Raw genomic sequence first — 48,377 nt, 5'->3', positions numbered from 1 at the left:
ACAGAAAACGGCATCAAAACCCAAATTTGGTGTACCCTGATTGCACAGCTACTGTTGCAGGTTCTACGTGTAAAATCAAAGAGCAAAAAGGCATTTTCTACCATTGCGGCACTCATCAGGATTCATTTAATCAGCCATCTGGAAATATTTTGGATGGTACAGAACAGCAGGAGAACTTACACGAAACAGAAAAAACGAAGAAAACCACCTTGGATACAGACAGAATTGTTCTGAAAAACAGAGAGGTGGGTTTTTGTATTCTTATAAAAACATATTGAAAAACAATGTTTTATGAAGGAATATTACTCATTTGTGTGTTTATCCGTTTGATAGTGTAATTTTTTATTATTATCAGGAGAAAAGACTATCACCACCGATATAATAGCCCAATACACCGGATATTGGGGAAGGAAGGCATAAAACAGGTAACATATTGCCGCGCCGATAACACATTTTACGAGATAGATCCACTCAGATGTTGATACACGCCATCTTAGAAATTTAGAAAAACTGTTTAAAAAAATCTGCCATCCTGCTGCTATAAAATAAACATCAAAAATAGGAAACATTAGCGAAATATACATTTATCCTAAGATTATTTATATCATAAAAATTCCTTTTTTCTTTACATAATTAGTAAATTGCAGAATCAAAAAAAATTCTGAAAAATGGAATATTCACAACTGGAACCAAAGCAGATTTGGAAAAATTTTGCAGCTCTTAATTCGGTTCCAAGACCATCAAAAAAAGAGGAAAAAGTTATAAAATTCATAAAAGAATTTGGAGAAAAACTGGGATTGCCAACATCCGTTGACAGCACCGGCAATGTTATTATCCAAAAACCAGCCACAGCCGGTATGGAGAACAGACAACCCATTGTCCTACAGTCTCACCTCGATATGGTATGTCAAAAAAACAATGATGTTGATTTTGATTTTGAAACACAAGGTATCCAAATGTATGTAGATGGCGACTGGGTAAGAGCCAAAGGCACAACTCTGGGCGCAGACAATGGTATTGGCGTGGCGACCATTATGTCTATATTAGAAAGCTCGGAGATAGAACATCCGGATCTGGAAGCACTTTTCACCATTGATGAAGAGACCGGGATGACCGGCGCACTAGCTCTTAAACCGGGTCAGCTAAAAGGTCAGATCTTACTTAATCTGGATACAGAAGAAGATGACGAGATAGACATTGGCTGTGCCGGAGGTGTTGATGTTACCGCAACCACTAAATTTGATCTTGAAAACACAAATGGGGAAATCATCAAAATTGATATTAAAGGATTGCGCGGTGGCCACTCCGGGATGGATATCCACAAAGGTTACGGAAATTCGAATAAATTAATGGGAAGGTTTCTGTTTTTGGGATTGGATAACCAGATCCAGCTAATTTCTATTGACGGCGGAAGCCTTAGGAATGCAATCCCGAGAGAAGCACACAGCACATTTTCTGTAGAAAATACAGCCGGCTTTTTAGAAAAAGCGGAGCAGCTGAAAGCTGATATTCTGGAAGAATTTGCGTCCTTAGAAAAAGATTTAATCATCAATATTGAAAAAACAGATTCCACGGAAAAAGCGGTATCTGCAAAAGATTCAGAAAAAATAATTTTCGCAATCAATGCAGCTCATAATGGTGTTTTCCGCATGAGCCCGGATGTAGAAGGCTTGGTAGAAGCGTCCAATAATGTGGCAAGAGTCGAATTAAAAGAGGGAACAATCAAAATCCTGAATCTTACCCGTTCATCGGTAGAATCTACAAAATGGGAAGTTGCCAACCAACTGAAGTCATCATTTGATGCTAATGGTATTACCACAGAATTTTCCGGTTCTTATCCTGGATGGAAACCAAAGCCTGACGCTGAAATCAATCAGGTAATGACTAAACTTTACGAGAAAAACTTCGGAGAGAAACCAATGGTAGTAGCATGCCACGCCGGTTTGGAATGTGGCATTATTGGTGCCAATTATCCGGAGATGGAAATGGTGAGTTTTGGACCGACTATCAAAGGTGCACATTCGCCTGTCGAAAGAGCAAGCATATCATCAGTACAAAAATTCTGGACATTTACTCAGGATATTTTGAAAAATATCCCTTTGAAATAAAAACAAAAATGCTCGCCGATGGCGAGCATTTTTTATCTGTTGATGATCATCTTAGTGCCCGGAATGGCCATCAGCACCATGAGCATGGCCATGAGCCAATTCTTCTTCTGTTGCAGGGCGCGTGTTAAGAATCTCTACATCAAAGTGCAGATTTTTCCCTGCCATTGGATGATTAAGATCTACAATCACTGCTTCTGGTGTAACCTCCAAAACGATAGCCTGGAAATTATTCCCCTGATTATCTGACAATGGCAATACAGCACCAACTGGTGGCAACTCCTGCCCCTGGAACATATCCACAGGCAATTGTGTAACAGCATCTGGATTTTTCTCACCATAACCTTCACCTGGTTCTATAGTAAACGATGCCTTATCACCTACGCTCAGGTTTTGGATGCTTTCCTCAAATTTAGGAATCATCATTCCAACACCGTATAGGAAAGTCATTGGGTTCTCTTCTGACGTTTCTTCTACAAAAACTTTCTCGCCAGATTCGTCGTTAGTATGCAGTACATATTTTAGTGTTACCACATCATTTTTTTCTAATGCCATTTTATTATTATTAATTGATTCTAAAAATTGTGACCTCGCAAAAGTAAGCTTTTGAAATTAAATCATGAAAATCAAACCGCCAAAACACCCAAAATTGACTTTAAATTTTTTAATTATCAAATTTTTCTAGAACTTAGCAGAATGGCAAAACTGAAGACTATATATTTCTGTCAAAACTGTGGTGCACAGTATTCTCAATGGCACGGGCAGTGTAAAAACTGTGGCGAATGGAACACCCTGGTGGAAGAAGTGGTTGAAAAAACAACAGCTTCGGCCGTGGCAAAATCAAAATCACACATCATCAATATCATAGAGGTTGAAACCAATGAAGAACCAAGAATCAAAACTCCTTCTGAAGAGCTGAACCGTGTTTTGGGTGGTGGTATCGTGCTGGGTTCTGTCACACTAATTGGTGGCGAGCCAGGCATTGGCAAATCTACATTGCTCCTGCAGCTGGCGCTGAAAATGAAGAAAAAAATCCTCTATGTCTCCGGAGAAGAGAGTGCCTCACAAATCAAAATGAGAGCAGACCGTTTATCTGAACTTCAGAATCCTGAATGTTTCCTTTTCACGGAAACCTCTGTTGAAAAAATCCTTCACGAAGCCAAAAAACTAATGCCTGATTTTATCATCATCGATTCTATCCAGACATTGCAATCACAACTCATCGAGAGTTCTCCGGGTACAGTTTCCCAGATCCGCGAATGCTCTAATGAGATCATCAAATTTGCTAAAGAGAATAATATTCCCGTTTTTTTGGTTGGCCATATTACCAAAGACGGTCAAATTGCAGGGCCAAAGGTACTAGAACACATGGTAGACGTGGTTCTTAATTTTGATGGCGACAGAAATCATCTGTTCCGACTGTTGAGAGCCAACAAAAACCGTTTTGGCTCTACTGCCGAAATCGGAATTTATGAAATGATCTCGCAAGGTCTTAAAGAAATAAAAAACCCATCAGAGGTATTGATAACCAAAAAATCAGAAGAACTCTCCGGCAATGCCATTGCGGTAACGCTGGAAGGCAACCGGCCGATGCTGCTGGAGATCCAGGCATTGGTCTCTACCGCCGTGTATGGTACACCGCAGAGAAGCTCTACCGGATTTGATTCCAAAAGACTGAATATGCTCCTAGCCGTTTTGGAAAAACGCGCCGGCTTTCAGTTAGGTTCAAAAGATGTTTTCCTGAATATTACCGGTGGGATCAAAACCGATGATCCGGCACTGGATTTGGCTGTTGTGGCTTCTATCCTATCAAGTAACGAAGATATTGCCATCCCGGATCACTATTGTTTTGCAGGTGAGATTGGATTAAGCGGCGAGATACGGCCTGTTGCGCAGGCTGAACAAAGAATTACCGAGGCCGAAAAATTAGGCTACGAGAAAATTTTTATCTCCAACCTTAATAAACTTCCTAAAAGAAAATTCGGGATCAAAATTGAAGAAATCAGCAAAATTGAGGACTTTGTTGAGAAACTATTTTAAATCAATGATAAAAGATGGCTGTCAATTTTTTTTATAATAAATAGAATAACCAGACTGACTAATCCGGAATTTTAACAACAGTCATTAAGTAAATTGACCAAACATACTCTATAGTGAATTATCTTGCCCACTCTATCCTATCTTTTTCCGACGGTCAACTTGTTGGGAACATGATTGCGGATTTTATCCGGAATAATGAGCGAGAGAATTTTCCGTCCGGTATTCAGGAGGGCATCAGACTTCACAGAGCTATAGACACTTTCACCGACAGTCACCCGGCTGTCTCAGAAGCTAAAAAAATTTTTAGCCCGTTGGTAAGGCTTTATTCTGGGGCATTTGTGGATGTGGCTTTTGATTATTTTGTAGCCCATTTTTACACAGGTCAGGAACTTAAAAACCATTCCAAAAAAACATACCAGACGCTTTGGGAAAACGAAAAATGGCTGCCAAAAAACTACAGGCAGATGCTCATTAAAATGGAAAAAGATGACTGGCTTAGCAATTACAGAGAGGATTGGGGTATCAAGTTCAGCATGCAGAATGTTTTGAATAAAGCGAAATATCTTGATGAGAACCTGCCTGTTTTTGACATCTTCCTGCAAAACAAGCCGCAACTGCAAGCGTATTTTGATCTTTTTTTTCCTGACATTCTTGATTACTGCAAAATTAATTTTGATTAAATAAACCAATTTACGACACGCACTTTACAATTTATATAACAGAAAACTATAGATTATATTAATTTTCGCCTAAATTTTTATACATTTGATTGATGTTTAATGTGAGCTGGTTGGGTAGATTAATATTGAGTTCCCTATTGCTTTCGTCCCTTACGAAGGCAAGTGCTCAGCAATATACTTCACAAAAAATCGACAGCGTCATCAGCAAAAGTTATTATATTGTTGACCGTAACATATCCCTCAAAACAAGCTCCAATGCCTTGAAAGCTTCACAGAAAATAGGCTACTATGCCGGAGAAGCTAAAGCGCTGAAAGCGATTATCAACTGCTATCTTGGGTTAGGAAATCAGGAAAAAGCATTATCCAATGCTGAACAGCTCCTGACGATTGCAAAAAAACAAAATGATTATGTCCACATCACACAGGTATTAATCGCCAAAACACTCATCTACTCGTATCTTGGTTTTTTTGAAAAGGCATACGAAATCAGTATAGAAGCAGAAAACATCTGCAAACACATTAGCAATCAGGACGAGTATTATATCTGTATGGGACAGATCTATTCCGGCAGGTCAGAAATCCAGAATCAACAATTTGCAAATACCAAAAACACACTAAAGCTCGATCAACAAAGTGTCAATTTTTACAAAAAAATTAAGGACCCAAAGAAAAGAGATGCATGGCTCTCTATACAATATGCCAGCTTGGGTTATACATATATTGATTTGAGTGATTACAATTCTGCCCTGTACTATAATCACAAATCCTATCAATTAGCAAAAGCAGACCAAGACTCTATTAATCAAGGATTTGCGCTTTTTGGTCTCGCCAACACCTATTTGGAAATGAACAGGACCGACAGCTCTGTCCATTAGTATAAAAAAGCACTCTCTATCTTCGAAAAAGCCAAAGATATCTACCGGATGCAGTACATTTATCAGGACCTGGCCAACATCTATGAGAAACTGGGCGAAGACAAAATATACAGCTACTATTCAAAAAAAGCAGTTGAACTATCAGACCTGATAAGAATAAATGAAAAAACTGAGATGGATAAAATCTCGAACAATATCATCCAGCAGGAAAAAGACAGCTGGTACGAAAATTTGTATATCACAATCGCCTGTTTGACAGTTGCTGCCATCTTAATCACTTGGGCAGGATTAAAATACTTTAATAAACATCATCCAAAAAAAACGGAAACTGATAATAAAACTGAAGACAATGTTACGATTGACAAACAGGAACAGTATCAGCTGGAACTAAAATTGAATGACGGGTTCGCAGAACTCATAGAACTGGCCAGAGACAATAACCCGGCGTTTCTGAGTCGGTTCCGAGAAGTTTACCCATTATTTTTCACCCGGCTTTGCAACACTTACCCTGATCTTACAACAGGTCAACTTACCTTTTGTGCATTGCTGAAACTTAATTTTTCAACCAAAGAAATAGCCAGCTGCACAAACATATCCGTCCGAAGTGTTGAAACAAAAAAGAACCGAATGAGAAAGCAGTTATCCATTCCATCTGATGTTGACCTTAACAAATGGATGATGGCATTCTAGTCAAAAACATTGATAAACAGGCTTTTTTTTATGATGTAGTAGATATGATGTAGCATTTTTTTTTGCTGGGATTGTTTATCTGCGGAACTTTGCAGGAGATAAGAACACAGACTATTAGATTCTAATAGCACAAATCGGAAAAACTCTTAACATTATTTTATTTACTGTAAGAAAACGTTAATTGAAATTAAAAGTTATCGCAGGTAACCGGAAAAAAATTTAGCTCAGATCATCTGAGCTTTTTTTATTTAGAGGGAAGGGATTTTAGATTACTTCAATACATTCCATCTTGGGATAAGGGCAAATAAGCCTAGCCCTATATACATAAAAAGCACCGTAATATCAGAATATAAATACGTGCTCAAAAAATAATTATGCAGACCAAAATGGATGAAGACAAGAAGTGGGAAAAGTATGACACCGGCTTTTTTATAAAAAATAAGCAGGACCCAACTGATTAGTACCAAAACGTCTACTCCCAGCGTATAGTAAAAAAAATTGGCGGGGATCCTAATATCACGGTGTTGGGAAAATTCGGCTAAATCCGTATTGATGCTTAGGCAAAACAGTAGCAGGATGAGCGCGAAAATGATGTAAAAATCTTTGTTGTTCTTAAAACTTTTATCCACAGAATTCATTTGATAAAAATAAAAAAAAGAGCTTAATAATAAGCTCTTTTCTATAGAAATTTCTATTAACTAAACTATATACTCACCGCATTGATCAGACGGTTTTTGTCGCTAATGTATTCCTCCATAGAGATCATACTCTCTGTTCTCATAACATCCTGAATATCATCTATCTGATAAATAATTCTTTTAGCATCTTCTGTATTCATAGCTCTCATTTTGCAGAAGATATTGTATTTACCGGAAGTCACGCTGGCTTCCACTACATTTGGTATCATTGCAAGCTTCTTAAGAACCTCGTGTGTATGGTTTGATTTTGTAAGTAAAATACCGATAAATGCAGTAAAATTGTAATCAAGTTTACCGTAATCGATATTAAGAGAAGATCCAAGAATTATACCTGCATCCTCCATTTTTTTTACTCTTACATGGATAGTTCCGGCGGATACATCCATTTGCTTAGCAATTTCTGTAAATGGCATTCTGGTGTTTTCTACTAAGAAATCCAGGATCTTTTTGTCGATATCATCCAATTGATAATTCATATTTAGGCTTTGTTATTTATTTAAAATATAGTTAACTTTTTTGCAAATTTAAAAAAAATAACTTAAATAAAATAACTTATTAAAAGATTAACATGTTTTAACAAAATCACCTATTTCACATGATTATTATCATTTATTAGATTCTTTTTTTAACGAATCTATTTTATTATCAGAAACCGTAGTACTGTCAGATTTCGATTTATCTCGCTTTTTAAACAATCTTCTGAACGAATTAAAACTTCTACTGTACACAACGCCAACACCATAACTTTGGTTAGCACCCGCCGTACCTATACCAATATTAGAAGGTTTGGAATAGGCACGAAGAAGTCGGCTGCCGTTATTGTTTCTGCTCCAGTCATATTCTATAATGCCTTCCCCGGATAAATAGTTGGCATTGGTGTTTTCTGTCCTAGAGATCGGCACACCCAGACCCGTTTTAATATTAACTCTTGGCGACAATGCAAAACTCACGCTTGTATTGGCCCTGTCAGATGTATTAGAGTTAGGATCGCCGCTGATGTAATCCAGATTAACCTGAAAGGCGCTGCTTATGGTATTAAGAACGCTTCCCAATTGCTTAAAGACCATATTATAGCCAGCACTCTGAGCTGTTTTTGAAAGATTAAAGTCTAATCCACCGGAATTAACGACATTAAAGTTATTGAGGACCAGAACAGACCCAAACTGTATCACACGCTCATCCTGGTTATTCATCTTATCAGCCAGTGTTTCCCTAACCTGCGACGATACATCTGGAGCAGATACCCCGAATGCAATATCAGGCTTGGTTAAGGTTCCGGTGATCTTTGTAGTCAAAACTACATTAATAGGTTGCGTAAGCGACATGCCAAGGTATTCTCCGGCATTGGTTACTGTTCTGGTATAATTGGCAGTAATATTGAGGTCCGGCAACATCGGGCTGCCTGTCCACTGGATGCTGCTGCCACGTGCAATCTGGAAAGTCCTGTCCAGAATGGCTTTGGATACAAATGTCCCGTTATCCACTATATAGCTTCCGTTCATGCTGATATTGCCACTTCTTTCCATTCTAAACTTCATATGGTTAGCATCTCCTCTTACAGAGATATTGCCGACATCATCACCCACCAAGATATTAACCAGAGAACCTTTATCTATAGTCACATCAAAATCGATCAGCATATTGGCGCCCGATCTTTTCTTTTTTTCAACAGACACAATACCTTCATCATCCCGCTTTAGAAACCTGAGAATTTTAAACTCTTCTACATTAGCCGTCGACGCACTGTTAAAGGTAAAACTACTGTTGTTAAGCACCCTGAGACCGTCATTTGGGGTTGATATTTCCAAACCGGAAACAGGACCACTGACATACAGGTCGCCCTGTCCCATAACCCGTCCCCAGAAAAGATCATTGTCATCCTGAGTAGAATTAAGCACCAAAAGATTATCGGCATGCATAATAAGGTTAACAGCCAGTGATGACAGGGTCTCGAACTGGATAGAACCGGAAATATTCCCTTTTGAGTTTTCTCGGCCGTCCCTGATCCCGATATTGTTAAGCAGCGCCAATCCCTTGGAAAGATTAATAACGGTATCCTCAAAAGAATAATCTACGCCAGTGAAGAGAAGCTTAAGGCCAAAACCTTTCATGGCTATGTCACCACTGTAATCGATGTCGTTGAGCGGACCGGATATGTTGAGATCACCTGTCGCTTTGCCACGGAAATTACCAAACACCGTTTCTACGAATTGCTGTGCAAATGCGATATCGAATTCACTCATCTTGGCATCAAGATTAAGAACCGGCGATGCAGGATTGTTATCGATTGTACCCTTTACATCCAGAGTGTTTTGACCAAAAAGGTCCGAAGAAAGTGCTTCTACATTAACATCAAAGACATTAGGCTTTTCGCTTTTGGTAATTTTGGCCTCTATATTACCCATCGCTTTGCCATTCATCATAATATCATTAACGGTAAGATCTACCAAAGGCTCCAGATTGTTGCCTGATTTTCTCACTTGTATGCTTCCGTTCGCAATACCTTTGATATTCATAGCATCATCATCCTGGCTGCTAAAAGCAAATAGTTTTGAGACATCCAGGTTTTTCACCTCAGCATCTGCGGTAAAGTCTTTACCAGAACGGAAATCAGCAGATTTCAGTAGCAGCTCACTGTCATCAGAATAAATCCTTAAATTTTGTATGACAAAATCTTTTTCCTTTTTCCTGTAAGTGATAGAATGGTTAAGTTCCGGGCTGGTATCAATGCTCCAGGCAACATTATTAAATTTGATTGTGGTTGGCTCAAACCGGAAAACATAATCACCAATGTTATTTGTCGTCTGATTGATATTTACCGCATAGTCCTTCATCTGCTTCGCGGTTTCATCATCCGGCGTTCCCAGCTTAAAAACAGTGGAAATATGAAGAACCTGCTCATTTTCGTTGTAAGCAGACAATTTGAGATCCTGCAAAACATGATCACCATACTGTGCCCTTTTCACAGTTGTCAAAAACTGCTGAGACAGATTTGCCGTATTCACCCGCAGGCTGATACTGTCAACCATAGCACTGTCTTTTACTTTGTTGAGGTCAGGCTGATAGGTCGCGTCGGTTTCGGCAAGGAATTTTTCAGCTTCGGAAAGCTCCTTTTTGCTGGTGAGGACATATTTGATCCGTGAGGCATCAGCATTCAAAGTCAGGTCATTGGTATTTCCGGAATAGCTTCCAGCCACTTTTGCACCATTCTCCAGCTCAAGATCGGGAACAAAAAAGGAAACCAAACCCTGTTTTACATCAAAATCAAAGTCGAAGTTTTGGCCGTTATAGGTTTTTTTCGGCGGATTGCCTACCAGGATCTTATCAATACTGTTGGTAACCATTTTTGCAATATCCTCAAGGTTAAAGCGCCCGGAGATCTTACCCACCACAGCACCTGGTGCGTCTACCGAAACAATCCTGTTACCATCCTCAAAATAAGCTTTGATTTTAGAATCCGGGATCTGCAGTTTCTGCGCAGGCGAATTAAGGACCAGATTTTTGATCCCCGCATCCAGATTGAGATCGTTAAGGCTTGTCATAGCCAATTTGCCACTCACAAATCCGCTAACGGCATTAGTTTCTCCTGCCGAAATGCCAAAATATTTCAGATTAAGATATCTGATATCCGCTTCAAAATCTGCCAGAAGCCTCTTGGTACTGAAGTCCACAAAACCCTTGAAACTACCTTTGGCATTGGCATCATTAGCAATAACATTACCTGTAAACCGCCTTTTATTAAGAATTCCGGCAATAGATATATTATTAAGGCTCTTGCCCATCAGATCAATATGATTAACATCGGAAGTCGTTTTAACATACATCGTGTTGACATCAAAACCCTCGCCCTGTACATCAAATTTCCCAGAGATGAGCCCGACTTGCTTATTCTTGGTCAAAGCTGTTACATTAAGATCTTTCACCTCAAAATAACCTTTGTATTTTGGCCTTTTGGTGCTGTAATCCACCAGATTCAGATTTTTCATCCTGGCCTGGCCAATCCCGGTAATAAGATTTCCGGTAGCGAGAACCTGTTTGGGATTTACTTTGACAGAGCCGTTATACTTCAATCTTCCAAATTCATCTGCAAAATTTCCCATTTTCGAAGAAATGAAGGTAGGCAAAGATGCCTTGAGGCCTTTGTACGTAAAATCTGCAGCCAAATCCTTACTCTCGACAAAGAATTTTTTATCCAGAACGCTGGAGATCGTCATTTTCTTGGTATTGAGATTAATTTCCTGAGATCTAATCAAGAAATTATCCAATGTAAAAGCATTGAGAGGACCCGTCATCTGCCCGGAGATGTTCATGGGCGTATAATTATCCCAATCCGGCACAAAGTAACTGATATCATAACCACTCACCTGGCTTCCGGACACAATGTTAAGATCCCAGTTCACCTTGTTTCCAAAGTCAGCAAATTTGGTTTTAGGATCAAGATTAAGAATAGCCTCACCCTGCAGCAGAGAATAATTGGTATTGAAGGTCAGATTACCGAATTTGAGATGTTTTTTGGTTAATTCAAAATTGGTAGAGAAGGTGTCTACAATATGCTCTTTGCCGTATCGTTTGGTGATGAAATTAAAATTTCTGATATCTGCAGAAACATCAGAACCTTCTACCTTGAGAGAGGTGACATTCAGGTTAACTTTTCTGGCATCCATCCACCGGCCCTCTTCCCCCGGAAGATTTTCATTAACAATACTTGCGATCCCATTGATAATATCAAACTTCATCCCCATTTTAAAGGGTTTTTTCTTAGGATCACGTGGTTTACCATCGTCAAAATTATCTACATAGCGGATAAAATTACTGATACTGTCACCTTTATACGTAATAACCCTTACAACAGGATTGATAATGGTTGCCTGATTAAATTTAATATCTCTTGTATTGAAGGCCAGTGCAAACCAGTCTGAACCGACTCTTAGTTCTTTTGCTTTTACAAATTCATAATTCTTATAATCCTTTAACCGAAGCCCTTTTATGGTAACATCTCCAAAAAAATTAACGTCTATGTCATCTATAGACATTCCCATTTTGAGATCCTTATTCAGGAAATCGATGGCCTGACCGGCAATATAACGCTTGGTAACCGGCAGATTAATAATGATGAAAATCAGCAGCAGCAACCCGGCAATCCCAAAAAACAGATAACTCAAAAGCCTAAGGATTAGCGGGCTTTTCTTTTTCACAGCCGGTTGGTCGACTTTGGATTCTTGGTTATTTGTATTTTTATTTTCTAACTTTGCCATCTATTATGAGCAGTTCAATTATTTTAGGTATAGAATCGTCTTGCGATGACACGTCCGCAGCAATAATCAAGGATAATAAAATCCTTTCCAACATCGCTGCCAACCAGCAAATCCATAATGAATATGGTGGCGTGGTTCCGGAACTGGCTTCCAGAGCGCATCAGCAAAACATCATCCCTGTTGTGGAGAAAGCATTCTCAAAAGCAAATATACAACAAAATGAGATTTGTGCGATTGGTTTCACACGGGGTCCCGGACTTTTGGGTTCACTCTTGGTCGGAACCTCTTTTGCAAAATCACTGGCGATGAGTTTGGATGTTCCGTTGATAGAAGTCAACCATTTGCAGGCGCATATTCTCGCCCATTTTATTGAAGATGCTAATCCTACACCGCCCACATTTCCGTTTCTATGTTTAACGGTTTCCGGTGGTCATACAATGATTGTTTTGGTTAAGGATTACTTCGATATGGAAATTATCGGAAAAACCATTGATGATGCCGCTGGCGAAGCGTTTGACAAAATCGGAAAAATCTTCGATCTCGATTATCCTGCCGGACCAATTGTGGATAGATTAGCTAAAGATGGAAATCCCGACGCTTTCAAGTTTAACAAACCGAAAATGGAAGCTTATGATTATTCTTTCAGCGGAATAAAAACGTCTGTTTTATATTTTATCCAGAAGGAAGTAAGGAAAGATCCTGATTTCATAAAAGAGAATCTGAATGACCTTTGTGCCTCTGTTCAGAAATCAATTATTGAAATCTTGATGGATAAACTGGAAAAAGCCTCGGTAGAACTTAATGTCAAAGATGTTGCGATTGCCGGCGGTGTTTCTGCCAATTCCGGTCTCAGAAAAGCAATGGAATACAATCGCAAAAAACTCGGCTGGAATATCTTCATCCCAAAATTCGAATACACCACAGATAATGCTGCAATGATTGCAATGGTAGCGAAACTGAAATACGAACGTGGCGAGTTTACAGATATTAGGACTACGGCTACGGCGAAATATGACTTGTAGATATAAGTCTTATAAATTATATGTTATGAAAAAAAAAGTATTGTTTTTACTTTTAAGTCTTAATTTCTCTTTAGTATTTTGCCAAAATTGGTTTTTATTAACATCTAGTAATGACCATAAATATTATGTTAAAGACCTTTTGCCCTCTTCTGATGATGATAAAATATGGGTAAAACAAGTCTCCAATAAAGTAGAATACTTTCCTAACGAAAAAGTAAAAAAAGCAATAATAGAAAGAGAATTGGTTACGTGGAAAATTAATTGTTCAGCAAAAAAATTAGGTTTAGAGAGAGTTATAATATATGACAAAAAAGGAAATGTACTTCGAGATTTAAAAGAAGATTTTGTTATTTTAGAAGATGTAATACCCGATTCTGTTGGCGAATCTTTATTAAATAATCTTTGTCAATGGACTAAAAATAATATTTTCAGGTCTAAATTTATAATTTATTCTAATAAAGGAGGAGTTGCTTCGTTTGAAGAATTTAATAGTGTAGCGTCCACAGTATCATCTGAAGATTTAGATGAATTGATAAATTCAACACAACCTTAAATTTAAATAGCTATCGAAAACAACACTTATGAAAATACTCCTCGAAGAAAAAATCCTTGAAAAACAATCCAGAAATAAGTCTAAATTTTACTGGATCCTGGAAACCATTACCGGCAAAACAGAAACTTCTGATGCAGCTGAGGATTTTGACTTAATCGGTTCCGAGACAGGCTATCTGCAAACAATCAAGGAAGAAATTATTGAGATGATTAATTCCGAGAATATTTTCAGCTTTGATTATGAACCCAAAGAAGGCGACTATCTTTCCATCAAAAATAATTTAAGAAAAAACGAATATCTCAATTTAATCTTCCTCAGCAACACTTGGGTAGAAGAAATCTATATGTGTTCTTTGCGAGAATGTGACACAGATATCTACACTACGATTAAAACTGGCGTTGCTTTTATCAGTGAGAATGAAGTATTTTTCTAAAATATAAAACAACTACCTAATCTGAAAACTATGAACAAAGCAAAAAATTACCTGGAGATCAACCGAAATTCCTGGAATAAAAAAACAGAAGTGCACATCAATTCTGAGTTTTATAATCAGGACAGTTTTTTGAAAGGACAATCATTTTTAAACAACATCGAATTGGAATTATTAGGCGATGTTTCCGGCAAGAAAATTCTGCATCTCCAATGTCATTTCGGGCAGGATTCCATTTCTTTGAGTCGCTTAGGCGCAGATGTTACAGGTGTAGATTTATCTGACAAATCAATAGAAACTGCAAGACAGATTGCAGAACAAACACAACAAACCACTCAATTCATTTGTTCCGATGTTTATGATTTATCCAATCATCTGGATGAAAAATTTGACATCGTTTTCACAAGCTATGGCACAATAAGCTGGCTTCCGGATCTCGATAGATGGGCAAAGATTATTTCAGATTTTTTGAAACCGGGCGGAAAATTGGTTTTTGTAGAATTTCATCCTGTGGTGTGGATGTTTGATGACAATTTTGAAAAAATCGGATACAATTACTTTAATACTGAGCCGATTATCGAATCCGAAAACGGAACGTATGCAGACAAATCTGCTGACATATCGCAGGAAAACATCACCTGGAATCACAGTCTGAGCGAAGTTTTCACCAGTCTGCTCAATAATGGTCTGGAGATTTTATCTTTCAACGAAATCGACTATTCGCCATATAATTGTTTCAGCAATACAGTAGAATTTGAGCCGGGAAAATTCAGGATAAAACATTTTGAAAACAAAATTCCAATGGTTTATTCTCTGGTTGCTAAAAAGAAAATTTAAGATAAAAACATCATTTATAAGACTTGAAAATTTCTATTTTTGCTGTATAAAAATAAAAAGTTATGGCTTCAGGATTCTTTGCAATCTTAGACGATATCGCCGCGCTGATGGACGATATTGCTGTTACCAGCAAGTTGGCAACAAAAAAAACAGCAGGGATACTGGGTGACGACCTTGCCGTGAATGCAGAAAAGGCTACCGGTTTCCTTTCTTCCCGCGAGATTCCTGTTCTTTGGGCTATTACCAAAGGCTCTTTTATCAATAAACTGATTATCCTGCCAATTGTTTTTTTGCTTAATTATTTTTTTCCGGAGGCGATTAAAGTGATTTTAATTTTAGGCGGTCTTTACTTAGCTTATGAAGGTGTAGAAAAAATCATTGAATTTCTTTTTCACCGTAAAAAAGAAGGTCACGAAGTTGTAGAAGAAAGCGTCTTGCCCGAAGATGATGAGAAGTCTGAGAAAACAAAGATAAGCTCTGCCGTCAAGACCGATTTTATATTATCGTTAGAAATTGTCATCATTGCATTGGGAACCGTTATCGAGAAAGAGCATCCGCTTATCACGCAGATCATTGTTGTTACATTAGTAGCATTTATAGCAACAGTGGGGGTTTACGGCATTGTGGCACTCATTGTAAGGATGGATGATGCAGGCTTTTTCCTTATGAAAAAATCCGGTAACAAAGGTTTCTTCTCTGGCTTGGGCCAGTTTCTGATCAAAGCATTGCCAATCGTTATCAAAATTTTGGGCGTGGTAGGAACCATTGCTTTATTACTGGTTTCCGGCGGAATTTTTATGCACAATATTGATTACATCCACCATCTGATTCCGCAATCTGTGCCTGCTACCATTGCGGAGTTCGGATTAGGGATTATTTTTGGCTTGGCAGCGGTTTTGGTAATGACGATTGGGAAAAAGATATTTTCTTTGATTAAGAAGTAATATGTCAAGTTAGTTACTAATGCCCAGAATAAACGCCACAATCAAAAATAAAAGGCAGAGTAAGGCGTATAAAACATAGCCAATAGCACCAATTAAAAGAATATATCCCAGTATTTTTCCCATAATTAAATTTATATAAAAAATTGAAATGAAACTTTTCTTTGGACAGATTTTTCCGGAAATAAAGATCGATTCCGACGAGCAGCAGCACATCACAAAAGTGCTACGAATGCGCGAAGGTGAAGAAATTTTTGTAACAGACGGGAAAGGCAACCTTGCCAAAGGCAGCCTGATTTTGGAAGGCAAAAAAGTATCGTTAAACGTTTTGGAAGTCCAGAAAGACCTTCCTGATTTTTCCCCGAAACTACACATTGCCATAGCACCAACCAAAAATATCGACCGTATTGAGTTTTTTGTAGAAAAGGCGGTAGAAATGGGAATTGCAGAGATCAGCTTTATCCAGACAGACAACTCAGAACGTAAGATAATCAATATCGATAAAATCAGGAAACAGGCTATTGGCGCATCAAAACAAAGCCTGAGATGCCATTTCCCAGTCGTTAATGATCTTAGAAAATTTTCTGATTTTATGAAAACACTGGATCCTGAAACCACCTTTGTAGCGCATTGCAACGAAAATCTGGAACGGATTAATTTGAACGCGCTTCGATCCTTCGACTCCGCTCAGGATGACAAGCGTGACAACAAAACAAGCGACGATATGCCTGTTGATGTCAGTCTGAGGTTCTCGAAGACTTTTTCGCAATACACTTTTCTGATTGGGCCCGAAGGTGATTTTTCTGATAAAGAAATCCAATTGTTGGCAGACAAAGGTATCAAAGCGGTTTCTCTCGGTAACCAGAGATTGAGAACCGAAACGGCCGGGATTTTTGTTGCCGCTTGGAACTATGATCAGATGTTCTAAAAAACTGTCTGTCAGATCCTTGCCAGACCTTGCTCTCTCAAATACTTTTCCAGAATCATATCGCCACTTGGGATTGAGTTTTTTGCCCAACGGATTTTCATCTGCAGTAGTTTTTCTTCGGACAATTTGTAATCGATATCAGATTTCAGCAATTTCTGTTTGAGTTCGTACATGCAAATAGCTGCCGCAACCGATACATTAAAACTTCTGGTGAAACCATACATCGGAATGGCTAAAGTTTCATCAGCAAAATCCAGCAGTTCATCGGTAGTACCCTCCCACTCTGTCCCGAAAACCAAGGCCAAAGGTTCCGTAATCTCATAATCCGGGAGCATTTTCGCATTGTTCTCTGCAGAAACGGCGACGATCTTATATCCTCGGTTTTTGATATTTTGTAAAGAATCAATGGTTCTTGGCATTTTCTCTACCTCGACCCAAGTATCTGCACCTTTAGTGACTTTCAGATTTGGTTCAAAGAAATTTTCTTTCTCCATCGCCACCACTTTATGAAATCCGCAGGCTTCTACCGAACGAACGATTGCCGCCGCATTCCGGAACTGATAAATATCCTCCATCACAGGCAAAACAAAATCTGAACTTTCTTTGGAATAATGTTCGATTTTTTGGAAACGTTCGGGTGTTAGGAATTGCTGGAGATATTCGTAAGTGGATTCTAAATTCAAGGTTTTGGGTTTAAATTAAGTTGCAAATTTCGGGATTTTTCTTTTTATAAAATGTAGATTTTAACGCAAAGTCTGCAAAGTTTTTTTTGACATTATTGAAAACATTTTAAGGTTTACAAAGAGGTAAAACCCATCAAAGTTAACTTACTCAAATGAAAACCCTTTCAGAGTTTGAAACTCTGAAAGGGTTATTAAAATAAAAAAGCGGTAAAAAATTACCGCTTAATATTTATTTTCTTTTGTTTCTAGCTTGCTCCTGAGCCCTCTGTTGCTCTTGTGCTTTCTCCATCATCTCACGCATCCTTTTCTGGAAAGTCCCTTCTTTTTTCGGTTCTTTCTTTTTATTCTCCTGAATCATGGCGTGGATCTTTTTCTCATCCAGGATAAAATATTTGATAACTAAGATAATTACAATGTTAATCGCATTGGAAACAAAATAGTACCAAGACAATCCCGACGCTGAACTGTTTAAAAAGAACAGGAACGTGATTGGGAAGATGTACATCAAGACCTTCATATTTGGCATCCCTTCCTGCTGTGGCTGCTGGATATTGCCAGAAGTCATGATAGTGTAAATCAAGATTACAACCGTACAGGCCAATGCAAATACACTCAGGTGATTGCCCAATAACGGAATATTGGTTCCCCAATGGATAATATCGTCATAGGCCGTCAGATCCGGAACAAACCAAAAGCTTTTGCCTCGTAAATCTATCATATTCGGGAAGAAACGGAAGAGTGCATAAAACAACGGAATCTGCACAAGCGCCGGTAAGCAGCCCGCCATCTGATTAACACCAGCCTTCCTGTAAACAGCCATGGTCTCCTGTTGCTTTTTCATGGGGTCGGCATCCTTAAATTTGGCGTTGACCTCATCAATCTCCGGACGAATCACCTTCATCATTGCGCTCAATTTGTGCTGTTTGAACATTACCGGAGACAAAATCAATTTCACGATAATCGTCATCCAGAAGATTGCCCAACCTGCGGCAATGCCCCATGATGAAATCAGGTTGTACATCGGGATAAACACGTGACGGTTGAGCGAGCCGATGAATGACCAACCAAGCGGAAGAATCTCATCGAAGTTTTTGTCATAAGACTTCAGCAGATCCAGATCCAATGGCATAAAATACCAGGTAAAGTCCTGATTGAGCTCGTTACCGGCCAAAGTAACCTGCCCGTCGTAATTCATTTTTTTAAGATATTCGCCTTCCGGGATAGCTTCCTGATTACCTTTTGATTTGGTAAACCCGTTTTTAGCCTCGATCACTGCGGCAAAGAACTGCTGCTTAACACCAATCCAGTTGATCGTTTCGTCTGCCTCATCCATATCGGAACGGGCATCGTAATCGTAATCTTTATAATTGTTGAAAGCATACACAAACTCGGTGTGCGACTCTTCCTGCGAGCGGCCTTTTTCTGCACCTCTCACATTGTAGTTCCAGACAAAATTGGCTTTACCATCGTTGACAACAGTTGCTAAACCTTGTGTTTTTACCTGAAAATCCAAAGTATATTTTGGCTTAAGCGTATAAACAAACTGAATAACCGCATTGCCCACTTTTGAACTCAGCGTTACAGCATTCCCGGAAACTTGTGGTACAAAAACCAAATCTTTGGTATTGAAAACTTTACCGGATTTATCTTTGAACTCAAATCCGTAATTGGAATTATTATTACTGAAAAGGTAAAGCGGCTTACCACCAAAAGCCTGGAATTTATTCAACTTTACAGAACTTAATTGCCCGCCAACACTGGAAAATTCTAAAGATAACTCATCATTCTGAAGGTTAACTTTTTGTACAGAATTAGGTGTGACTGCCGCAGCATTCAGGTTGGTTGCCACTGGTTTTGCTTTGGTAGTCTGCTCTGTTTTTTTGGCTTCGGCAGCCAGTTTTTCCTGCTCGGACTGGGCATTTCGGTTTTGGAAATAAAACATAAAACCGATAAGAATCATAGAAAAAACCGCAAAGCTTATCAGCTGGTTTTTGTCTAATCCGTTATTCTGTTGCATTATAGAATTAAGTTTAAAGTTTAAGGTTTTTTAGTTGAAAGTCTTCGATAGCCTCAGACTGACAGTTAAGAAACCTGTTTCATTTTGGTCTGCAAAAATAGGATTTATTTTCCATATTCTGTTATAAAGACGAATGGCTCAGGGAAATACTTTTTCTGTTCTATCAAGTAAAAAGTATAATGTACAACGTATTTTCCATATTCTGAATCATACTTTGTACACTATACTTACTACCTTTTACTTATTTTTTACCGCAGCGGAAACAAATGCTTTGAACAAAGGATGTGGTGTAGCCACAGTACTCTTGTATTCCGGGTGATATTGTACACCTACGTAGAAAGGATGATCTTTGAGTTCCAGTGTTTCTACCAAACCGGTCTCCGGGTTGAAACCTGTTGGGACTAAGCCGTTATCTTCAAATTCTTTTTTATAATCACTGTTGAACTCGTATCTGTGGCGATGACGTTCGGAGATGGTTTTCGCGCCATAGATTTCTGCAAGCTTAGAACCGGGTTTCAGCGTGCACTTCCACGCTCCTAGACGCATGGTCCCTCCTTTTTCTACGACATTTTTCTGTTCTTCCATCAAAGAGATCACCGGATCCGGCGTAGATGTATCAAACTCTACACTGTTGGCTTTTGGCAATCCCAAAACATCTCTTGCAAATTCTATCGTCATAATCTGCATCCCCAGGCAGATTCCCAACAACGGGATTTTATTTTCCCGGGCATACTTAGCCGCCTGAATTTTTCCTTCTATTCCACGATCACCAAAACCTGGTGCAATAAGGACTCCATCAACATCTTTCAGTAATTGATCTGCTCCTTTCTCTTCGATATCACCACTGTAAACCCATCTCAGCTTAACTTCGGTTTCCTGATCGGCACCGGCGTGGATAAAGGCTTCTGCAATAGATTTGTAAGAATCCTGAAGTGATACATACTTCCCTACCAAAGCAATTTCTACACTTTTCTTCGGATTTTTATATTTTTTGAGGAATGATTTCCAGTCTTTAAGATTAGATTCTTTCCCGACAGGAAGGTCGAGTTCTTTGAGGACGACCTCATCAAACTTCTGTCTCTGCAGATCCAATGGCACTTCGTAGATCGTTGGCATATCGATACATTCGATCACATTGTCCAGACCTACATTACAGAACTGCGCCAGTTTTGACTTGAGTGCTTTTGGGATATGATGCTCGGTTCTGCAAACCAAAACATCAGCCTGGATTCCGCTTTCCATCAATTGACGGACAGAATGCTGGGAAGGTTTTGTTTTGAGTTCACCACTGGATGACAAATAAGGCAATAATGTCAAATGGATGACCATTGAATTATTTTTACCCAATTCCCACTGCAACTGGCGGACACTTTCTATATAAGGCAGAGATTCTATATCACCAACTGTTCCTCCAATCTCAGTAATAATGATGTCATAATCCTTTTTGGAAAGCATCTTTATCCTTCGTTTGATCTCGTTGGTAATGTGTGGGATTACCTGAACGGTTTTCCCAAGGAAATCGCCTTTACGTTCTTTTTCTATAACGGTTTGGTAGATTTTACCCGTCGTTACATTATTGTTTTGTGAAGTAGGAGAATCTAAAAACCTTTCGTAATGCCCAAGGTCCAAATCTGTTTCTGCGCCGTCTTCGGTCACATAACATTCACCATGTTCGTAGGGATTAAGTGTTCCGGGGTCGATGTTGATATAGGGGTCAAGTTTCTGGATAGTCACTTTGAAACCGCGGGATTTCAGAAGCAGTCCCAAAGAGGCAGAGACAATCCCTTTACCCAGTGAAGAAGTAACACCTCCTGTGACGAAGATGTACTTTGTTTCTTTTTTACTCATTAGATTAGGTTTATGCAAAGTTAAAGTATCTCGGCGTAACCTGCAATTTTGATCCAAATAATAAATAAAAATATGATTATAAATGTATAAAAATTTTTACCTTCATTTTTAGAAAAATAAGATCAAAAAATTTATAAAATTTACCTTTTAGATATTTATGAAAAATATATTTGACAAGGCTGACACTGTGCACTTCATCAAAAGAATCAATAGCCTTACAGAGGACTCTTTCCCAAAATGGGGAACCATGTCTGTGGACAAAATGCTGGCCCACTGCAACGTAACTTATGAACTGATTTATGAGCAGGAGAAACACCGGAAACCAACAGTTATTACCAGATGGCTGCTCAAAAGATTTGTAAAACCAAAGGTTACCAATGAGATCCCTTACAAACAAAACCTGCCCACAGCCGCCATGTTTGTCATTACCAATGAGAAATATTTTGATGAAGAAAGAAAACGCCTCATCGGCTTTATTCAGAAAACGCAGCAATTGGGAGCAGAAGCTTTTGAGGGCAAAGAAAACTTCAGTTTTGGCAAGCTGACGTCTAAAGAATGGAATAATATGATGGCAAAACATCTGGAACATCATTTGACACAATTTGGCGTTTAATTTTAAGGCAACTTAATCCGTCTTTCAACTCCCACTTTTAAAATTAATGCAATGAAAAAACTTTTCTCATCCATAACATTTAGAAATATAGAACTCAAAAACCGTATTGTGATGTCGCCCATGTGCATGTACTCTGCAGAAGACGGCATCGCAAATGATTTCCATTTCGTGCATTACGCAAGCCGTGCGCAAGGCGGAACAGGTTTAATCATCACAGAGGCTACGGCTGTAGAACCAAGAGGAAGAATTAGCGACAAATGCCTCGGAATCTGGAATGATGAACAAGCCAACGCGTTGAAAAAAATCGTCCAATTTGTACATCAAAACTCAGAAAGTAAAATCGGGATACAATTGGCCCATGCAGGCAGAAAAGGTTCTATCTCAGCTGAAACTAACACACAAATGAGTGTGGAAAAGGGCTGGGAAACAATTGCACCAAGCGCAATCCCCTTTCAAAGCAGCGATAGAATCCCACACGAATTATCCTTAGAAGAAATCAAAAATCTTGTGGAAGATTTTCGTAAAGCGACCAAAAGAGCGGTGGAAGCAGGTTTTGATGTGATAGAACTGCATGCGGCGCATGGCTACCTGATTCATCAGTTTTTGTCTCCACTTTCCAATACAAGAACCGATGAATATGGCGGAAATCCGGAAAACAGAGCAAGATTCTTAATGGAAATTGTAGAGGGCGTTAATTCTCAACTAACAGGAAAACAAGCCCTTTTTGTAAGAATCTCCGGAACTGAGTACGCTGAAAATGGTTGGGAAATCTCCGACAGCGTAGCGCTGGCAAAAATCTTAAAAACCAAAAATGTAGATCTGATAGACGTTTCCAGTGGCGGCAATATCAGTGGTGCAAAAATCGAGTTAAAACCTGGCTATCAGGTTCCCCTGGCAGAAGCGGTTAAAACAAATGCCGCAATCAAAACAGGCGCAGTTGGTCTGATAACTACCGCAGAACAGGCGGAAGCAATCCTACAAAAAGGACAGGCAGATTTGATTTTTCTGGCAAGAGAAATTCTCAGAAATCCTTATTTTGCGGTTCAGTCTTCTTGGAAAGATGGCGATGATTGTTTTTATCCGCATCAATATCTGAGAGCGAAACCAACAAAATAATTATGATTTTTGCACAAATTTTACATTCATTTTTCTTCGGCATGTTAAGTTATTGTCTCTACTCGAGATATAATAATGGAATTGTAAAACCCATTTATGTAAGTCTACTGATTATAATGTTTTTTTGTCTGCTTCTGTACAATTATTTCGTGGATGGTTTATCAAATCGTCTATTTTTATTTACTCTAATGTTTTCAATTTCAGTTATAATATTACAGTTTATGAAAAAATTTATAACTGTATTTGAAAGCAATCAAGAATTAAAAAAACATAAACAATTAAAGGAAAACATTTTAGCGACACAGAATTTTATAATTAATAAAGCATTTATTGTCGGTTTATTTCTATATCAATTGTTGCTTATTTGGTTTCCTGAAATTTTGAAAGACTATTGGATAATCAATAAAAAAACCGTCCTCAAAGAAAGAACGGTTTTTTATAGGATTAACTTGTCAAGACCTGAAATTACTCAATTATCATTTACAAAACGTTATTCCATTAATGATTTTCTAGTATTGAAAATTCCTTACGGCTTCCAGTGTTTTATCGATCTCTTTATCACCTATGGCTGCGGACACAAACCAGGTCTCATAGCCACTTGGTGGCAGATAAATCCCCTGATCCAACAACTGATGGAAAAAGTTATTGAACAAGCTGATGTTAGAATTTTTAACTTCAGTAAAATTGCTGACAGAAGTCGCATTGAAGAACAAAGACATCATGCTGCCTTTTCTGTTGATCCTGTGTTGTATTCCTTTTTCGTTAAGGATTTTACTCATCTCAAAATCAAGGGTCTCGGCAGTCTTATTAATTTTAGTATAAAAATCTGGATCCTGTTGTATCAATTGCAAAGTCTTCAGCCCGGCTCTCATGGCCAGAGGATTGCCACTGAGTGTTCCGGCCTGGTAAACATCGCCACGAGGCGAGAGATAATTCATAATCTCATTGCGGCCGGCAAATGCACCAACAGGCAACCCGCCACCTATGACTTTACCAAAAGTCACCAGGTCTGCTTTGATCCCCAATGCTTCCTGAGCACCGCCAAAAGCCAGACGGAATCCCGTCATCACCTCATCGAGAATCAAAATAGCACCGTTCTCATCACAGATTTTTCTCAAATTTTGAAGAAAATAATTTTCCGGCAAAATGCAGCCCATATTTCCGGCAATCGGTTCTACAATGATGGCCGCAATCTGCCCAGGATTTAATCTGAAAAGCTCTTCTACCTGTTCAAAATTATTATATTCTGCAAGCAATGTATCTTTGGCAGTACCTTGGGTAACACCCGGAGAATTTGGGTTCCCAAAAGTAGCCGCGCCGCTGCCGGCCTGTATTAGAAAAGAATCTGAATGGCCGTGATAACAACCTTCGAACTTAATTATCTTGTCGCGGCCTGTGTAACCTCTCGCCAGGCGAATGGCACTCATACAGGCCTCCGTTCCTGATGATACCATTCGGATCTGGTCTATATTAGGGACATTTTCTACAATTAATTTCGCAATCTCCGTCTCCAGCTCGGTAGGTGTCCCGAAGGAAAAACCTTTTTCTGCCTGTAGTTTCAGGGCTTCCAGAACTTCGGGGTGGGTATGTCCCAGGATAGCCGGTCCCCAGGAGTTGATATAATCGATGTAGGTCCTGTTATCCTCATCGGTAAGGTAAGCGCCCTTTGCCGATTTCATAAATACAGGAACACCTCCCACAGATTTGAAGGCTCGCACCGGGGAATTGACACCACCGGGAATATATTGGTACGCTTCTTCAAAAAGCGCTGAACTTCTTTGGTAAATCATTTTTTTTGAGTCCGAAGTCCGATGATGGAAGTCGGAAGTTTTTTAATATTATGTTTTAATTTTTTATTGTCTTTAAATCTAAAATCATCCATCATCCGACTTCCATCTTCCTACTCTTTCCGAATTGCAAATCTTCCATCATCTGACTTCCGACAAAATTTAGCTTCTTGGTTTTTTGCTTTGCAGATAGATGAGCTGGCCGGCTTGTGGCTGATCATTTCTATCCATATCCATGCGGTTTTTAGCATAGAGTTTTTTAAGCTTAATCCCAAATTTTTGTGCAATATCATGCATGGTATCGCCTATGCCGGCTTTGTAAGTCGCTTTGTTTCCCGAAGAGTTTTTACTTTCCAGAAAGATGATATCGTTTTTCTCCAGTTTGGGATTATCCAGTTCGTTATACTTCATCAGGCGTTTTTCACTGATCCCGAATTTTTTGGAAATATCTGTTATATTACCATCCACAGGCATCACAAAGAATTTGAGATCACCGTTGGGATGATTTTTCACCAGGATATTTTTAAGCAAAACAGCTTTGGTCTTGGCATCCAGGATTTCTTCTATTTTATCCTGTTGTTTAGCATAAGATCCTTGTGTATAAGGAACATTGACCGTTGTAGGTAAAACTTTGTCATTCTGCTTTTCCTGACCGAGTTGCGCCATAAAAACAGCATCATTGTTCAGTGCCGGATACATTTTCAGAATGGCATAGAAAACCTGATCTTTTGTGGTGTTATCAAACTCGTAAAGTCGGTATTTCTCTATTTTATCAATCAGGATATAGGCGTAGCGGGGATTAGTAGCGTAGCCGGCTTTTTTCAGGCCATGCGCCCAGGCTTTGTAATCTTTAGGATCCAGCTGAAAAAGGCCTGTATAATACTTTCTGGTCGCCAAAAAAACAGAATGGTCTTCGTAGGATTGTTTGGGGTCTTCATAAACACGGAAGCACTCATTAGGTGCATCGTCGGTATGTTTCATGGTTTTTCCGGTCCATTCTTCCTTACACTTGATCCCGAAATGGTTTTTGCCTTCCAGTGCGAGGCGGCTCTGTCCACCAGCAGTCTCCAGTAGTCCCTGCGCCAGCGTTATGCTTGCCGGAATCTTATATTTTTCCATCTCTTCTACGGCATACGGCGCAAATTTTTGGATGTATTGGTCTTCTGTCTTCCAGCTTTGTGATTTTGCCAGTCCTATGGCACAAACAAAACCAATTACCAATAATTTTTTCATTGTCAATATTTTAAAATATTTATTCTTTATTTTAGTTCTCGCAGATTCTTTTTGATTTTGCAGATTCTAAATTATGAATACGCTTAATCTGAGAGAAGAATTATCTTCTGAATATGCAATTAAGTTCAGACCTCTTTTCATTCTTTATTTTTAGGAGCTTATTCTTCGCTCCGCCGCCTCACAAAAAAGGATGCCGTTTCAAAACGAGGGACGAGTTTCGACGAGTCAAACAGCAAATCAACAACATGAGTCAATCGGAGCTAGGCTTTCTACACCTAACAGGCTTACTCAGCCATCTATTCTTCAAAATCTATCAAAATACGGTTTTTAGATTTCAAAAACTGATTGGCACCTTTGATACCCTGCAATCCACCGGTATGAAAAGCCAGGATTTTTGAGCCTTTAGCAAAATAACCTTTCTCTGCCAAATCAAAAATGGTCTGCATCATCTTTCCTGTATAAATCGGATCCAAAGGGATCTGATATTCTTTATAAAACCAGTTTATAAAACGCACATTCTCATCCGTTATTTTCCCATATCGGGTTTCATTGGCATCTACTAATTCAAAATTAGGTCTTCCGCTCCACTCCAAAATTGTTTTTGGTAAAGAATCATCTTTTACCACCCTGATTCCCACAACCTTTTGGCCACCCTCAGCAAACTTTGACAGCCCTGCGATGGTGCCACCTGTCCCAACAGCGGTGCAAAGATAGTCAAAATCTTTGGTCTCCTTTCCCAACATATACTGTATTCCTTGTACTGCTGCAGCGTTACTTCCACCTTCGGGAATAATCAATGCATTGTTATATTGCAGAGAAAACGCGTGGGTTAGTCTTTCTTTATTGTGATAGTCATTTCTGGAAACAAAAACGAATTGCATCCCGTCTTGGGAGGCCTTATAAAGTGTGGGGTTATCTTGCCATGCATCTTCCAGTTCCTCTCCTCTTATGATACCGATAGTTGGGATACCAAATTGCTTCCCAAATGCAGCGACCGATGCAATATGATTGGAAAAAGCACCACCAAAGCTGATCAGCAAAGGATTTTCCGGTTTAGAACCAAGATAATGATTGATATTATAGTAGAGCTTCCAGAACTTATTTCCGGATATCTCGGGATGGATAAGGTCTTCCCTTTTAATGAAAATACGACAGTCAAAATCGGTTTGGATTTCTGTAACAGGGATTTGGAACTCAGGGATCTGAAGCATTTTTCAAAAATAAAAAATAAGAGAATAACGCAGGCAATAGTGTCTTGGTTTTATAAAAACTTTAACGGCCAAAGATTAAACACTTCCGGACTTCCATCTCCCATCATCCTTCATCCTTCATTTATAAAACCAACTCCCCTATCAGATCATAATCTTCTGCAGAGGTAATCTTCACTTGGGCAAATTCCCCAATAGGCAGATAAATATTCTCAGCAGGAACCAAAACGGTGTTGTCCACATCGGGAGAATCATACTCTGTGCGCCCAACAAAATAATCACCTTCTTTGCGGTCAAAGATACAGCGGAAAACTTTTCCTACTTTCTCCTGGTTTTTCTCCCAGGATATCTGTTGCTGAATGGCCATGATCTCCTCAACACGTTGTTGTTTGACCTCATCCGGGATATTATCTTCCAATACAAATGCGGTGGTATTTTCCTCGTGGGAATAAGTAAAGCATCCCAAACGGTCAAAACGCTGGTCGCGAACCCATTGTTTAAGTTCTTCAAATTTTTCTTCGGTCTCACCTGGGAAACCTACAATCAGTGTTGTACGGATCGCCATATCCGGAACCTTTTCCCTGAATTTATCCAGCAAGGCATTGGTCTTTTCAAAAGTAGTCCCCCTTTTCATGGCTTTCAGCAATTCGGTGTTAATATGCTGAAGCGGGATGTCAATATAATTACAAATTTTAGGTTCCGTTTTTACAATATCCAGAACATCCTCCGGAAAACCGGTCGGGAATGCGTAATGCAGCCTGATCCACTCGATACCTTCTATTTTTATCAACGCCTTCAGCAGATCACCCAAAGCTCTTTTTTTGTAGATATCCAAGCCATAAAATGTTAAATCCTGAGCAATCAGAATCAACTCCTTAACCCCTTTTTTTGCTAATTTCTGAGCTTCTGTCACCAGTTTTTCAATAGGTGTGGAGATGTGACCTCCTCTCATCAAAGGGATTGCACAAAAAGAACACGGTCTGTCGCAACCTTCGGAAATTTTTAGATAAGCATAGTGTTTCGGTGTGGTGGTCAATCTTTCTCCCACCAATTCGTGCTTGTAATCTGCACCCAGATGCTTCAAAAGAATAGGCAGATCCCTAGTTCCAAAGTATTGATCCACATCCGGAATTTCCCTGATAAGATCTGGCTTGTAACGCTCAGACAGGCATCCCGTCACAAAGACTTTTTCTACTTTACCCTGGTTTTTGAGGTCTACATACTCAAGAATGGTATTGATGCTTTCCTCCTTGGCATTATCGATGAATCCGCAGGTATTAATGACCACCACATCACCTTTCTCCTCATGCACCACCTGTTTACCATTGGCTTCCAACTGTCCCATAAGGACTTCGGAGTCGTAAACATTTTTGGAACAGCCCAGTGTTACAATATTAATTTTTTTTTGACCTACGGATTTTGTACGCATGTTATTATAAATGATGAATGATAATTAATAATTGATCAATGAACATCTGTATAGATCTTCATTATTTTTCAGGATGCAAATTTAGGAATAAAAAAAAGAACCTTAATTTGGTTCTTTAAAATCTAGTAGGCCTGCTCGTCCCCTTTGACAATATTGTAAAATGTAAGAAAAATAATTTTGAGATCCAGGAAAAAAGACCAGTTTTGGATATACCATATATCTTTTTCTACTCTCAGTTCCATATCGCGGTTGGAGAATATCTCTCCACGGGAACCCATGACCTGCGCCCAGCCTGTAATGCCTGGTTTTATCATGTGTCGGAGCATATATTTTTTGGTAATTTTGGAGTATTGCCTGGTTTGTGACAGCATATGAGGTCTTGGGCCGACAACAGACATATTACCAATAAAAACATTAATAAACTGCGGAAGCTCATCAATACTGGTCTTACGCATAAACTCACCAAATTTTGTAATCCTGCGGTCACCTTTTTCTGCAATTTTGAGGTCAGCAACATCATTCACCGTCATGCTTCTAAATTTAATACAATTAAATGCTTTATTCTTGAGCCCTGATCTTTTCTGAAGAAAAAATACAGGCCCCCTGCTTTCCAGTTTTATGATTAATGCAACAATAGGAACCAGCCATGATAATAAGAATACAATGACAAATAATGAAAACAAAATATCAAAACTTCTCTTTATGATCTGTTTTTTTCGTTCGGAAAGAGGTTCTTTCATCAGAACAAGAAAAGGAATATTGGCCAGCATCTCATAGCTCACCAGGCTTGGATTGTTATGTTTAAAATCAGGAACCATATATACCCTAACCATTTTATTCTCGGCGAGGTCTACCACTTTTTTATAATCCTGCGGCTTAATCCGGTCATCACAAAAAATCAGTTTACTGATCTCTAAGTCATCAAATTCTCTAATAAGATCATCAATATTACCCAGATATTTGGCCCCAGGTGCTTCATGATCGAAGGCATAAACGCCCTTTATCCCTATAGACCTTCTAATTTCATTATTAGCAAGCAAAGTTTGAGCATAAGCATTTTCTCCGATAAGAACAGTATCAAATTGGTAGAGCATCCTCCCAATCTTTACTCTGTGCTTTTTACGGTAAAGGAAAAGGATCAGCCTTGCAACAAATGTTGAAGCACCAATCAGTAGGAAATAAAGAAAACAGTTGGCATAGTTGATATTTTTCGGGAATATCAGACTCAGATAAATCAGGCTGAAAATAACAAAAAGTAGTAGTGATTTTGTTAACGCATTAAACTGCAAAGAAGATTCTTTGAAAGTGGAACTTTTGTAAAGTCCGGTAAGATTAGCAATTATGAGCCAGGAAAAGTTAAGAATGATGAACTGGGCACGATAATCCATTACAAAAGTATCACCATCACTGAAATTAAAAAAATACAGCTTCCCTGAGAAGAAAAGAAGATTAATAATCAGATAATCAATAACAATGAAAATCTTGGGAAAATATCTAAAAAAATACCCTGGCATCTCTCGGTAAAAATTCTATACTGCTCATGCTGAACTAAATAAATTGCGCTGAGTAGTCGGTTATTAGTTTTTATGCGCCGAAATTACTAAAAATTTTTCAAAGAAAATGCAGGTGCCGTCTTGTCTTTATCAGATAGGATAATGTCTCCTGCGGGAAGCCTCCAGTCAATATTCAGATCCTGGTCGTTCCACAGGACACTGCCTTCCGAAGCCTTGTTATAAAAATTATCACATTTGTAAGAAAAAACAGCTGTTTCACTCAATACAGAAAACCCATGGCCAAAGCCGCGCGGCACGTACAATTGTAATTTATTTTCCGGCGTTAACTCGATACCAAACCACTGGCCAAAGGTTTGAGATTCCGGTCTTAAATCTACCGCAACATCAAAAACTTTCCCCTCCAGACAGGATACAAGCTTTGCCTGGGCATGTTCTCCTTTCTGCAGATGCAAACCTCTTAAAACGCCATAAGACGATTTTGAGATATTGTCCTGAACAAAATGGCCGTTAAGCCCTGTGGTCTCTTCAAACTGTTTCTCATTGAATTTTTCATAGAAGTAGCCTCTTTCATCTTTAATAACATCAGGTTTTAAAACATAACAGTCTTTAAGAGGCGCTCCCTTTATTTCCATAATAATTACTTTTTAATTTTGGCCAATTCTTGTTCAAAAACTGCTTTTTTAAGTGCGGAACTGGAAAAACGATGATCTCTTTTATTATAATAAATATCAATCCCTTTCTCTTCGCAATATTGTTTTCCGGTGAAGTTTTTGTCCCGGTAATCATCGCCTATAATCCGTACATCTACCACAAAAGACTGTAGAATATCCATTAGATCTTCTTCGGTATTATAAGGGATAATCTCATCCACATCTTTACAGGCTTTGAGCTGGATATACCGCTCTACTATGGATTGTGTTGGTCGGTTTTTGGTAGGCCGGTCAAAAGTGGGATCTAATTGCAGTCCAACAATTAAATAATCACATACAGTCTTAGCTTCCTCCAGCATTTTAATATGTCCGGCGTGAAGAAGATCAAATGAAGAAAAGGTAATGCCTATTTTTTGGGTTTTCATAACTTATAGTTTAATCTCGCAAAAATACTATTCTACTTTTATATTGAAATAATTATTTAAAATAAAAATAAAGTAATTTAGAAAAATTTTCAATTTTGTTGTATTCTGTATAGACTTTTTTATACGAATTATCCCCCATTTTTTGTCTTAGAGCAGGATCATTAATTATTTTTTCAAGACATTTAACCGCCTCATTTTCATTTGTAAATTTAAAGCCATTATAATTATCCTCTACAGTATCTTTATTTCCTATAACATTACTTACAACTAAAGGTTTTTGTACTGCCATAGCTTCTAAAATCGAAATTGGAAGACCTTCCCATAACGAGACTTGTAAATAAATATCCAGGGAATTAAGTAATTCTAATAATTCTTCTCTTGTTTTTATCCAGCCTGTAACTTTTATATTACTAGCAGTTATTTCGTCCATTAATTCTCCATTGCCAATCCATACGAAATTGACATCTGGCAAAAGTAGAGCTATTTTATTAAAAGCTTTAGGATTTTTTTGCAACATCAGTCTTCCAACTGTACCTATAGTTATTTTTTCATTTTTAATCGGATGGCATATTTTATTTGGCAATACAAAATCAACCCCATTTTTAATCAATATTGATTTTGTAAATGACTTTGAAATTTCAAACTCTGTATCACCAGAAGCAACAGTTACCCCTCCGAAGATTGCTGGCATTAAAACTTCAATACTTTTATAAAATAAAATTTTTGATTTAGAAATGTTTTGTTGAACAAAAGCATAGCCGTGTGGGGAATAAAAAATTTTAGACCTATTAACCAAGCCAAAACAAGCAATCCTTCCTATCACACTAGCTTTTGATGAATGCAAATGAACAATATCAGGTTTAATCTTCTTTAAATACTTTCTGGTAATTGAAAGCATTTTCCAATCATGTTGAATATCAATTTCTCTTTTCATTTTTAATTCATGAAGTATTACACGAGAATCAATATCTTTAAGAAACAAATCGTTATCGAACTCAACTCTGTCACCACTATAAATGAGATGTAATTCGATATTGTTATAATCTTTATTATTCACAATAAAATTACATAAATCTTTTACATAGGTATAAACCCCTCCTCCAAAAGCTTCTACGAACTGTACAACTACCATATATTAATAATTAATTTTCAAATTAATTAATATTATTACAAAGCTTATCAGAATAATAGTTATCTAAGATTTTCTTTAGATATTTTTCCTTATTATCCAAATGGTTTTTAAAAAAATAATTTTCAATCTCTGAAATCTCTATATCATATCCACTTCCTGACTTTATAAGATTTAACTCAATTTTTTTATCAAAGTACTGTTCCATAATTTCAACAATCTCAATAATGGAATAATTACTCAAATATGCAATATTTAAAATATGATTTTCTGTATGATTTTCTATCAGGTTTAAGCAAATTGCTTTGATATCAGCAGTATCAATCAGGTTTCTTGTAGCCTTGGTATGTACATTGATTGTTTCGCTATTCTTAACCGACCTAACCAAATAATTCATAAGCAAATGAGGGTTACCTCCGTTACCTACAGCATTGCTCACCCTTAAAATTAGCCATCTTCGACTATTATTTTTTATTAATTGCTCCATTTTTAACTTATGAAGCACATAAGCACTTTCTTTTTTTGTAGAATCATAAATACTGCAAGTAGAAAAGTATACAAAAATAAGGTCAGGGAACATATTTATAGTTTCTAAGATTAAATTTTCTTCTCTAAGAAATTGTTTTTCATCGGTCTCTAAAGAATTAGAAACACCCGATGCAAAAAAAACACAATCATTTTTTTTATAATCTTTAAACAAGCTGGCAATTAAGCCATTTCCTATGATCATGGATAAAAGTTTTATAATTGTCTTATTCTGTTATTAATCCAAAATAAGAAAAGGTTAAGAGTTTTAATTGTTGATTTTTAAAAGATAAACAGACTCTACATCTATATTCTTAAAATCAATAGTATTCATTTTTTTGCTTGATAAATGTATTGAACCCGACTGTAATACTATTGGATTCGGTAATTCTTTTTGTTCAGTATTAGGAATTCTATATAAGGTATATTTAATTTCATTAGTTTTTGAAAACAAAGAAAAACGTCTAATAGAATTAAGATCTATTGAAAATGATGAGCTAAATTTTCCCAAATTTCCAAATAGTACATTTACAGAATTAGTATCTTTTGAGAAATAAGAAATCGCTGCTGTTCTGTCAGAATCTACAGATGTATTAAATCTTGCTGGTAGACTATCAGCATAATATTTATACACCCACCAAACAGAGCGTGGTTTTCCTTCTGGTGTTAGTAGTCCATCAATGGAGTTGTTTATGCATGTGCTTTCACCATTAGCATTACCACATGTTTTAATACCGGGCACCCCTTCTCTATCAAGCACGTTAATATATGCTAAGGATGTAAGAGGTTTAAAATAATCATCTTCGCCTATAAATTCATAAATCGCAACATCTTTAAAACCTACATTGGGATATTTTTTTTTCCAATAATTTTGAGCATAATCTATTTGCTGAGATAATTCCAAAGCGTGTTGAATATCTTCATTCAAATGCCAATTTAAAATATCAATTTTCACATTGTTTTTATTACAATAATCTAAGAATGATTCTATAAATTCTTTATCAAATCTAGCTGTTGAGGGACCAGTAATTATTGCTTTATCACCTCCTGGCAAAGATCTAATTTTATCATAAGCTGCTTTGAAACTTATAAAAAACTGTTGCCTGTCTCCATCCCAAAATGGAGGATAATTGGGTTCATTCCAAATATCATATATTACCGTATTACCATATTGTTTATAGAAATCTTCTACTAATTGCGCAAAGGCCTCAGTTTCTTTATAAGGTTGTTTCCAATCATACTTCCTTTTATCATAATGCGAATAAAAATCTGTCAGGACTAATATAGGGGTAATATTATACTTCCTCATTATTTCGAACTGCCTGTCCCTCAAATCTTTATCCACCAAAGAGTTTCCTACTCTCCAATATCTGGGTTTCAATTCTTTGATATCATTTATCAAGGGATTTAAATCATTAACATGGAGAAAACCTATCATTGATTGTCTTTTTTCAATTTTCTTAGAAAAATCTATTGTAATAGATTTTTGAGAAAAGAGAATGTTATAAAAAAAAATCAACAAACCAATTAAAAGTATACTAATAAAAGAAAATGACTTACGTAATGATCTCATAATGAAATGTAATTATTTGTTAAATCTATTCAGTATCTCTTGTTGCTTATTTGATAAAACAGTCGTAATGTTGAAATTCCTAAAAAAGATAGAAGACTTGCAATAATGGTTTTCTTTCTTGCTCGTGAATTTTTTAGGACCGACATTCTATATTTTTTTACCAATAAAAAAAGTTCTTTTTCACTTTTGCTCCCTTTATTAGTTTCGAAAAGAACGTGTAATAAAAAACTCATTATCCGGCAATTAATTGGATCCAAAAACTCTGGGTTTGATTTCTTAAATTTTTCAAGTTCTCCAATAATAAACAAAACGCTTTTCATTTTTTTTTCGTTAAATGGAGAACCTTCTATACTATTTGAGCGAATCAAGTAAAAATATGTTTTTCTATTTGAAAATGCAACCTTATTGGCTAATAAAAATAACTTGTATGTTGTGGCTAAATCTTCATACAATATACCTATTGGATATCTAATACCACTAGAAAATAACGACCTATGATAAAGTTTTGCCCATGCACTATTATCAAAAGAACCTTGATAAAACATTTCATTAATTGCCTCATTAACTTCGAAGACCTTTTTATTATAATTACAGCTTTGAATAGCAATTTTTTCGCCTTCTTTAAACTGCACTAATGATGTAACTGCAATATCGCAGTCCGACTCTGTTGCTAAGTCTAATAATGTTTCTATATAATATGGACTTATATAATCATCACTATCTACGAAGGTAATATACTCGCCTTTTGCAATATCTATAGCAACATTTCTCGCATCAGATAGTCCACCATTCTTTTTATGAATTACAACGATGCGGTTATCTTTTTGTGCATATTCATCACATATATAGCCGCAATTATCCGGAGAACCATCATCCACTAAAAAAATCTCTAAAGAGTGATAAGTTTGTGCCAGTACACTCTCAATACATGTACTGAGATATATCTCGACATCGTATATCGGAATTATAACTGAAACAAGTGGGTTTTTCTTCATATTATTTATTGGAAATCTTTAACTAAAAAGCCATAATTCGTAATTGTATCATCAATTTTAGTCGTATAAGTATTTTTATAACTCAACTTATTGATAATATTTTTTTTAAGTTCAAACTTATCAAACTTATCATTTAATTTCTCAGCCATAAAATAGACACCTTCATATTCAAATGACAGGTCATCTATATCTGCTCTTACATCTGGAAAAGTTTCATACGCAATGGCAATGATATAGTCTATTAAGAAATAGTCTATCAATTTATTTTCAATTTTCCAATACTCTATCAAAAAATCATAGGCAAAGGTTGCCAACTTATAATTTTTAGATGATGCCAATAAATAGGGAGTCCATTTATTTCCTTTCAATACATATCTTGCATATTCTTTATGTTGCCGTATTGAAAAAAAAGATTTAGAGTGGAAATCGATTTGCCCTGTTAAGTATATAGTAGCATCGATCCATACTCCTCCATGTTTTGAAAGAAGTCCCATCCTTAAAATATCCGATAAATGCGTTAAAGAAATATTCTTATTTTGAACATGTTGTAAGATATGCTCTGGTAATTGTAAGTAATTTTTGTAATTTTCTTCTGTAATTAAAACCAAGTCCATGTTAGGATATACTTTTTTAATACTATTATAACACGATTTTACAAGTGTAGGCATAGAATTATATCCTTGCCACCACATTACCCAAAGCCGGTTTTCAATCTTATTACCGGAAGATGAATGTAAGTTATGATAATTTTGGATTAGCAATCTAAATTTAATTTTGAGTAAATTCAGTATATCGGCGTGATTTCGATTTAGAACATGAGGAAAATACGGTGAAATTGTAAATTGAAAAGATTTAATTATGGTAAAAAAAGAACGTTTATTCTGATAGTCATTTTTTAGAGACAACAATTTTTTACGGTACTTTTGTATTATCATGATCTATAATATTCGAATTTTTTCTGTAATAATTTCAAATTTTTATTGAGTTGTAATACAATATTGGGATATCGCTTCTGTTTTCTCCTCCAATAATATATATATTTTAAAGGTAAATATTTATGGATAACAAAATCATCCATTTCCTTATAATACAATGGTAACATGTATTTTATCCTATGATCCAAATTTGATAAGGTTTTCAAGTCAAATCCAATATTGTCATTAAGTAGTACATTTTTATAGATTGTTTTTAATGTACCGCGCATACAATTATACAAATACTTTTTTTGTTCATTAGAGAATTCTTTATGACTTAGAGTATCCAACATCCGCTCTAATATTTGTATAAAATGCGAAATATTCCTAACAATTATTTTAGGATCCATTGTCTGCCCTTCTCTGCCTAAATTATATTGATAAACATTGAGTGGACAGTAAAAAACCTTTTGCACCCACTCCATAGGATAAAAGATCCATTCCTGGTCAGTATAAGAAATGCCTTCTGTTTGTTTATAATTATTATCTCTTAAAATTTTTGTTCTATACGTTACCGCATGCATTCCCAACTTAAGAAAACTTGAAGATTCAAAAACATGAGTTGAAGATAAAACTTTATACGGATCCAGATTTTCGCAATGTCTTTTTATTATTGGACCATCAGCTATAACATCATTAAAGTCTGTTAGAATCAAATCAACATCAGTTTTTTCTAAGACTAAAATATATTCTTTGAATGCCTTAGAATCAAACCAATCGTCAGCATCCAGAATTTTAATATATTTTCCTTTAGCAACCTTCAACCCTTCATTAATACAAGAACCATAGTTTCCATTTGGTTTGTCAATTACAACAATAACATCTGGATAATTCCCTTTATATTCATTTGCAACTAATAACGTATTATCCTTACTTCCATCATTAACTATAATAATTTCTATATTATTTAATTTATCGGGAAGCAATGATTCTATACACCGTCCTAGTAACTTTTCCATATTATAGGATGGAATAATTATTGAAAGTATTTTTGCCATGATTTAAATTCCTAAAATTTTTGATTTATATGGATAAATATATCCTGCAGTCTTCCCGTTTATTACGAAAACTGAATAAAATGTTGTTAATGCTAAACTAATATATAAAAGAGTCAATACTAACCTTATATGTATCAAAATCTTTTTTGAATATAATATCATAGGTATTGCTATAAAACTTATATCTTGAAAGTAAAAAGTAAATCTATTTGCACTCGTCGCAATTAAATTTAAAAAAACTGTTATTATACCAAGAAATGTTAGCATAAGAAAACTAAGAAGCAATCTTTCGTCAGTAACCTTTTTAACCAATCCATATATAATTATTATTAATGTAAAAATCTTTAATGCTACATCAAACTTTGAAATACCACCTTCCGTATTTTCGATATAATAACTATACCTTTGTACATTATCGCCACCTAAAGTTAGTAATAAATTTATCATATCTTTGAACAAGAAAAGAATACCGACAAAAGATATTGATAAAAATATTATTGTAAAATATTTTAATCGTGAATTTTTGATTTTTACGATGTAATCAACAGATAGATATAATAGGCAAACTATTGATGTTGGATGTGATAGTAAAGCCAAAATCATTAATGTAAAAAACAACTTTCTTTTATTATTAATAAAAAAATAGTATCCTAAAAATGTAATGGCCACCGCTAAACTTTGTCTTACTATATTATATGTTGTACAATACATTATTGTAAAATACAGAAATATTACAATCCAGATGGGAAATTTTTTTCTATACTGGTACGCTACATAATAAATCATAGAAATCATCAAACTTTGTAATGTAAAATGTAACCAAAATAAATCCTTAGTAAACCTAGAAACAATATAATTAATTCCCATATAGACATAGTCAGACTTAACATCATCTACATATTCAGAAAAAGTCTTTGATTTGCAAGCAATATCAAAAAACGGCTCTACATAATATTTTACATCAAAGCCTACAGATGTATCTCTTGCTGAGGCTAAATAGACTGGTATTAGAAGTCCTAGCAAGGTAAATATCCAGAATAAAATCTTTAAACCTTTAAATATATCGGCTATTTTTATAAATATTAAGGACATGAAAAAAGTTACTAAATAAACCATTGTTATGACAACTTATTAATTACCACAATACAATTACAGGTGATTTTTGAATTTTTCCATCACCAACTCTACCACCGGAGCCATATCATAATATTTGTACTCTGCCAGCCTTCCGCCAAAGATATATTTCTCATTTTGATCTGCCAAAGCTTTATATTGCTGGTACAGTGCATTGTTTTCGGCATCATTGATCGGATAATACGGCTCCATGCCTTCTTTCCATTCTGTAGAATATTCTTTTGAGATGATTGTTTTGGGATTCTTTTCCACCTCCTCACCAAACATCTCAAAATGCTTATGTTCTATGATCCTGGTATAAGGCACTTCCGCTTCTGTATAGTTAATCACGGCATTACCTTGATAATTAGAGACTTCATGAACCTCATGTTCAAAACTAATCGTACGGTAAGCCAGCTTTCCAAATTTGTATCCGAAAAACTCATCAATCGCGCCTGTGAAAAGAATTTTATCCGCAAGATCTTCATACTGCTCTTTGTTGGACAAAAAGTCGATGTTGCATTGTACTTCTGTTCCTTCCAGCAAGCCTTCGATCAGTTTATTATATCCACCAATCGGGATACCCTGGTATTTGTCATTAAAATAATTGTTGTCATAGACAAACCTCACAGGCAAACGCTTGATAATAAATGCAGGGATCTCTGTGGCTGGCCTGCCCCATTGTTTTTCTGTGTAACCTTTTATTAATTTTTCATAGATGTCTTTACCAATCAGCAGAATGGCCTGCTCTTCCAGATTACGGGGTTCTTCAATCCCTGCAGCTTTCATCTTTTCTACAGCATCCTGTTTTTGTTCTTCGATTTTAGCTTTGGCTTCAGCCGGTGTTTTTACACCCCACATCTGGTAAAAGGTATTCATGTTAAAAGGCAGATTAAAATAATCCCCTTTATAATTAGCAACCGGACTATTGGTATAACGATTAAACTCTACAATAGAGTTAACAAAATCCCAAACCTTTTTATTTGAGGTGTGGAAAATATGTGCACCGTATTTATGCACATTAATACCTTCAACATTCTCGCAGTAGATATTACCGCCAATATGTGGCCTCCTGTCTATAACGAGGCATGTTTTGCCTGCCTTTTTTGCTAAGTGAGCAAAGGTAGCACCATAGAGGCCAGCCCCAACGATTAAATAATCGTATTTCATAGTTATTTTTTTAGTTTTAATTTACTGAAAATCAAATTCTTTGCGATAAGATAAAAAGGATCTTTTGTTATAATTAAAATGATAAAATAAACAATAGAACCAGCTCCTATACAAGTCATAAAATCTATAACAAAATTAAAATTAAGCAATTTTATTATATAAATAACCGCCCCCATTATCAAAGTTGCGATTATATAAGTCCAATAGCTTTTTTGCCAGCTTACCCAAAGTAATCTCCTGCCAATCAAACACATAAGTCCGGTAACCAAAAGTTCGGCAACAAAGGTTGCAATTGCCGCACCATCTTGGCTATATTTTGGGACCAACCAGAGATTCATTATAAAATTAACAACGGCACCTGCTGCTGTTGCAAAAATAACAATACGCTCTTTCCCTTGGGGATACAAAATCTGAATACCAAAAACATTAGAAACACCAATAAAGAGGATAATAGGCGCAAGAATTTGCAAAGTAGGTATAGCAGGTATATAATCAGAACCACAGAACATCATGATCAAGTAATCCGCCAATAATATTAAGCCCATCATAATAGGTAATGTCACCATAATGATAAAGTCTAATGATTTTTGTGCTAGCACCTTAAATTCATCCATCAGATTATTAGAAATCATATGAGACATCCGCGGCAACAGAACAGTTCCCAAAGATGTAACAATTGTTAAAATAACCTGTGTTAACTTTGTGGCAGAAGTGAAAAATCCAACACTTTCGTTATTCTTCATAAATCCTAACATAATAACATTAAGATTAATATAAATACTGATAATCAGATTAAGCATGAAGATTCTCAAAACTGGCTTAAAATGCCTGAATGGTTTCAGATTACCTGTAAATAATTCGGAAAATTCAACATACTTCTTTAACCTGAAAAAATTAAATACGTTACCTCCTAAACTACCTATAGTTATGCTTATTGCGTAATACAACAGATCTTTCTCTGTCCTTACAAATACAAACAAAAATACAAGCGCACAACTTCTTACAACAATTCCTCTTATGGTTATATACTTAAAATCTTCTATAGCCTGATAAAACCAATCACAGCCGATTGTTGTTAGGATAATAGAGAAACTCAAAACAAGAAAGAGAGGGATATTAACCTGAACCTTGGCTACTGTATTAATGATAATAAAAACAGCAATATAACCAACTATTGTAAATACTAAATTGAGAATAAGGATTTCCAATAAGGTATTATTCCTTTCAGCTTTATTATCTCTTATTTTAGCAACTTCGCGGATGGCATACATGGGAATACCTAAAGATGTAAAAAGTACTATATATTGAACAATAGACTGGAAAAAGTTAACTTCACCAATGCCTTTTGCCATCAATATTCTTGATGCATAAGGAAAAGATATGATAGGAAAAAGTATTCCTAAACTAGTGTTTATAAGGTTATAAACAAAATTAGTCTTTAGTGATTTCGACATTTATTCGCTGTTAGACATATTAGAATATGGCTAAGTTTGTTTATTATTTAAATATCTGCCACCACTTTTTCTCTTCTGCCTGATAACCGTATCCATACTTGTTACCATATCCAAAATTGGTCTTATGCACATCATTCAATACAAATCCAACATTTTTTATTTTCAGGCTATCAATTTGGTTATTGGCAAACTCGATATAAGCTTTTTCTGTGACTTCAGAACGGGTTACATACACCGTAGCATCTGCCACATCGGCTATTAAAAGAGAATCTGTTACAAGCATCAATGGTGCGGTATCCAGGATGATATATTGGTAATCATTCTTAACCGCATCAAGCAACTGCTCGTAACGCCCATTCTGCAACAGATCTGCCGGGTTCGGCGGGATGCTGCCCGAATAGATAAAATCGCAATGGGGGTTAAAGCCACTTGGATGGATGATAGAATGCGCATCATTAACATCCCCATGCAGGTACTCAGCAAGCCCTTTAGCGCCTTTCATCGAAGGGTTATAACGCTGCAACTGAGGATTTCGGATATCAGAACCTATAACCAAGACCTTACTCTGTGCGGTGGCTAATGCTAAGGAAAGATTAACTGAGACAAATGTTTTACCTTCACCTTTCACACTGGAGGTCACAAAAATAACCTTAGCACCATCCTTCTTAGGCAGCATAAATCGGATATTCGTAACTAAAATACGGAAAGATTCTGCAAGTGGGCTCACATCATTATGCTGGATGAGTTCGTTCTCACGGCTAGTCACCCTTGGGATCTCAGCAAGTACAGAAGCAGTAGAAAGTTTTTCAAGATCGTGCTTATCAATCAATTTATTATTGAGGAGCTCTTTAAGGTAAATCAAACCAAACGGCAAAGCCAAGCCTAACAATGCAGAGGCCAGCAGGATAATCATCTTTTTTGGAGCCACTGGTTTTTTTTCCACGTAAGCATAGTCCACCACCCTCGCCTTATCAGACGTAATGGCAAGGGTAATGGCTGCCTCCTCCCTTTTTTGCAATAGCAGGAGGAATAGGTTTTCCTTAATCTGCTGTTGGCGCTCAATGCTGCGGAACAGCTTTTCCTGACGCGGAAATTCACTGATTTTATTCTCTGCCTTATTTTCAAAACCAGCAATTTTTTGCCTGTTAATTTTTAGGGTATTGAGCGTTTTATACAAACTTTCTTTAAGAGCTGTCTTTAAAGAATTAATTTCCCGGGTGATTTCGATCACAATCGGGTTCTCCGGAGTGGCATTCTCCAGCATACGGTTTCGGTCAAGAACCAGTTTATTATAAGCAGAAATATTGGACGTCGCCGCAGAATTGTCAATGCCTATATTAGTGGGAATCACCTGGTACTGGTTTTCCGGGGAATTGATATATTTGATAAGGATGTTGGTCAGCTCAATCTGGGTATCATTTTCGACCTGGTTCTTATTGGCCTCTGTAGCAATCTGAAGATTCATCTTAGCTTCAGTGGGTATATCTACCACATCATTGGCAATTTTAAACTGTTCTTTTTGATTTTCCACATCACCCAGTTCTTTGGAAATGAGTGTTATCCGATCATCAATAAAATCTTTGGTTTTCTTAGATTCTGTATTCTTATCTGACGTAGCATACAGGTTATATTTGTTCACTAGGTCATTCATAAAGTCCTTGGCTTTATCCTTATTAGAATAATTCATGGATAAACCAATCACTGTGGCATCTTTATCAGTCAAATCAACATTTAGATTTTCCTGATAATCATCAACTAAACCATCAATATCAGAATAAGTAAAGAAAAAGTCATCCATCTTCATCTTTTTAACCTTACGCTGATTAAAGCCCGGGTTTTTAGTGATGATTATATTGACATAAGGCAGGCTTATGGTTTTATTGAAAGAGCCTACAACATCTTTTTTCAGTTCTTTGGAAAACAGCGTAATTTTATCACCTTCTATTTTTATATCAATAGGTTTCTTTGGCAACTCCTCATCCGGTTTCTCATTAACTACATAAATATTAAAGGGAGCCGTGTCTTTATACAATTCTACATTGTAATATTTTTCACGGGAATATAGAGGCACCTGTAATTTAAGGTCCTTAATAACATCCTCTATAATCCTTCTCGATTTGAAAATCTCCAGTTCGTTCTCTATACTGTTAGTCCCCATACCTGCAAAACCACCTAATCCAGCTAAAACACCAAAATCGCCGGAAGCGCTGGACATTTTCTTTGCATCTTTAATGAGGACAGTCGATTCAATTTTATAAACCGGCGCTGTTGTTTTAATATAAATAATACCTAATAAAACAAAAACTATAAACCCAATCAGAAACCAATACCAGCGTTTGAGGTAGGGTTTGATTAAATCCTGCAGGTCTATTGGGGCTTCGTTATCGTTGACGTTATTCATTAGATGATATAAAAATTTTTATTAAATGATGAACTTTAAAATAAACTTAAATTTAGAAAAGTAAATTGATACTTAGATATGACGCATAGTGCCACTATTCATAAAATTATTTCTAAAAAAGTGTACACTACCTGAAGATTAAAGCTAAAAGTCCCACAACTACAGATGCAATCGAAATAAATATACCTGTCTGCGGGCCATAAGAAGAGGAATTTTTCCTGGTCTTATTTGGCGTTACATAGATCACATCATTTTGTTTAACATAGTAATAGGGTGAGTTAAATGAAGCTGCGTCAGTTAAATCTATATATTGCTTGGTAGTGGCGCCATCCACATTACGAACAATTAAAACATTTTTACGCTGCCCATAGATGGTAAGATCGCCTGCCAAACCTAAAGCGCCCAACACACTCATGGATTGCCCGTCTGGGATCACATAAGCGCCCGGCTTGTTCACTTCTCCCAAAACAGTAATCTTAAAATTGGTGGTACGGATGTTAACACCTGGATTTTTTATATATCTGGTCAGGAGTTCCTTAATATCATCACGGAATTGTTCGGTAGTTTTGCCATTGGTATTGAGTTCACCCAAAATAGGAAACTGGATATTCCCTTTAGAATCTACAATATAGGTAGGCCCCGAGACCGAAGATTGTCCCTGCATAGACAGGTTATTACTGGGAAGAGAATACTGAGAAATATCGCTGGAAGAATAATTCTGGTTAAAAGGCTTCGCGACTTCGTTATCTTTTGCCGTAACCGATATCATCAGCATATCACCCGGCTGTATGGTAAAATTAGAGCTTTGTACCGATGCATCAATGGCTGTTTGCTCTATATTTTGCAGATAATCAATGTCTGTCCTTGGTTTACATGAAAAAATGACGCAAAATACAGCTGCCATAAGAATTATGGATAAGATTTTTCTCATATAGGATTTATAAAATTCTTAAGTTTTGCAAATATAGGGGATTCTTATTGATCTAACGATTCATAGATCGAATTATTGCTTTTAAATTCTTTAACGATACATTTTAGGACTTTTACGATCTCCTGCTTCTCTTCTTTTTTAGAATAACTGATAACCAGTTCTGTGAGTTCGTCGATTTCCGAAAAATGCATGGATGGGTCTTTTGATATCATAATCTTCTCATGCGAAGTAGGGAGCGTTTTGGCATTATCACTCAACAATTCTTCGTACAGTTTTTCGCCGGGCCTCAAACCGGTATAGATAATTTTGATATCATCATTGGGTTCCAGTCCGGACAATTTGATCATGCGCTTAGCCAAATCCAAAATCTTCACCGGGTCGCCCATATCAAAAACATAGATTTCGCCACCCGTTCCCATTGTACCTGCATGTAGAACCAGCTCACAGGCCTCTGCAATCGTCATAAAATAGCGGACAATATTGGGATGCGTAATAGTAACAGGTCCACCCTTTTCTATCTGCTTACGAAAATGCGGTATGACAGAGCCATTCGACCCTAATACATTTCCGAATCTTGTGGTAATAAATTTAGTACTGTTGTTTTCATAATTCTGCAAAGACTGCACAAACAGTTCTGCAACTCTTTTAGAGGCACCCATTACGTTGGTAGGATTAACCGCTTTATCAGTGGATACCATCACAAAACGGTTGACTTTATACTTGCAGGCTAGTAAAGAAAGATTTTTGGTCCCCAATACATTAACAAGGACAGCCTCATGAGGATTCTCTTCAACCAAGGGGACATGTTTATAGGCAGCGGCATGATAAACCATGGAGAACTGATATTTTTTAAAAATAGGTTCCAGTCGGCTATAATTGGAAATATCAGCCAGGATAAATTTAAAATTAATATCTGGATAGAGTTCTTTCATCTCAAGCTCGGTGTCATAGAGCGGTGTCTCGGACTGATCGAGAATAATAATCTGCATGGGCTCTAAAAGTGCAACCTGCCTTACGATTTCTTTCCCGATAGAGCCTGCACCGCCGGTTACCAAAACGGTTTTCTGAAAATGCCTTTTTTTAACCTCGGTATTATCCAGTTTGATAGGCTTACGATTAAGTAGGTCTTCTATCTGGATGGTTTTAAGATTATTGATAATTTCTTTGCTCCTTAGCTTTTGCATGTTGGGCGACTTGTAAATCTTAAGATTATTTTCAAGAAAAACATTGACCCAAAAATCCAGATCGTCTTTCTGCAGTGCCTCCTTGATCACCAAAACACCGCTCACATCAATCTTGCTATTTTTGAGCTGGCTGATAAAATCTGCCTTCGTCAGTATTTTCCGGTCCAGGAGTTTGATATTGACTTTTTTGTCATGATAAGAAATAAATCCCCTGATATCAAATGGCAGATTGGGATTAGACAGTATAACTTGCGCTATGGCTACAGAGGTATCATCATCGCCCAGTATATAAATCTTTTTGCGGCTGGCACTACGTTTATTTTCTTTAACTATATTAAAAATGCCTTTCACAAATAATCGGAAAACAAAAAGCAAAAGGCACGAAATAGCAAAATAAAGCCCTAAAAAAGGAATCAACACAACTTTTTCTCCGGTGCCGAGATAGTAAATGTAATTAACCGCAATTACTGTGAGGATACTGCAGATATTAGCAGTAAAAATTTTAAAAAGGTCTACAAAGGTAGAGTGCCTTATAACACCAAGGTATGTCTTGAATATATACATATACAAAACATTGACGCCTATGACGAAAAGAAAAACGTAACTTAACGGAAATATCCGGTAGTGGCTGACATGCAGGTTAAGAATCAACAGGTGCGAAATCAATATTGAAACCAGGATTATAAAAAGATCTATAATTAATATAACCCATCTTGGCAAAAATTTGAAATCTGCAAGGTACAATACATTGTCATTCAGTGAAAATCGTTTACGATTTTTGGCCTTCTCCATTCGTTTGGTGAGCGATTTAAAATTGGTAATTGCTTATAACATCATTAATTCTTTTTTTATCATCATTGGTTAAATTGGAACCAGAAGGCAGACACAGCCCTCTGTTAAATAAATCTTCAGCAACGGTTTCTCCGTAATACGGACAATCTTTAAAAACCGGTTGAAGGTGCATAGGCTTCCAAAGAGGCCTGGTCTCTATATTTTGCGCTGCAAAAGCAGCCATCATATCATAATTGGTTTTGGAAGTCAAGCTCCCATCTATGGTAATACTACTGAGCCAATGGTTGGAGTAATAGTCCTCATTCGCTTCTGTAAAAACAGTTACAGCTTCTGTATCTCGAAAAAGGTTCTCGTAGAAATCATGATTAGCCCTTCTTTGCAAGATGCGCTCTGGTAAAATTTGCATTTGCCCCCGTCCTATCCCGGCACAGATATTACTAAGTCTGTAATTGTATCCAACTTCAGAATGCTGGTAATACGGTGCAGGATCTCTGGCTTGGGTGGATAAAAATATAGTCTTTACTTTTTCCTCCTCAGTTTTGCAGACAAGCGCGCCACCACCTGAGGTCGTTATAATCTTGTTCCCGTTAAAGGAAAGAACAGCAAATTCTCCAAATGTCCCACATTTCCTGCCTTTATAAGTAGAGCCCAACGCTTCCGCACTGTCCTCTACCAAAGGTATATTGTATTTTTCGCAGATGGATAAAATCTCATCCATCCGGGCGGGCATACCATAAAGGTGGACTACAATCACAGCCTTTGGCTTCTTACCTTTCGCAATTCTGTCGACAAGGGCAGCTTCCAGATAATCCGGCGACATGTTCCAGTTGTCCGGATCCGAATCTACAAAAACAGGTGTAGCACCCAAATATTTGATCGGGTTGGCCGAAGCCGAGAAAGTGAAAGACTGGCAAACAACTTCATCGCCATATCCCACACCCAACTGTACCAATGCCAGATGCAATGCTGCAGTACCGGAACTCAGGGCTGCCACTCTGTTGCTTTCACCAAGGAAAGTTTCGATAGCTATTTCAAATTCATCCACATTTTTACCCAGAGGCGCAACCCAGTTTTGGTCAAAAGCCTCTTGGATATACTGCATTTCATGCCCTCCCATATGTGGGGACGACAGCCATATTTTAGATTCCATTTATATAAAATAAGGTAACAATTTCCCTTTTTATTTATTATCCAAAGTTAATATTTTTTTAACACTTTTTATAGAATTTTATGTATATCCGTTTTTAATCATACTGCTGTAATATTAGCAATAATGAGCCTTTCGAATAGTTTGTCTCCGAAATATCTTCGATTTAGTTTGTAAATAAATTCGTTGAGATACAATTGAAGATATTTTCTTTTGATTTTATGATAATTTCCCAATAGATTTCTTTTAGCATTGCTGATGGTGATGTGAACCCATTTTAAGGTTTCGTTGGTAGTTTCTTTATCAGATTTTTCGGTGATATGAAGTTCAACAAAATCTGAAATATCAACGTATGATGTGCTTTTATCCGTGAAAACAATGCTTTGATTATCAATCGATTCTTTTATGGTTTCA

General features: G+C 36.9%; 42 protein-coding genes. 14 read left to right on the top strand and 28 right to left on the bottom strand.

Annotated elements, in window-relative coordinates:
• On the top strand, nucleotides 1–278 hold a 278-nt coding region (locus B0B05_RS11110; RefSeq protein WP_221406973.1), incomplete at its 5' end, for a hypothetical protein.
• Nucleotides 279–668: 390 nt separating this feature from the next.
• Nucleotides 669–2,108 carry an aminoacyl-histidine dipeptidase gene (locus B0B05_RS11100; protein WP_076783718.1) on the top strand — a complete coding sequence of 480 codons (1,440 nt, stop codon included), beginning with the start codon at nucleotides 669–671 and terminating at the stop codon, nucleotides 2,106–2,108.
• 51 nt (nucleotides 2,109–2,159) lie between these two features.
• Here the strand turns inward: B0B05_RS11100 and B0B05_RS11095 are convergent, their stop codons facing one another.
• Nucleotides 2,160–2,660 carry an FKBP-type peptidyl-prolyl cis-trans isomerase gene (locus tag B0B05_RS11095; RefSeq protein ID WP_076783717.1) on the bottom strand — a complete coding sequence of 167 codons (501 nt, stop codon included), beginning with the start codon at nucleotides 2,658–2,660 and terminating at the stop codon, nucleotides 2,160–2,162.
• A 141-nt stretch (nucleotides 2,661–2,801) separates the two neighbouring features.
• Here B0B05_RS11095 and radA point away from each other — a divergent pair, with 141 nt between their 5' ends.
• From radA to B0B05_RS11075, 4 genes are all read left to right on the top strand, one after another.
• A complete protein-coding gene (radA, locus tag B0B05_RS11090; RefSeq protein WP_076783720.1) occupies nucleotides 2,802–4,145 on the top strand; it encodes a DNA repair protein RadA in 1,344 nt (447 codons plus the stop codon).
• Between the two features lie 113 nt (nucleotides 4,146–4,258).
• Nucleotides 4,259–4,825 (top strand): acyl carrier protein phosphodiesterase, encoded by a 567-nt coding sequence (locus B0B05_RS11085; protein ID WP_076783716.1) that lies wholly within the window; start codon nucleotides 4,259–4,261, stop codon nucleotides 4,823–4,825.
• Between the two features lie 125 nt (nucleotides 4,826–4,950).
• The gene (locus B0B05_RS11080) at nucleotides 4,951–5,700 is read left to right on the top strand and encodes a hypothetical protein (protein ID WP_143746005.1); all 750 of its coding nucleotides are present in this window, start codon (nucleotides 4,951–4,953) and stop codon (nucleotides 5,698–5,700) included.
• Nucleotides 5,701–5,748: 48 nt separating this feature from the next.
• Nucleotides 5,749–6,390, top strand: coding sequence for a helix-turn-helix transcriptional regulator (locus tag B0B05_RS11075; RefSeq protein ID WP_076783714.1), 642 nt, complete (start codon nucleotides 5,749–5,751; stop codon nucleotides 6,388–6,390).
• A 269-nt stretch (nucleotides 6,391–6,659) separates the two neighbouring features.
• Here the strand turns inward: B0B05_RS11075 and B0B05_RS11070 are convergent, their stop codons facing one another.
• The 3 genes from B0B05_RS11070 to B0B05_RS11060 form a co-directional block, all read right to left on the bottom strand.
• On the bottom strand, nucleotides 6,660–7,019 hold the full coding sequence (locus B0B05_RS11070) for a hypothetical protein (RefSeq protein ID WP_143746004.1): 360 nt from the start codon (nucleotides 7,017–7,019) through the stop codon (nucleotides 6,660–6,662).
• Nucleotides 7,020–7,093: 74 nt separating this feature from the next.
• Entirely contained in the window at nucleotides 7,094–7,564 is a 471-nt protein-coding gene (locus B0B05_RS11065; RefSeq protein WP_076783712.1) for an AsnC family transcriptional regulator, read from the bottom strand.
• Between the two features lie 129 nt (nucleotides 7,565–7,693).
• Nucleotides 7,694–12,343, bottom strand: a complete 4,650-nt coding sequence (locus B0B05_RS11060) for a translocation/assembly module TamB domain-containing protein (RefSeq protein WP_076783711.1) — start codon at nucleotides 12,341–12,343, stop codon at nucleotides 7,694–7,696.
• 5 nt (nucleotides 12,344–12,348) lie between these two features.
• On the opposite strand from B0B05_RS11060, the gene tsaD reads away from it, so the two are divergent.
• The 6 genes from tsaD to B0B05_RS11030 all read left to right on the top strand — a co-directional run bounded on the left by tsaD (nucleotide 12,349) and on the right by B0B05_RS11030 (nucleotide 17,054).
• Complete coding sequence (gene tsaD / locus B0B05_RS11055) at nucleotides 12,349–13,365, top strand: tRNA (adenosine(37)-N6)-threonylcarbamoyltransferase complex transferase subunit TsaD (RefSeq protein WP_076783710.1); 1,017 nt, start codon at nucleotides 12,349–12,351, stop codon at nucleotides 13,363–13,365.
• A 25-nt stretch (nucleotides 13,366–13,390) separates the two neighbouring features.
• Entirely contained in the window at nucleotides 13,391–13,918 is a 528-nt protein-coding gene (locus B0B05_RS11050) for a hypothetical protein (protein ID WP_143746003.1), read from the top strand.
• A 28-nt stretch (nucleotides 13,919–13,946) separates the two neighbouring features.
• Nucleotides 13,947–14,351 carry a hypothetical protein gene (locus B0B05_RS11045; RefSeq protein WP_076783708.1) on the top strand — a complete coding sequence of 135 codons (405 nt, stop codon included), beginning with the start codon at nucleotides 13,947–13,949 and terminating at the stop codon, nucleotides 14,349–14,351.
• A gap of 30 nt (nucleotides 14,352–14,381) precedes the next feature.
• Nucleotides 14,382–15,185 (top strand): class I SAM-dependent methyltransferase, encoded by an 804-nt coding sequence (locus tag B0B05_RS11040; protein ID WP_076783707.1) that lies wholly within the window; start codon nucleotides 14,382–14,384, stop codon nucleotides 15,183–15,185.
• 62 nt (nucleotides 15,186–15,247) lie between these two features.
• Entirely contained in the window at nucleotides 15,248–16,129 is an 882-nt protein-coding gene (locus tag B0B05_RS11035) for a DUF808 domain-containing protein (protein WP_076783706.1), read from the top strand.
• A 148-nt stretch (nucleotides 16,130–16,277) separates the two neighbouring features.
• Nucleotides 16,278–17,054: an RsmE family RNA methyltransferase gene (locus B0B05_RS11030; protein WP_076783705.1), complete on the top strand. Its 777-nt coding sequence runs from the start codon at nucleotides 16,278–16,280 to the stop codon at nucleotides 17,052–17,054.
• A gap of 11 nt (nucleotides 17,055–17,065) precedes the next feature.
• On the opposite strand, the gene B0B05_RS11025 is transcribed toward B0B05_RS11030, so the two are convergent.
• The 3 genes from B0B05_RS11025 to B0B05_RS11015 form a co-directional block, all read right to left on the bottom strand.
• On the bottom strand, nucleotides 17,066–17,737 hold the full coding sequence (locus B0B05_RS11025; protein WP_076783704.1) for a TrmH family RNA methyltransferase: 672 nt from the start codon (nucleotides 17,735–17,737) through the stop codon (nucleotides 17,066–17,068).
• Between the two features lie 229 nt (nucleotides 17,738–17,966).
• Nucleotides 17,967–19,754 carry a membrane protein insertase YidC gene (yidC, locus tag B0B05_RS11020; protein WP_076783703.1) on the bottom strand — a complete coding sequence of 596 codons (1,788 nt, stop codon included), beginning with the start codon at nucleotides 19,752–19,754 and terminating at the stop codon, nucleotides 17,967–17,969.
• A gap of 237 nt (nucleotides 19,755–19,991) precedes the next feature.
• On the bottom strand, nucleotides 19,992–21,602 hold the full coding sequence (locus tag B0B05_RS11015; protein ID WP_076783702.1) for a CTP synthase: 1,611 nt from the start codon (nucleotides 21,600–21,602) through the stop codon (nucleotides 19,992–19,994).
• Nucleotides 21,603–21,759: 157 nt separating this feature from the next.
• Between B0B05_RS11015 and B0B05_RS11010 the strand changes: the two genes are divergently transcribed.
• Both B0B05_RS11010 and namA read left to right on the top strand, forming a co-directional pair.
• Nucleotides 21,760–22,215: a DUF1569 domain-containing protein gene (locus tag B0B05_RS11010; protein ID WP_076783701.1), complete on the top strand. Its 456-nt coding sequence runs from the start codon at nucleotides 21,760–21,762 to the stop codon at nucleotides 22,213–22,215.
• A gap of 51 nt (nucleotides 22,216–22,266) precedes the next feature.
• On the top strand, nucleotides 22,267–23,331 hold the full coding sequence (gene namA / locus B0B05_RS11005; RefSeq protein ID WP_076783700.1) for an NADPH dehydrogenase NamA: 1,065 nt from the start codon (nucleotides 22,267–22,269) through the stop codon (nucleotides 23,329–23,331).
• 509 nt (nucleotides 23,332–23,840) lie between these two features.
• On the opposite strand, the gene hemL is transcribed toward namA, so the two are convergent.
• From hemL to B0B05_RS10900, 21 genes are all read right to left on the bottom strand, one after another.
• On the bottom strand, nucleotides 23,841–25,121 hold the full coding sequence (gene hemL, locus B0B05_RS11000; RefSeq protein WP_076783699.1) for a glutamate-1-semialdehyde 2,1-aminomutase: 1,281 nt from the start codon (nucleotides 25,119–25,121) through the stop codon (nucleotides 23,841–23,843).
• A 159-nt stretch (nucleotides 25,122–25,280) separates the two neighbouring features.
• On the bottom strand, nucleotides 25,281–26,351 hold the full coding sequence (locus B0B05_RS10995; protein WP_076783698.1) for a glucosaminidase domain-containing protein: 1,071 nt from the start codon (nucleotides 26,349–26,351) through the stop codon (nucleotides 25,281–25,283).
• Between the two features lie 296 nt (nucleotides 26,352–26,647).
• Complete coding sequence (locus B0B05_RS10990; protein WP_076783697.1) at nucleotides 26,648–27,562, bottom strand: 1-aminocyclopropane-1-carboxylate deaminase/D-cysteine desulfhydrase; 915 nt, start codon at nucleotides 27,560–27,562, stop codon at nucleotides 26,648–26,650.
• Between the two features lie 121 nt (nucleotides 27,563–27,683).
• Entirely contained in the window at nucleotides 27,684–28,988 is a 1,305-nt protein-coding gene (gene rimO / locus B0B05_RS10985; protein WP_076783696.1) for a 30S ribosomal protein S12 methylthiotransferase RimO, read from the bottom strand.
• Between the two features lie 122 nt (nucleotides 28,989–29,110).
• On the bottom strand, nucleotides 29,111–30,502 hold the full coding sequence (locus tag B0B05_RS10980) for an exopolysaccharide biosynthesis polyprenyl glycosylphosphotransferase (protein ID WP_076783695.1): 1,392 nt from the start codon (nucleotides 30,500–30,502) through the stop codon (nucleotides 29,111–29,113).
• An 86-nt stretch (nucleotides 30,503–30,588) separates the two neighbouring features.
• Nucleotides 30,589–31,134, bottom strand: a complete 546-nt coding sequence (gene rfbC / locus B0B05_RS10975; protein WP_076783694.1) for a dTDP-4-dehydrorhamnose 3,5-epimerase — start codon at nucleotides 31,132–31,134, stop codon at nucleotides 30,589–30,591.
• A 5-nt stretch (nucleotides 31,135–31,139) separates the two neighbouring features.
• On the bottom strand, nucleotides 31,140–31,577 hold the full coding sequence (locus B0B05_RS10970; protein WP_076783693.1) for an adenylyltransferase/cytidyltransferase family protein: 438 nt from the start codon (nucleotides 31,575–31,577) through the stop codon (nucleotides 31,140–31,142).
• Nucleotides 31,578–31,629: 52 nt separating this feature from the next.
• Nucleotides 31,630–32,709: a glycosyltransferase gene (locus B0B05_RS10965; protein ID WP_076783692.1), complete on the bottom strand. Its 1,080-nt coding sequence runs from the start codon at nucleotides 32,707–32,709 to the stop codon at nucleotides 31,630–31,632.
• Nucleotides 32,710–32,731: 22 nt separating this feature from the next.
• Entirely contained in the window at nucleotides 32,732–33,436 is a 705-nt protein-coding gene (locus B0B05_RS10960; RefSeq protein WP_076783691.1) for an NAD-dependent epimerase/dehydratase family protein, read from the bottom strand.
• A 63-nt stretch (nucleotides 33,437–33,499) separates the two neighbouring features.
• A complete protein-coding gene (locus B0B05_RS10955; RefSeq protein ID WP_076783690.1) occupies nucleotides 33,500–34,804 on the bottom strand; it encodes a GH39 family glycosyl hydrolase in 1,305 nt (434 codons plus the stop codon).
• Between the two features lie 29 nt (nucleotides 34,805–34,833).
• A complete protein-coding gene (locus tag B0B05_RS10950) occupies nucleotides 34,834–35,799 on the bottom strand; it encodes a glycosyltransferase family 2 protein (RefSeq protein ID WP_076783689.1) in 966 nt (321 codons plus the stop codon).
• A gap of 5 nt (nucleotides 35,800–35,804) precedes the next feature.
• Nucleotides 35,805–36,734: a capsular polysaccharide synthesis protein gene (locus B0B05_RS10945; RefSeq protein ID WP_076783688.1), complete on the bottom strand. Its 930-nt coding sequence runs from the start codon at nucleotides 36,732–36,734 to the stop codon at nucleotides 35,805–35,807.
• A complete protein-coding gene (locus tag B0B05_RS10940; RefSeq protein ID WP_076783687.1) occupies nucleotides 36,731–37,771 on the bottom strand; it encodes a glycosyltransferase family 2 protein in 1,041 nt (346 codons plus the stop codon). Before B0B05_RS10940 ends, B0B05_RS10945 begins: the two co-directional genes overlap by 4 nt.
• A gap of 3 nt (nucleotides 37,772–37,774) precedes the next feature.
• Nucleotides 37,775–38,887 (bottom strand): EpsG family protein, encoded by a 1,113-nt coding sequence (locus B0B05_RS10935; RefSeq protein ID WP_076783686.1) that lies wholly within the window; start codon nucleotides 38,885–38,887, stop codon nucleotides 37,775–37,777.
• 33 nt (nucleotides 38,888–38,920) lie between these two features.
• Entirely contained in the window at nucleotides 38,921–40,054 is a 1,134-nt protein-coding gene (glf, locus tag B0B05_RS10930; RefSeq protein WP_076783685.1) for a UDP-galactopyranose mutase, read from the bottom strand.
• A 2-nt stretch (nucleotides 40,055–40,056) separates the two neighbouring features.
• Nucleotides 40,057–41,508, bottom strand: a complete 1,452-nt coding sequence (locus B0B05_RS10925) for a flippase (RefSeq protein WP_076783684.1) — start codon at nucleotides 41,506–41,508, stop codon at nucleotides 40,057–40,059.
• Nucleotides 41,509–41,551: 43 nt separating this feature from the next.
• Nucleotides 41,552–43,909, bottom strand: a complete 2,358-nt coding sequence (locus B0B05_RS10920; RefSeq protein ID WP_076783683.1) for a GumC family protein — start codon at nucleotides 43,907–43,909, stop codon at nucleotides 41,552–41,554.
• Between the two features lie 127 nt (nucleotides 43,910–44,036).
• Entirely contained in the window at nucleotides 44,037–44,840 is an 804-nt protein-coding gene (locus B0B05_RS10915; RefSeq protein ID WP_076783682.1) for a polysaccharide biosynthesis/export family protein, read from the bottom strand.
• A gap of 44 nt (nucleotides 44,841–44,884) precedes the next feature.
• On the bottom strand, nucleotides 44,885–46,816 hold the full coding sequence (locus B0B05_RS10910) for a polysaccharide biosynthesis protein (RefSeq protein WP_076783681.1): 1,932 nt from the start codon (nucleotides 46,814–46,816) through the stop codon (nucleotides 44,885–44,887).
• Between the two features lie 16 nt (nucleotides 46,817–46,832).
• Nucleotides 46,833–47,966 carry an aminotransferase class I/II-fold pyridoxal phosphate-dependent enzyme gene (locus tag B0B05_RS10905; protein WP_076783680.1) on the bottom strand — a complete coding sequence of 378 codons (1,134 nt, stop codon included), beginning with the start codon at nucleotides 47,964–47,966 and terminating at the stop codon, nucleotides 46,833–46,835.
• 98 nt (nucleotides 47,967–48,064) lie between these two features.
• A partial coding sequence (locus B0B05_RS10900; protein ID WP_143746001.1) for an IS1595 family transposase occupies nucleotides 48,065–48,377 on the bottom strand: 313 nt, incomplete at its 5' end.

The organism is Epilithonimonas bovis DSM 19482 (assembly GCF_900108115.1).
GTDB lineage: Bacteria > Bacteroidota > Bacteroidia > Flavobacteriales > Weeksellaceae > Epilithonimonas > Epilithonimonas bovis.
This window is presented reverse-complemented; position numbering and strand designations above follow the sequence as displayed.

Excerpts from the sequence above, each read along its gene's own strand:
- B0B05_RS11100 (WP_076783718.1), top strand. The coding sequence starts at position 669 with ATGGAATATTCACAACTGGAACCAAAGCAGATTTGGAAAAATTTTGCA.
- B0B05_RS11095 (WP_076783717.1), bottom strand. The coding sequence starts at position 2,660 with ATGGCATTAGAAAAAAATGATGTGGTAACACTAAAATATGTACTGCAT.
- radA (WP_076783720.1), top strand. The coding sequence starts at position 2,802 with ATGGCAAAACTGAAGACTATATATTTCTGTCAAAACTGTGGTGCACAG.
- B0B05_RS11075 (WP_076783714.1), top strand. The coding sequence starts at position 5,749 with ATGCAGTACATTTATCAGGACCTGGCCAACATCTATGAGAAACTGGGC.
- B0B05_RS11065 (WP_076783712.1), bottom strand. The coding sequence starts at position 7,564 with ATGAATTATCAATTGGATGATATCGACAAAAAGATCCTGGATTTCTTA.
- B0B05_RS11060 (WP_076783711.1), bottom strand. The coding sequence starts at position 12,343 with ATGGCAAAGTTAGAAAATAAAAATACAAATAACCAAGAATCCAAAGTC.
- tsaD (WP_076783710.1), top strand. The coding sequence starts at position 12,349 with ATGAGCAGTTCAATTATTTTAGGTATAGAATCGTCTTGCGATGACACG.
- B0B05_RS11050 (WP_143746003.1), top strand. The coding sequence starts at position 13,391 with ATGAAAAAAAAAGTATTGTTTTTACTTTTAAGTCTTAATTTCTCTTTA.
- B0B05_RS11045 (WP_076783708.1), top strand. The coding sequence starts at position 13,947 with ATGAAAATACTCCTCGAAGAAAAAATCCTTGAAAAACAATCCAGAAAT.
- B0B05_RS11040 (WP_076783707.1), top strand. The coding sequence starts at position 14,382 with ATGAACAAAGCAAAAAATTACCTGGAGATCAACCGAAATTCCTGGAAT.
- B0B05_RS11035 (WP_076783706.1), top strand. The coding sequence starts at position 15,248 with ATGGCTTCAGGATTCTTTGCAATCTTAGACGATATCGCCGCGCTGATG.
- B0B05_RS11030 (WP_076783705.1), top strand. The coding sequence starts at position 16,278 with ATGAAACTTTTCTTTGGACAGATTTTTCCGGAAATAAAGATCGATTCC.
- yidC (WP_076783703.1), bottom strand. The coding sequence starts at position 19,754 with ATGCAACAGAATAACGGATTAGACAAAAACCAGCTGATAAGCTTTGCG.
- B0B05_RS11015 (WP_076783702.1), bottom strand. The coding sequence starts at position 21,602 with ATGAGTAAAAAAGAAACAAAGTACATCTTCGTCACAGGAGGTGTTACT.
- B0B05_RS11010 (WP_076783701.1), top strand. The coding sequence starts at position 21,760 with ATGAAAAATATATTTGACAAGGCTGACACTGTGCACTTCATCAAAAGA.
- namA (WP_076783700.1), top strand. The coding sequence starts at position 22,267 with ATGAAAAAACTTTTCTCATCCATAACATTTAGAAATATAGAACTCAAA.
- hemL (WP_076783699.1), bottom strand. The coding sequence starts at position 25,121 with ATGATTTACCAAAGAAGTTCAGCGCTTTTTGAAGAAGCGTACCAATAT.
- B0B05_RS10995 (WP_076783698.1), bottom strand. The coding sequence starts at position 26,351 with ATGAAAAAATTATTGGTAATTGGTTTTGTTTGTGCCATAGGACTGGCA.
- B0B05_RS10990 (WP_076783697.1), bottom strand. The coding sequence starts at position 27,562 with ATGCTTCAGATCCCTGAGTTCCAAATCCCTGTTACAGAAATCCAAACC.
- rimO (WP_076783696.1), bottom strand. The coding sequence starts at position 28,988 with ATGCGTACAAAATCCGTAGGTCAAAAAAAAATTAATATTGTAACACTG.
- B0B05_RS10980 (WP_076783695.1), bottom strand. The coding sequence starts at position 30,502 with ATGCCAGGGTATTTTTTTAGATATTTTCCCAAGATTTTCATTGTTATT.
- rfbC (WP_076783694.1), bottom strand. The coding sequence starts at position 31,134 with ATGGAAATAAAGGGAGCGCCTCTTAAAGACTGTTATGTTTTAAAACCT.
- B0B05_RS10970 (WP_076783693.1), bottom strand. The coding sequence starts at position 31,577 with ATGAAAACCCAAAAAATAGGCATTACCTTTTCTTCATTTGATCTTCTT.
- B0B05_RS10965 (WP_076783692.1), bottom strand. The coding sequence starts at position 32,709 with ATGGTAGTTGTACAGTTCGTAGAAGCTTTTGGAGGAGGGGTTTATACC.
- B0B05_RS10960 (WP_076783691.1), bottom strand. The coding sequence starts at position 33,436 with ATGATCATAGGAAATGGCTTAATTGCCAGCTTGTTTAAAGATTATAAA.
- B0B05_RS10955 (WP_076783690.1), bottom strand. The coding sequence starts at position 34,804 with ATGAGATCATTACGTAAGTCATTTTCTTTTATTAGTATACTTTTAATT.
- B0B05_RS10950 (WP_076783689.1), bottom strand. The coding sequence starts at position 35,799 with ATGAAGAAAAACCCACTTGTTTCAGTTATAATTCCGATATACGATGTC.
- B0B05_RS10945 (WP_076783688.1), bottom strand. The coding sequence starts at position 36,734 with ATGATAATACAAAAGTACCGTAAAAAATTGTTGTCTCTAAAAAATGAC.
- B0B05_RS10940 (WP_076783687.1), bottom strand. The coding sequence starts at position 37,771 with ATGGCAAAAATACTTTCAATAATTATTCCATCCTATAATATGGAAAAG.
- B0B05_RS10935 (WP_076783686.1), bottom strand. The coding sequence starts at position 38,887 with ATGGTTTATTTAGTAACTTTTTTCATGTCCTTAATATTTATAAAAATA.
- glf (WP_076783685.1), bottom strand. The coding sequence starts at position 40,054 with ATGAAATACGATTATTTAATCGTTGGGGCTGGCCTCTATGGTGCTACC.
- B0B05_RS10925 (WP_076783684.1), bottom strand. The coding sequence starts at position 41,508 with ATGTCGAAATCACTAAAGACTAATTTTGTTTATAACCTTATAAACACT.
- B0B05_RS10920 (WP_076783683.1), bottom strand. The coding sequence starts at position 43,909 with ATGAATAACGTCAACGATAACGAAGCCCCAATAGACCTGCAGGATTTA.
- B0B05_RS10915 (WP_076783682.1), bottom strand. The coding sequence starts at position 44,840 with ATGAGAAAAATCTTATCCATAATTCTTATGGCAGCTGTATTTTGCGTC.
- B0B05_RS10910 (WP_076783681.1), bottom strand. The coding sequence starts at position 46,816 with ATGGAGAAGGCCAAAAATCGTAAACGATTTTCACTGAATGACAATGTA.
- B0B05_RS10905 (WP_076783680.1), bottom strand. The coding sequence starts at position 47,966 with ATGGAATCTAAAATATGGCTGTCGTCCCCACATATGGGAGGGCATGAA.